Annotated in this window: 53 protein-coding genes (2 of these 53 running past the window's edge); 22 read left to right on the forward strand and 31 right to left on the reverse strand. The window is 62.2% G+C overall.

Annotation, left to right across the window (positions count from 1 at the left end):
- From purH to tyrS, 7 genes are all read right to left on the reverse strand, one after another.
- Positions 1-77 carry the 5' portion of a bifunctional phosphoribosylaminoimidazolecarboxamide formyltransferase/IMP cyclohydrolase gene (purH, locus tag OX462_RS24440; protein ID WP_070290015.1) on the reverse strand. It extends 1510 nt beyond the left edge of the window, so only the first 77 of its 1587 coding nucleotides appear in the window; the start codon lies at positions 75-77; the stop codon falls past the left edge of the window.
- Between the two features lie 107 nt (positions 78-184).
- Positions 185-418, reverse strand: a complete 234-nt coding sequence (locus OX462_RS24445) for a helix-turn-helix domain-containing protein (RefSeq protein ID WP_008445162.1) — start codon at positions 416-418, stop codon at positions 185-187.
- A gap of 168 nt (positions 419-586) precedes the next feature.
- Complete coding sequence (gene dusB / locus OX462_RS24450) at positions 587-1639, reverse strand: tRNA dihydrouridine synthase DusB (RefSeq protein WP_230506368.1); 1053 nt, start codon at positions 1637-1639, stop codon at positions 587-589.
- 121 nt (positions 1640-1760) lie between these two features.
- Positions 1761-2405, reverse strand: coding sequence for a histidine phosphatase family protein (locus OX462_RS24455; RefSeq protein ID WP_409027262.1), 645 nt, complete (start codon positions 2403-2405; stop codon positions 1761-1763).
- A gap of 3 nt (positions 2406-2408) precedes the next feature.
- Positions 2409-3041, reverse strand: coding sequence for a YbhB/YbcL family Raf kinase inhibitor-like protein (locus OX462_RS24460; RefSeq protein WP_409027263.1), 633 nt, complete (start codon positions 3039-3041; stop codon positions 2409-2411).
- Positions 3042-3074: 33 nt separating this feature from the next.
- Positions 3075-3521 carry a D-aminoacyl-tRNA deacylase gene (dtd, locus tag OX462_RS24465; RefSeq protein WP_121668446.1) on the reverse strand — a complete coding sequence of 149 codons (447 nt, stop codon included), beginning with the start codon at positions 3519-3521 and terminating at the stop codon, positions 3075-3077.
- A complete protein-coding gene (tyrS, locus tag OX462_RS24470) occupies positions 3518-4783 on the reverse strand; it encodes a tyrosine--tRNA ligase (protein ID WP_409027264.1) in 1266 nt (421 codons plus the stop codon). The genes dtd and tyrS overlap by 4 nt, the downstream gene beginning before the upstream one ends.
- Before the next feature lie 154 nt (positions 4784-4937).
- On the opposite strand from tyrS, the gene OX462_RS24475 reads away from it, so the two are divergent.
- Both OX462_RS24475 and OX462_RS24480 read left to right on the forward strand, forming a co-directional pair.
- Entirely contained in the window at positions 4938-6305 is a 1368-nt protein-coding gene (locus OX462_RS24475; RefSeq protein ID WP_409027265.1) for a M23 family metallopeptidase, read from the forward strand.
- Between the two features lie 146 nt (positions 6306-6451).
- Positions 6452-7546 carry an anhydro-N-acetylmuramic acid kinase gene (locus tag OX462_RS24480; RefSeq protein ID WP_409027266.1) on the forward strand — a complete coding sequence of 365 codons (1095 nt, stop codon included), beginning with the start codon at positions 6452-6454 and terminating at the stop codon, positions 7544-7546.
- A 169-nt stretch (positions 7547-7715) separates the two neighbouring features.
- Here the strand turns inward: OX462_RS24480 and erpA are convergent, their stop codons facing one another.
- The 5 genes from erpA to rplM all read right to left on the reverse strand — a co-directional run bounded on the left by erpA (position 7716) and on the right by rplM (position 10691).
- Complete coding sequence (gene erpA / locus OX462_RS24485) at positions 7716-8078, reverse strand: iron-sulfur cluster insertion protein ErpA (protein WP_029496047.1); 363 nt, start codon at positions 8076-8078, stop codon at positions 7716-7718.
- A gap of 94 nt (positions 8079-8172) precedes the next feature.
- Positions 8173-8562 carry a bactofilin family protein gene (locus tag OX462_RS24490; protein WP_070290243.1) on the reverse strand — a complete coding sequence of 130 codons (390 nt, stop codon included), beginning with the start codon at positions 8560-8562 and terminating at the stop codon, positions 8173-8175.
- Positions 8563-8652: 90 nt separating this feature from the next.
- Positions 8653-9690, reverse strand: a complete 1038-nt coding sequence (gene argC / locus OX462_RS24495; RefSeq protein WP_070312424.1) for an N-acetyl-gamma-glutamyl-phosphate reductase — start codon at positions 9688-9690, stop codon at positions 8653-8655.
- 170 nt (positions 9691-9860) lie between these two features.
- The gene (rpsI, locus tag OX462_RS24500) at positions 9861-10253 is read right to left on the reverse strand and encodes a 30S ribosomal protein S9 (RefSeq protein WP_010393285.1); all 393 of its coding nucleotides are present in this window, start codon (positions 10251-10253) and stop codon (positions 9861-9863) included.
- Between the two features lie 9 nt (positions 10254-10262).
- A complete protein-coding gene (gene rplM, locus OX462_RS24505; protein WP_010393282.1) occupies positions 10263-10691 on the reverse strand; it encodes a 50S ribosomal protein L13 in 429 nt (142 codons plus the stop codon).
- Between the two features lie 225 nt (positions 10692-10916).
- On the opposite strand from rplM, the gene OX462_RS24510 reads away from it, so the two are divergent.
- Together OX462_RS24510 and OX462_RS24515 are read left to right on the forward strand one after the other, a co-directional pair.
- The gene (locus tag OX462_RS24510) at positions 10917-11339 is read left to right on the forward strand and encodes an OsmC family protein (RefSeq protein ID WP_070289996.1); all 423 of its coding nucleotides are present in this window, start codon (positions 10917-10919) and stop codon (positions 11337-11339) included.
- 462 nt (positions 11340-11801) lie between these two features.
- Positions 11802-12761 (forward strand): IS110 family RNA-guided transposase, encoded by a 960-nt coding sequence (locus tag OX462_RS24515; RefSeq protein WP_083289991.1) that lies wholly within the window; start codon positions 11802-11804, stop codon positions 12759-12761.
- Positions 12762-12776: 15 nt separating this feature from the next.
- On the opposite strand, the gene coq7 is transcribed toward OX462_RS24515, so the two are convergent.
- Entirely contained in the window at positions 12777-13421 is a 645-nt protein-coding gene (gene coq7 / locus OX462_RS24520) for a 2-polyprenyl-3-methyl-6-methoxy-1,4-benzoquinone monooxygenase (protein WP_070222718.1), read from the reverse strand.
- Between the two features lie 86 nt (positions 13422-13507).
- On the reverse strand, positions 13508-13939 hold the full coding sequence (locus tag OX462_RS24525) for a hypothetical protein (protein WP_121668442.1): 432 nt from the start codon (positions 13937-13939) through the stop codon (positions 13508-13510).
- A 147-nt stretch (positions 13940-14086) separates the two neighbouring features.
- Between OX462_RS24525 and OX462_RS24530 the strand changes: the two genes are divergently transcribed.
- The 4 genes from OX462_RS24530 to OX462_RS24545 all read left to right on the forward strand — a co-directional run bounded on the left by OX462_RS24530 (position 14087) and on the right by OX462_RS24545 (position 20731).
- The gene (locus OX462_RS24530) at positions 14087-14866 is read left to right on the forward strand and encodes an ABC transporter ATP-binding protein (protein ID WP_121670933.1); all 780 of its coding nucleotides are present in this window, start codon (positions 14087-14089) and stop codon (positions 14864-14866) included.
- Positions 14867-14869: 3 nt separating this feature from the next.
- A complete protein-coding gene (locus tag OX462_RS24535) occupies positions 14870-16066 on the forward strand; it encodes an ABC transporter permease (protein WP_070222724.1) in 1197 nt (398 codons plus the stop codon).
- 182 nt (positions 16067-16248) lie between these two features.
- A complete protein-coding gene (locus tag OX462_RS24540) occupies positions 16249-17142 on the forward strand; it encodes an ABC transporter ATP-binding protein (RefSeq protein ID WP_070222726.1) in 894 nt (297 codons plus the stop codon).
- Positions 17143-17152: 10 nt separating this feature from the next.
- The gene (locus tag OX462_RS24545; protein ID WP_409027267.1) at positions 17153-20731 is read left to right on the forward strand and encodes an ABC transporter permease/M1 family aminopeptidase; all 3579 of its coding nucleotides are present in this window, start codon (positions 17153-17155) and stop codon (positions 20729-20731) included.
- A 54-nt stretch (positions 20732-20785) separates the two neighbouring features.
- Here the strand turns inward: OX462_RS24545 and OX462_RS24550 are convergent, their stop codons facing one another.
- The 4 genes from OX462_RS24550 to OX462_RS24565 form a co-directional block, all read right to left on the reverse strand.
- Entirely contained in the window at positions 20786-21169 is a 384-nt protein-coding gene (locus OX462_RS24550) for a hypothetical protein (protein WP_070222728.1), read from the reverse strand.
- A gap of 178 nt (positions 21170-21347) precedes the next feature.
- Positions 21348-22811, reverse strand: a complete 1464-nt coding sequence (locus OX462_RS24555; RefSeq protein WP_409027268.1) for a catalase — start codon at positions 22809-22811, stop codon at positions 21348-21350.
- A 94-nt stretch (positions 22812-22905) separates the two neighbouring features.
- A complete protein-coding gene (locus OX462_RS24560) occupies positions 22906-23562 on the reverse strand; it encodes a DsbA family protein (protein ID WP_070289988.1) in 657 nt (218 codons plus the stop codon).
- A 14-nt stretch (positions 23563-23576) separates the two neighbouring features.
- Complete coding sequence (locus OX462_RS24565; protein ID WP_409027269.1) at positions 23577-24446, reverse strand: MBL fold metallo-hydrolase; 870 nt, start codon at positions 24444-24446, stop codon at positions 23577-23579.
- Positions 24447-24715: 269 nt separating this feature from the next.
- Between OX462_RS24565 and OX462_RS24570 the strand changes: the two genes are divergently transcribed.
- The 3 genes from OX462_RS24570 to OX462_RS24580 all read left to right on the forward strand — a co-directional run bounded on the left by OX462_RS24570 (position 24716) and on the right by OX462_RS24580 (position 28415).
- Complete coding sequence (locus OX462_RS24570) at positions 24716-26167, forward strand: alkaline phosphatase (RefSeq protein WP_099409856.1); 1452 nt, start codon at positions 24716-24718, stop codon at positions 26165-26167.
- A 29-nt stretch (positions 26168-26196) separates the two neighbouring features.
- Positions 26197-27606 (forward strand): alkaline phosphatase, encoded by a 1410-nt coding sequence (locus tag OX462_RS24575; protein ID WP_409027270.1) that lies wholly within the window; start codon positions 26197-26199, stop codon positions 27604-27606.
- Positions 27607-27680: 74 nt separating this feature from the next.
- Positions 27681-28415: a hypothetical protein gene (locus OX462_RS24580; protein WP_409027271.1), complete on the forward strand. Its 735-nt coding sequence runs from the start codon at positions 27681-27683 to the stop codon at positions 28413-28415.
- Between the two features lie 62 nt (positions 28416-28477).
- On the opposite strand, the gene OX462_RS24585 is transcribed toward OX462_RS24580, so the two are convergent.
- The 3 genes from OX462_RS24585 to dprA all read right to left on the reverse strand — a co-directional run bounded on the left by OX462_RS24585 (position 28478) and on the right by dprA (position 33105).
- Complete coding sequence (locus OX462_RS24585) at positions 28478-31144, reverse strand: DNA topoisomerase III (RefSeq protein WP_409027272.1); 2667 nt, start codon at positions 31142-31144, stop codon at positions 28478-28480.
- Between the two features lie 298 nt (positions 31145-31442).
- A complete protein-coding gene (locus OX462_RS24590; RefSeq protein WP_070222738.1) occupies positions 31443-31907 on the reverse strand; it encodes a Smg family protein in 465 nt (154 codons plus the stop codon).
- 94 nt (positions 31908-32001) lie between these two features.
- Positions 32002-33105: a DNA-processing protein DprA gene (gene dprA / locus OX462_RS24595; RefSeq protein ID WP_409027273.1), complete on the reverse strand. Its 1104-nt coding sequence runs from the start codon at positions 33103-33105 to the stop codon at positions 32002-32004.
- A 306-nt stretch (positions 33106-33411) separates the two neighbouring features.
- On the opposite strand from dprA, the gene def reads away from it, so the two are divergent.
- The 3 genes from def (at position 33412) to OX462_RS24610 (ending at position 35937) form a co-directional block, all read left to right on the forward strand.
- Positions 33412-33954 carry a peptide deformylase gene (def, locus tag OX462_RS24600; protein WP_034749294.1) on the forward strand — a complete coding sequence of 181 codons (543 nt, stop codon included), beginning with the start codon at positions 33412-33414 and terminating at the stop codon, positions 33952-33954.
- Between the two features lie 93 nt (positions 33955-34047).
- On the forward strand, positions 34048-35004 hold the full coding sequence (fmt, locus tag OX462_RS24605) for a methionyl-tRNA formyltransferase (protein ID WP_409027274.1): 957 nt from the start codon (positions 34048-34050) through the stop codon (positions 35002-35004).
- A gap of 30 nt (positions 35005-35034) precedes the next feature.
- Positions 35035-35937, forward strand: a complete 903-nt coding sequence (locus tag OX462_RS24610; RefSeq protein ID WP_409027275.1) for a LysR family transcriptional regulator — start codon at positions 35035-35037, stop codon at positions 35935-35937.
- Here the strand turns inward: OX462_RS24610 and OX462_RS24615 are convergent, their stop codons facing one another.
- Both OX462_RS24615 and OX462_RS24620 read right to left on the reverse strand, forming a co-directional pair.
- A complete protein-coding gene (locus OX462_RS24615; protein WP_099409760.1) occupies positions 35938-36345 on the reverse strand; it encodes a tautomerase family protein in 408 nt (135 codons plus the stop codon).
- A 144-nt stretch (positions 36346-36489) separates the two neighbouring features.
- On the reverse strand, positions 36490-38961 hold the full coding sequence (locus OX462_RS24620; RefSeq protein WP_409027276.1) for an IPT/TIG domain-containing protein: 2472 nt from the start codon (positions 38959-38961) through the stop codon (positions 36490-36492).
- A gap of 636 nt (positions 38962-39597) precedes the next feature.
- Between OX462_RS24620 and metH the strand changes: the two genes are divergently transcribed.
- Both metH and OX462_RS24630 read left to right on the forward strand, forming a co-directional pair.
- Positions 39598-43392, forward strand: a complete 3795-nt coding sequence (gene metH / locus OX462_RS24625; protein WP_409027277.1) for a methionine synthase — start codon at positions 39598-39600, stop codon at positions 43390-43392.
- A gap of 122 nt (positions 43393-43514) precedes the next feature.
- The gene (locus tag OX462_RS24630; RefSeq protein ID WP_083287233.1) at positions 43515-43886 is read left to right on the forward strand and encodes an SPW repeat protein; all 372 of its coding nucleotides are present in this window, start codon (positions 43515-43517) and stop codon (positions 43884-43886) included.
- 188 nt (positions 43887-44074) lie between these two features.
- Here the strand turns inward: OX462_RS24630 and OX462_RS24635 are convergent, their stop codons facing one another.
- The 8 genes from OX462_RS24635 to rsmB all read right to left on the reverse strand — a co-directional run bounded on the left by OX462_RS24635 (position 44075) and on the right by rsmB (position 52310).
- A complete protein-coding gene (locus OX462_RS24635; RefSeq protein WP_035824533.1) occupies positions 44075-45355 on the reverse strand; it encodes an EAL and HDOD domain-containing protein in 1281 nt (426 codons plus the stop codon).
- Between the two features lie 136 nt (positions 45356-45491).
- Positions 45492-46271 (reverse strand): class II glutamine amidotransferase, encoded by a 780-nt coding sequence (locus OX462_RS24640; protein ID WP_409027278.1) that lies wholly within the window; start codon positions 46269-46271, stop codon positions 45492-45494.
- 86 nt (positions 46272-46357) lie between these two features.
- The gene (locus OX462_RS24645; RefSeq protein ID WP_070222752.1) at positions 46358-46615 is read right to left on the reverse strand and encodes a BTH_I0359 family protein; all 258 of its coding nucleotides are present in this window, start codon (positions 46613-46615) and stop codon (positions 46358-46360) included.
- Positions 46616-46771: 156 nt separating this feature from the next.
- Positions 46772-47173, reverse strand: a complete 402-nt coding sequence (locus tag OX462_RS24650) for a CobW family GTP-binding protein (protein ID WP_070222754.1) — start codon at positions 47171-47173, stop codon at positions 46772-46774.
- A complete protein-coding gene (locus OX462_RS24655) occupies positions 47170-47889 on the reverse strand; it encodes a response regulator (RefSeq protein ID WP_070222756.1) in 720 nt (239 codons plus the stop codon). The genes OX462_RS24650 and OX462_RS24655 overlap by 4 nt, the downstream gene beginning before the upstream one ends.
- 98 nt (positions 47890-47987) lie before the next feature.
- Positions 47988-50285, reverse strand: a complete 2298-nt coding sequence (locus OX462_RS24660; protein ID WP_070222758.1) for a sensor histidine kinase — start codon at positions 50283-50285, stop codon at positions 47988-47990.
- Entirely contained in the window at positions 50285-50791 is a 507-nt protein-coding gene (locus OX462_RS24665; protein ID WP_226939765.1) for a DUF4390 domain-containing protein, read from the reverse strand. The genes OX462_RS24660 and OX462_RS24665 overlap by 1 nt, the downstream gene beginning before the upstream one ends.
- 97 nt (positions 50792-50888) lie before the next feature.
- Positions 50889-52310, reverse strand: a complete 1422-nt coding sequence (gene rsmB / locus OX462_RS24670; protein WP_409027279.1) for a 16S rRNA (cytosine(967)-C(5))-methyltransferase RsmB — start codon at positions 52308-52310, stop codon at positions 50889-50891.
- A gap of 376 nt (positions 52311-52686) precedes the next feature.
- On the opposite strand from rsmB, the gene argS reads away from it, so the two are divergent.
- The 6 genes in view from argS to OX462_RS24700 are tightly spaced (at most 37 nt apart) and all read left to right on the forward strand, a layout consistent with a single transcriptional unit that may run on beyond the window.
- On the forward strand, positions 52687-54396 hold the full coding sequence (gene argS, locus OX462_RS24675; RefSeq protein WP_409027280.1) for an arginine--tRNA ligase: 1710 nt from the start codon (positions 52687-52689) through the stop codon (positions 54394-54396).
- 20 nt (positions 54397-54416) lie between these two features.
- Positions 54417-55133: an SPOR domain-containing protein gene (locus OX462_RS24680; protein ID WP_121668434.1), complete on the forward strand. Its 717-nt coding sequence runs from the start codon at positions 54417-54419 to the stop codon at positions 55131-55133.
- Between the two features lie 9 nt (positions 55134-55142).
- Complete coding sequence (locus OX462_RS24685) at positions 55143-55814, forward strand: thiol:disulfide interchange protein DsbA/DsbL (RefSeq protein WP_070222768.1); 672 nt, start codon at positions 55143-55145, stop codon at positions 55812-55814.
- Between the two features lie 37 nt (positions 55815-55851).
- Positions 55852-56613 (forward strand): SDR family oxidoreductase, encoded by a 762-nt coding sequence (locus OX462_RS24690; protein ID WP_409027281.1) that lies wholly within the window; start codon positions 55852-55854, stop codon positions 56611-56613.
- A 10-nt stretch (positions 56614-56623) separates the two neighbouring features.
- Complete coding sequence (locus tag OX462_RS24695) at positions 56624-57427, forward strand: biotin--[acetyl-CoA-carboxylase] ligase (protein WP_409027282.1); 804 nt, start codon at positions 56624-56626, stop codon at positions 57425-57427.
- Between the two features lie 4 nt (positions 57428-57431).
- On the forward strand, positions 57432-57671 hold the 5' portion of the coding sequence (locus tag OX462_RS24700) for a type III pantothenate kinase (protein ID WP_409027283.1). The gene runs 519 nt beyond the window's last position; only the first 240 of its 759 coding nucleotides appear in the window; the start codon lies at positions 57432-57434; its stop codon lies off the right edge, out of view.

A 57671-nucleotide genomic window follows, 5' to 3' on the forward strand; every position in this document is an offset into this window, starting at 1 on the left:
CCGAGGGCGGACAGGGCGCGGGCGAAGTCGAGAACGCCGGTCTTGTCGGAAACGGAGAGGAGAGCTTGTTTGATCATGGCTGTGGCTAGGTGGTTAAGTGTTCTTGGCGAATGGCGCAACAGTCAGCTATCAGGCCGGGCCCGCTGCGGCGGATTCAAATCTTGGCGTCACTTGCATGCCGGCATTACAGCAAACCGTGCTCCTGCAATTTCTTGCGCAGGGTATTGCGGTTGATGCCCAGCATCTGCGCGGCGTGCGACTGGTTGCCATCGGCGCGTGTCATCACGACTTCCAGGATGGGCTTTTCCACGGTCAGCACGACCATGTCGTAGATATTCGATGCTTGCTGTTCGCCCAGGTCATTGAAGTAATCTTCTAGACTTTTCTGTACGACTTCCTGAATGCTTTCTTTGCTCATTTTTATGCTTCAACCGGCTGAACACCTGGCCATCCGGCGCCGCGTCGCTCATGCGGTCCGCGTGCTGCCCTCTTGCCTCGGTGTTGTAATTAATATTGCATGACGCTCTGTATAGGCGTTCGCCCTTGTACTGCTGCTAACTGATTTACCCTGCTTGTTGCTATCTGCTCATGCTGCCGTGGCCGCAGGTTTGATCGCATCGATCAGGCCACTTTCACTGGATTCGGCGAGGCGATATTGTAACCGTTCGCCAAATTTCCATTGCGACTCAAAAAATTGATCGACGGCCAGCAACTGCGCATCCGTCGACTCCAGCAAGTTCATTTCCTGGCGGAACGCTTCGCCGCCTTCCAGATCCTTGACATACCAGCCGATGTGCTTGCGCGCCGTGCGCACGCCGAGAAACTCGCCATAAAACGCATAATGGGCGCGCAAATGCTCGTCCATCAAGGTCCGCACTTCATCCACATACGGCGCCGGCAACAAGGTGCCGGTGCGCAGGAAATGGTCGATCTCGCGGCAAATCCACGGCCGGCCCTGCGCCGCGCGGCCGATCATGACGGCATCGGCGCCCGTTTGATCCAGCACAAAACGGGCCTTTTCCGGACTGGTAATGTCGCCGTTGGCCACCACGGGAATGCCCACCGAGGCTTTCACGGCGGCAATCGTTTCATATTCGGCATCGCCCTTGTAGCCATCGGCACGCGTACGGCCGTGCAGGGTCAGCATCTGGATGCCCGCTTGCTCGGCGATGCGGGCGATGGTCAGGGCATTCTTGTTGGAACGGTTCCAGCCCGTGCGAAACTTCAGGGTGACCGGCACGTCGACGGCGTTGACGACGGCGTGCAGGATCTTTTCGACCAGGCTTTCATCTTGCAGCAGGGCCGAACCGCACCAGCTGTTGCACACCTTTTTGACGGGGCACCCCATGTTGATGTCGATGATCTGCGCGCCCCTGTCCACGTTGAACCTGGCGCAGTCGGCCAGGTCTTGCGGATCGGCGCCGGCGATCTGCACGGCTTTCGGCTCCATTTCGCCGTCGTGATCCGTGCGGCGCGCGCTTTTTTCCGTTGCCCACAGGCGCGGATTCGACGCCGCCATCTCCGACACGGCATAGCCGGCACCCAGCTGCTTGCACAACTGGCGGAAAGGCCGATCCGTCACGCCCGCCATGGGAGCGACGAAAACATTGTTGCGCAGAATGTGAGGGCCGATTTGCACTGAAGAACCTGGAATGGACGGAGGAACCTGCTATTTTAACCGATTCCCTGCCTATTTAATAAGCACTATTTTTTTGGATCAGTGCGTCAGAGTGAGGATGGCGCCGTCGCTTAGGGCACTCTTACCCCAGCTCGTCCATCGCGGGCGCGCTCAGGTGCTCGATATTTCCCCAGTGCACTAAATGCAGCTTGCCGTCCGCATACGAGAAGCGGTTGACGCTGGCATTTTTGACCTGGAAGTCGCGCGGACTGTCGAGCGTCATGCCGACCGCCTCGCGGTAAGCGCACTCGAGCACGCCGCCGTGCGCCACGATGGCGATCGTCTGGCCGTCATAGCGTTCGGCCCAGCGGGCGATGGCGCCATTCGCGCGCGCATAGAACTGGCGGAAGCTCTCGGCCTGGCGCTCGCCCGACGGCATCACGGCGTCGATCTGGCGCGATTGCCATTGCGCATACTCGTGCGGATAGCGCGCGGCGATGTCTGCATACAGCAAGCCTTCGAAAGCGCCATAGCAGCGCTCGCGCAGCAAGGGGTCGGTCTGCACGGGTAAATCTTTCAACTGAGCAACGGCTTGCGCCGTCTGCTGCGCGCGCTGCAGATCGCTGGCGATGATGGCGGCCAGTGCTTCGTCGGCCAGCGCCTGCCCCAGCGCGGCCGCTTGCGCCAGGCCCGCCTCGTTCAGGGCGATGTCGATATGGCCCTGCAGGCGGCGGCCCGCATTCCAGGCCGTTTCACCATGGCGTATCAATAAAATCGTGGTGCTCATGCGTTATTTCTTCAGGGTAAGTGCCAACTCGGGGTTGAGCGAGTAGGCGACGACGAGCTGGACTTCGTCGAGGATGTGGCCGTAGAGCGCGGCATGGGCTTGCTGCCCCGTAAAACGCTCGGGCAGCTCCAGGCGCGGCACGTCGAGCGCATACAGGCGGAAAATATAGTGGTGGATGCGCTCGTCATTCCACGGCGGGCACGGGCCATCATAGCCGTAATAATCGCCGGCCATGGCGGCGTCGCCGGCAAACCAGCCCGTGTAGTCGTTGATGCCCTGGCGCAGTCCAGTACCTGCAGCCTTGCCGCGCGGCGTGACGCCGCTGGAAAATTCGCCGGCGGCAATAGAACGCATGGCGGGCGACAAGTCGAGCAAACTCCAGTGATAAAAGTCGCCGCGCAGCGCCGTCAGCGGCAGGGACTGGTCGTCGCGGTTGGCCAGGCGGGCGTCTTGCGGCGCATCGGAATCGATGCAGAACAGGGCCAGCGACTCGGTGCCGTTGGGCACCTCGTCCCAGGCCAGATGGGGATTGCGGTTGCCGGCGAGGCGCACGCGGCTGGCCGGATCGATCTCGGCAAAAGCATAGTCGGCCGGCATCAGGCCGCCATCACGAAACGTCTCGCTCCACAATTTCATCGCTTGCTCCTCTTTATAGTTATTGTTTGACGCTTATTTAGCGTTCACCTGCAGCCAGAATGTGACAGGGCCGTCATTGGTGAGCGACACCTGCATGTCGGCGCCGAACTGCCCCGTTTGCACGGTCGCATGGCGGCTGCGCGCCTGGTCCACGAAATGCGTGAACAGGCGCAAGCCATCCTGCGGCGCGGCGGCCGGCGTAAACGACGGGCGCGTGCCGGACTTGGTGTCGGCCGCCAGGGTGAACTGCGGCACCAGCAGCAAGCCGCCGGCCACGTCCGTCACGCTGCGGTTCATCTTGCCCGCTTCGTCGGCAAACACGCGATAGCCGAGCAGTTTGGTCAGCAGGGCGTCCGCTTCCTTTTCCGTATCGCCCCGCTCCGCGCACACGAGCACCATCAGGCCGGCGTCGATGGCGCCGACGGTGGCGCCGCCGACGTCGACTTTCGCCTGCGTGACTCTCTGCAGCAGCGCGATCATGCCGTCAAGGTGACGCGCGCGAAACTGCGCTTGCCAACTTGCAACACGAATTCGCCGGCCGCCAATTGCAGGCCCTTGTCGCTGATGACGGTGCCGTCGATGCGCACGCCGCCCTGGTCGATCTTGCGCATGGCTTCCGACGTCGACGGGCACAGGCCCGCCTGTTTCAGCAATTGCGGGATGCCCAGCGGGGCGCCGGCCAGGGTCACTGCCGGAATATCGTCGGGAATGCCGCCCTTCGAGCGGTTGACGAAGTCGGCCAGCGCATCTTCGGCCGCCTGCTGCGAGTGGAAACGGGCGACGATTTCTTGCGCGAGCGCAACCTTGGCGTCGCGCGGATTGCGCCCTTCCTCGACTTCGCGCTTCAGCTGGGCCAGTTCGGCGATCGAGCGCCACGACAGCAGCTCGTAGTAGCGCCACATCATGACGTCGGAAATACTCATCAGCTTGGCGAACATGGTGTTGCCCGGTTCCGTGATGCCGATGTAGTTATTCTTCGACTTGGACATTTTTTCCACGCCATCCAAACCTTCCAGCAGCGGCATGGTCAAAATACACTGCTGCTCCTGTCCGTACTGCTTTTGCAGTTCGCGGCCCACCAGCAGGTTGAACTTCTGGTCCGTGCCGCCCAGTTCCAGGTCCGATTTCAGGGCCACCGAGTCGTAGCCTTGCATCAGCGGGTACAGGAATTCATGCACGGAAATCGGAATGCCGCCCTGGAAGCGCTTGGTGAAGTCGTCGCGCTCGATCATGCGCGCCACCGTGTAGTGGGAAGCGAGCTGGATGATGCCGCGCGCGCCCAGCGGATCGCACCACTCGGAGTTATAACGGATTTCCGTCTTGCTGGCATCCAACACTAAAGATGCTTGCGCGAAATACGTCATCGCGTTAATCTCGATCTGTTCCTTGGTCAGCGGCGGGCGCGTGACGTTGCGGCCCGAAGGGTCGCCGATCATGGAAGTAAAATCGCCGATGAGGAAAATGACTTGATGGCCGAGGTTTTGCAGCTGGCGCATCTTGTTCAGCACGACAGTGTGGCCCAGATGCAAGTCGGGTGCAGTCGGGTCCAGGCCCAGTTTGATGCGCAGTGGAACACCAGTTTTCTCGGAGCGCGCTAATTTTTGCGCAAATTCGCTTTCGATCAAGAGTTCGTCGACGCCACGCTTGGTAATCGCGAGGGCTTCTTGTACTCTGTCCGACAGTGGAAGCGCGGTCTGAGCGGCGTTAGCCTTTGTAGGCGATGCGGTGGTGTTGATTTCCATAAAATTTGACTATAAATCTCAAAATGGTGGTAGGTTTGCGGAGTTTGCTATAATGCTCGATCCCATCAATCTTGCCGTATGAAAACGAACCAAAATAACAATAACAAAGAGCACTAGTTCAGGTATCGTTCAAGGGCAAATTTTAACTGATTGCATGAACCCTATACATAAAATCACAGGCTCACGCTTGTACACACAGCTGACGACGACACGCAAGGCGCGCATTATTGGCGCATCCGCGGTGCTGCTCGCCGTGGCCGCCTTCGGCGCGGTCGCTGTGTCGCCCATGGCGCCCGACGCATCGGACTTGCCGGTCACGTCCATCGCCCAGAACCTGGAAATGCCTGATCTCTCCTCGCAAATTTCCGCGATGGAACAGGTAGACCAGAATTTCACCCACGAAGAAAAAGTCCGCGCTGGCGATACCCTCGCCACCCTGCTGACCCGTCTCGGCGTGGATGATCCGGCGGCCGCCAATTTCATCAAAACCGACAAGATCGCGCGCGGCGTGATGTTGCTGAAATCGGGCAAGCGCGTGCAAGCGCAAACGACCGAAAACGGCGACCTCAACTGGATGCGCGCCACCCTCGTCGACGGCACCGACAAATCGGTCAAGAACATCCTGATCACCCGCAAGGGCGACAAGTTCGTGGCCACGGAAGTGGCAGCCCAGCTGGAGCGCCGCGTTGAAATGCACGCGCGCAAGATTACTTCCACCCTGTTCGCCGCCACCGACTCCAGCCTGGACGGTACCCGCCTGCCAGACTCGATTTCCGCGCAAATCGTGGAAATGTTCTCGACCAATATCGACTTCCGCTCCGACCTGAAACGCGGCGACTCGTTTAATGTTGTCTACGAAACATTCTGGCAAGATGGCGAATTTGTCCGAGCGGGCCGCATCCTGGCCGGTGAATTCACCAACCGCGGCACGACTTACCAGTCCGTTTGGTTCGAAGACCCAGCCAGCAAGCAAGGCGGCGGTTACTACAGTTTCGACGGCAAGTCCCTCAAAAAAGCCTTCCTGAAATCCCCCCTCGAATTTTCCCGCATCTCGTCCGGCTTCTCCATGCGCGTGCACCCGATTTCCGGCAACTGGAAAGCGCACAAGGGCATCGATTTCGCCGCAGCAACGGGCACGCCTATCCGCGCTTCCGGTGACGGCGTGGTCGATTCCGTCGGCAGCCAGAACGGCTACGGTAATGTTGTTGTTCTGAAACACTGGGCCAACTACAGCACCGCCTACGCCCACATGAGCCGCTTCGCTTCGGGCCTGAAAAAAGGTCAAAAAGTCAGCCAGGGCGATGTGATCGGCTACGTCGGCACCACCGGCTGGTCCACGGGCGCCCATTTGCACTATGAATTCCGCGTCGGCGGCGTGGCACAAGATCCAAGCAAGCTGAACGTACAAGCCCAGGCGCCATTGACGGCCGCCGAGCTGAGCCGCTTCCGCATGGTCTCCGCCGACATGATGCACCGCTTCACCCTGCTGCGTCCGAACGACACGGCACTGGCGTCGCGTTAAACGACATTGCAACACTGCCTTCGGGCAACCCATAAAGGCACCGCCCATGCAGATGGCCGGTGCCTTTGTTTTTTCCCGCGTGCTGTTACGCACGGCACAAATGCGGCACAATGCACCCCATCACTTATGCATTCAAGGACAACCCCATGCTGTATATCGGTCTGATGTCTGGCACCAGCCTCGATGGCGTCGACGGCGCGCTGGTCGACTTTTCCGACGATGGCGGCACGCGCAGCCTGGGCGACGCCTACATTCCCTTTCCGGCCAGCCTGCGCGCCGACCTGATGGCCTTGCAAAGTGCCGGCCAGAATGAAATCGAACGCGAAGCGCTGGCGGCCACTCAGCTCGTGCGCCATTACGCCGACTGCGTCGCCCTGCTGTTGAGCGACGCGGGCATCGGCCCGGACGCCATCGCCGCCATCGGCGCGCATGGCCAGACCATCCGCCACCGCCCCGAGCTGGGCTTTACGCGCCAGTTGAACAACCCGGCCCTGCTGGCGGAACTGACGGGCATCGACGTCATCGCCGACTTGCGCAGCCGCGACGTGGCGGCCGGCGGCCAGGGCGCGCCGCTGGTGCCCGCTTTTCACCAGGCCATTTTCAATTTGCCAGGCCACACGCGCGTGCTGGCCAATATCGGCGGCATCAGCAATATCAGCGTGCTGCACGCGGACGGCACGGTAACGGGCTACGACACGGGCCCCGGCAACGCGCTGATGGATGGCTGGGTCTTGCAGCACCTGGGCCAGCCCTACGACGCCAATGGCGCCTGGGCCGCCACGGGCAAAGTCTTGCCTGCCCTACTGGCGGATTTGCTCGACGATCCCTATTTTGACTTGCCGGCACCGAAAAGCACGGGCCGCGACCTGTTCCACGCCGACTGGCTGCAAGGCAAGCTGGCGAATCACCGTGGCGCCCAAGCCGCCGACGTGCAGGCGACCTTGACGCAGCTGACGGCCGCCAGCCTGGCGCAGGCCATCGCACGCGACGGGGCGCAGGCGGAAACCGTGTATGTGTGCGGCGGCGGCGCGCAGAACGCGAGCCTGATGGCGGCGCTGGCCCGGGAATTGCCGGGCATGGCGGTGGAATCGACGGAAGCGCTGGGCGTTGCACCCAGCCAGGTCGAAGCGCTGGCGTTTGCCTGGCTGGCCTGGCGCTTTACACAGCGCAAGCCGGGCAACTTGCCGGCCGTGACGGGTGCGCAGGGCTTGCGGGTGCTGGGCGCGCTCTACCCGCGCTAAGCGGGCGCAGAAACACAAATAGCGGATCGATGATCCGCTATTTTTATATTGCGCCTGTAAACCGGCGCGCCTGAAAAACGTTCAGGGCAAGGTGCATTGCCAAAGACAGTACGAAGAGTACGGCGAGGCAATGCAACGCCGCCATGGACGTTTTCTCAGGTGTGCCAGCTTATACCGAGAACGACGAACCGCAACCGCAGGTGGAGGTAGCCGTCGGATTCTTGATCACGAACTGCGCGCCTTCCAGGTCATCCTTGTAGTCGATTTCCGCGCCGACCAGGTACTGGTAGCTCATGGAGTCGATCAACAGCTGGACGCCGTTCTTGACCATGGTGGTGTCATCTTCGTTGACGATTTCGTCAAAGGTGAAGCCATACTGGAAGCCGGAACAGCCGCCGCCCTGCACGAAGACGCGCAATTTCAGGTCGGGATTGCCTTCTTCTTCGATCAGCTGCGCGACTTTTTCAGCGGCGCTATCGGTAAAGATGATAGGCGAAGGGATCACATCTTGCATTTCAGCGACTGCATTCATTTCAGACTCCTCAGAAAACATAGCCTCATTATAGACTGTTGGCACAACTCGCGCTGCGGCGGCCGCAGAGGCGGTTGGCCGGTGTTGTTCCTGCTCACATTTCCGATACGGCCAGGTGCAGCACGGGGTCGGCGCTGTCGTGGCGGCTGAGCTTGCCCTGCACCAATGCGCCGCTGTGCATTTCCAGCACCTTGTAATAGACCTCTCCTACAATGCGGGCTTTGGGCTGGATTTCAAGCATTTCGGACACATACACAGGGCCATTGATCTCGCCGCTGACAACCAGGCTGGAGCAGCGCACCTCGCCATCGATGCGCCCTGCCTCGCCCAGCACTATATGCGTGGGCTCGCCCGCCTCGCCCGTGACGTTGCCGCGCACATGGCCATCGATGCGCAAGCCGCCGCAAAACAGCAAGTCGCCTTCGATCCGCGTGGAAGCGCCAATCAGGGTGTCGATGGGGTTTTTCGCGTTGCGCTCGAACATGAACGTCATCCTGTTGGTATACGTGGCAGTCCAATTTAGCACAGGTCCGGCAAAAAGGCGCCGGACCCGCGCAAGCACGGCTGCCTATTTTTACGGCAGCAAGGCGATATGTTGCAAACCTGCCGTTTCTTTCAAGCCAAACATCAAGTTCATGCACTGCACGGCCTGGCCCGAAGCGCCCTTGACCAGGTTATCCTGCACCACCAGCACGATGACGGTATTGCCGCCTTCAGGGCGGTGCAAGGCCAGGCGCAGCATGTTCGAGCCGCGCGTGGAACGGGTTTCCGGGTGCGAGCCGAATGGCATCACGTCGACGAAAGGCTCGTCCTTGTATTGCGTTTCGAACAAGGCTTGCAATTCTTCATTGCTGACATCCTTGTTCAGCTGCGCGTACAGGGTCGAATGCATGCCGCGGATCATCGGCACCAGATGCGGCGTGAAGGTCAGCGCCACTTTCTCATCCGTGAAACGCTGCAGTTGCGCCGTCGTTTCCGGCAGGTGGCGGTGGCCGGCCACGCCATAGGCCTTGAAGCTGTCGCTGCTTTCCGAGAACAGGATGCCGATTTCCGCCTTGCGGCCGGCGCCGGACACGCCCGACTTGCAGTCGGCGATCAAGCCGCCCGCATTGACGAGACCCGCCTTGAGCAGCGGGTAAAAGCCCAGCTGCATGGTGGTCGGGTAGCAACCGGGGTTGGCGATCAGCTTTGCCTGCTTGATGTCTTCGCGGTTCAGTTCCGGCAAGCCGTACACGGCCTCGGCTATCAGCTCGGGGGCCGTGTGGGGAATCTTGTACCACTGCTCGAACTTGGCCTGGTCTTTCAGGCGGAAGTCAGCGGCCAGGTCGATGACTTTCACGCCGGCGGCCAGCAGGGCTGGTGCTTGCGCCATCGCAACACCATGCGGGGTCGCGAAGAAGACCACGTCGCACTGCTCCAGGTTCGCCTTGTCCGGCGAGGAAAACGCCAGCTTGACGTGGCCACGCAGGGAAGGATACATGTCGGCAACGGGCAAGCCATCTTCCTTGCGCGAGGTAATCGCCGTCAACTCGACATCTGGATGGGTAGCGAGCAAGCGCAGCAACTCCACGCCCGTGTATCCAGTGCCGCCGACGATGCCAACTTTGATCATGTTCTTTCCTTGTGTATAGATTGCATAAAGATGAAGGGAAACGCTCCCCCTGCGGGTTTTCCGCGTATTTTACAGCGCAACGCAGAGTCACGCTGAAATGCAAAAAAGCCGCGGGACCGAAGTCCAGCGGCTTTTCGACCAGCACCCCGCAAGGTGCTGTAGCGTAGAAATTAACGCTTCGAGAATTGCTTTGCGCGACGTGCTTTGCGCAGACCAACTTTTTTACGCTCGACTTCACGTGCATCGCGGGTCACGAAGCCGGCTTTCGCCAGTTCCGGTTTCAGCGCTGCATCGTAGTCGATCAGAGCGCGGGTGATGCCGTGACGAACTGCACCAGCCTGGCCCGACTCACCGCCGCCATGGACGTTGACTTTGATGTCGAAACGCTCGACATTGCCGGTCAGTTCCAGAGGTTGACGGATGACCATCAGACCCGTTTCGCGCGAAAAGTATTCGTTTGCTGGTTTGCCGTTAACAACGATCAAGCCTGTGCCAACTTTGATAAAAACCCGAGCCACTGCACTTTTGCGACGGCCGGTTCCATAATTGTAATTACCGATCATGTCAGTTCCTTAGAGAACAAGTGCTTTAGGTTGCTGAGCAGCGTGCGGATGGGAACCTTCCGCGTACACTTTCAGCTTCTTGATCATTGCGTAGCCGAGTGGGCCTTTAGGCAGCATGCCTTTGACCGCTTTCTCAAGCGCGCGACCTGGAAAACGCTGTTGCATTTTCTGGAAGTTGGTTTCGTAGATGCCGCCTGGATAGCCAGAGTGACGGTAGTAAATTTTCTCAGTAGCTTTGGTACCGGTCACACGCAGTTTGCCTGCGTTGATGACGACGATGAAGTCGCCGGTATCGACGTGAGGAGTAAATTCTGGTTTGTGTTTGCCGCGCAGTCGGAGTGCCACTTCGCTGGCAACACGTCCGAGGACTTTGTCCGTCGCGTCAACCACGAACCAATCGCGCTGGACTTCATGTCCTTTAGCGGAAAATGTTTTCATGTTGACTTCCTAATAGATTACACGCTCAAATGGTGGTTCCGCCGATGTTGCTGTGCGGACTCTGCCTTATTTACTTTTCCTGAGCGAACGGAAAGCCGACAAGTATAAGCGGCTTTGCCCTGCCGCGTCAAGCCACGATGCAGACCGGCTGCGGGCTGGCGGCCGGCACATGGATGAGCATTCCTCTATTACAATACAAAACGCTTACAATTTTCGGAGAGTACGATGGAATGCAAAGTCAGCTGGAATGGCCCGTCGGGCATGAGTTTTCGGGCAGAAACCGGTTCCGGCCACCTGGTGACCATGGATGGCGCGCCCGATGGCGGCGGCCACAACCTGGCGCCACGCCCCATGGAAATGGTCTTGCTGGGCACGGGCGGCTGCACCGCCTATGACGTGGTGCTGATCCTGAAACGGGGCCGCGAAGCCGTCAACGGCTGCGAAGTGACCCTGAAGGCCGAGCGCGCCGACACCGATCCGAAAGTCTTTACCAAGATCCACTTCCACTTCACGGTACGGGGCAAGGCCCTGAAACCGACGGCCGTGGAACGGGCCGTTTCATTGTCGCATGACAAATATTGCTCGGCGTCGATCATGCTGGCGAAAACCGCAGAGATCACCCACTCGTTCGAAATCATCGAGGAGTAGGTCGGATTAGCGCGTGAGCGCGTAATCCGACGACACCGCCGGCGCCAACAATGTTGTCGGATTACGGCCTGCGGCCTAATCCGACCTACGCCGACTGCGGAAATTACGCATTCCTTCGAAATCATCGAGGAGTAGGTCGGATTAGCGCGTGAGCGCGTAATCCGACGACACCCGTAACGCCAACAATGTGTCGGATTACGCGCGGCATTGCCGCGCTAATCCGACCTTGTATTATTCCCCTCATGCCGTTCGTGGTATTGCGAACGGTATCGACCGCTGTCAAAATCTTGGTAGGCATATCAAGACCGGGTAACTGGATGCCGTATCCGCCCTTAGGCCCCGAGCCAGCTCCGTAGATCTCGCACCAGTTACCCATCCTCCATGTCAAGATCGGACAGTATCTTTGGCACCGGCATGCCGGTTAGCCCGCATTTGCAAGGTAGATCGCAAGAGGACCACAGCATGTTTAATTTAGGAATCGACGTTGCCAAGGCCAAGCTCGACTGCGCGCTGCGCCTGCCCAACGGCAAGCATCGTAACAAGGTTGTCGAGAACAACCGTCAAGGATTCACCGCGCTCCACGCATGGCTGCTGAAGCATGCTGCCGGCAGCCCCAGGGTGTGCATGGAAGCGACGGGCACGTATTGGGAAGGGGTTGCCGAATATCTCGCTGGACTTGGCATGGTGGTCAGTGTCATCAATCCGGCCCAGATCAAGGCCTTCAGCGCTTCACGCCTGGTGCGCACCAAGACCGACAAGGTCGACGCACAGCTGATCGCCGACTTCGCCCATGAACGCCAGCCAGAGCCCTGGCAGGCGCCATCGCCGGCCGAGCAATCGCTGCGCGCGCTGGTGCTGCGCCTCGATGCCTTGCAAGCGATGCGCCAGCAGGAAAGCAACCGGCTTGAAGTGGCGCGCGCGGCGGTACGCCAGGGTATCGAGGATCATATTGCCTGGCTCGACGCCGAGATCAAGGCGCTGATCCTGGCGATCCGCCGTCATATCGATGACGACCCGGATTTACGCGGCAAGCGCGAATTGCTCGATAGCATCCCTGGCCTGGGCGAGCGCACGATTCCCGTGCTGCTGTCCTACTACGCCAATCCTGAGCGCTTCGACAGCGCCAAGCAGGCGGTGGCGTTTGCGGGCCTCGATCCGCGCCAGCACGAGTCAGGTTCCAGCGTGCGTGGCAAGCCACGCATGTCGAAGGTCGGCCACAGTTTCCTGCGCAAGGCACTGTACATGCCGGCCATGGTGGCAGTGCATAAGACGCCTTGGGGCAAGCGCTTCGGTCAGCGTCTGCGTGACGCCGGCAAAGCGCCCAAGCTGATCATCGGCGCCATGATGCGCAAGCTGGTGCACGTGGCATTCGGCGTGCTCAGGTCGGGAAAAATATTTGATCCGGCCTTGCACGCCGCTTGACGGGGATAACAGTATCTACAAGTAATACGCCGTCTTGGTCATGACCTTCCCCATCAGGCCCATCAACGCCTTCACGGGCGCTGGCGTATCGATGGCGCCCAGTCGCTGGGCGGCGGCGCCGTGTTCCACCTCGTCGATGGCCATCTGCTTGACGATGGCGCGCGACTTGGCGTCTTGCGGCGGCAATTCCTGCAGGTGGCTGGCCAGGTGCGCTTCCACCTGGCGTTCCGTTTCCACCACAAAACCCAGGCTGCGGCCGTCGCCCATGCGTGCGGCGATGGTGCCCAGCGCAAACGAACCCGCATACCACAGGGGATTGAGCAGGCTCAGACGCGAGCCCAGCTCCGTCAGGCGCTGCGCCGTCCAGGCCAGGTGGTCTTCCTCTTCGCGTCCCGCCTCGTCGAACTGGGCGCGGATGGCCGGGCTGTGCGCATAGCGCGCCTGCGAGTTGTACAAGGCTTGCGCGCACACTTCGCCCACATGGTTGACGCGCATCAAGCCGGCGCTGTGGCGCTGCTCGGCCGGGCTCAGCTCCGCATCGGGCGCATGCGCGGCCGGCGTGGGGCGCGAGGCCGAAGCCACGCCCGCGATGACGCGCAAGGCCTTGTCGGCGCCAACAATCAAACGATCCAGGGGGTCAAAATGGCGGTTCGCGGTCATCGTGGGCTATTCATGTAAGGGAAAACATGAATTATAGGACGATCAGGGCCAGCCGTCCCCACGCCGCGCGCGGGCCGAACGGGGCTTTATTGACCTGTGCGCGCTTTTTCCTGCTCGATCCAGTCCACCACGGGGCCGACGGCATCGAGCCCGGACAGGCTTTTCGCCACGCCCAGGTTCAGTGAAATCAGAAAAGAAATGCTGTCGACGGGAATGTCCGGGCAGTATTCGGCAAACGCGGCGCGAAAACGCTCCGATTGCAGCACGCGCAAGACTTTCTCGCCGCTCATGAATTGCAGCACGCTGGCGATGCTGTGCCCGCCACCTAGCGAGTGGTAAATAAAACGGTTGTACTTCGCGTCGATCTGCTTGAAATCGAGGGTTTCTTCCGTCATCAGTCCGGCCAGATAGTACAGTCCCAGGCTGACGCGGAAGAAACCGATGGCTTCGGCACTGGTCATGCCGGCGCGGGCCACGGCCAATACCTTGTCCTGCATCGCCTGATCGATCGTTTGCATTACGCTCTCCCGCGCCGTCCGCCGGCGCCACCGGGCCAGCTTGCATGAAGATGCTGTTTTTTTCAATAGACCAAACGATATTTCCACCTTGCAAGTTACATTTTTTGCATGCTACTCTCGTTGTTCACCGTTGAATGGATGAAGCACATGATAGAGGTCAAGCACCTGGCAAAACGTTTCCGCATGCCGCCCCACAAGGGCAAGGACGTGCACGTGAGCGATCCGCGCGAACATGAGGGCTGGTTCCACGCCGTGCGCGACGTCAGTTTCAGCTGCGCCCCCGGCGAAGTGCTGGGCTTGCTGGGTCCGAATGGCGCCGGCAAGACGACCACCCTGCGCCTGCTGTCGACGGCCTTGCAGGCGGACGCGGGCAGCGCCCTCGTCAATGGCGTCGACGTGCTGCGCCAGCCGCTGGTGGCGCGCCAGAGCATCGGTTTCCTGTCCGGTTCGACGGGCTTGTACGGCCGCCTGACGGCGCGCGAAAACGTGGAATACTTTGGCCGCCTGCATGGCATGCCTGCCGACAAGCTGAAACGCCGCTGCGACGAACTGTTTTCCTTGCTGCAGATGGAAGAATACGGCGGCAAGCGGGCCGATCAATTGTCGACGGGCATGAAACAGAAGTGCGCGATCGCCCGCACCGTCGTGCACGAGCCGCAAGTGGTCATCCTCGACGAGCCGACCACGGGCCTGGACGTGATGTCGGCCAAGATCCTGCTCGACTTCATCGCCAGCTACAAGGCGCTGCGCGTGCCGCTGATCTTTTCCACGCACCACCTGCACGAGGTGGAAAAGCTGTGCGACCGCGTCTGCATCATCAACCGCGGCACCACCGCCTTCCATGGCACGGTCGACGAACTGCGCCACCTGGGCGGCAGTACCGATCTGTACGACGCCTTTGTCAGCGTCATCAACCAGGGAGCCTGAGCCATGTGGACCATTTATCTGAAAGAGTTGCTGGAACTCACGCGCGACCGCAAGACGCTGATTTTCACCATCCTCATCCCCATCTTTGCCATGCCGCTGATCTTTGGCGGCTTCGCTTATGTTTCAAGTAATATGTTCAAGAACGCCAAGACGGCGGAACTGCGCTACGCGCTGTTCGGCAAGGACCATTCGCCGGGCCTGAGCGCGCGGTTTGCGCAGCAGCACAACCTGCGCGAAGTACCGCTGGCCAGCGAGGCGGACATCCGCCGCGCCATCGGCGACGATACCATCAAGTTTGCCGTCGTCATCCCGCCGCATTTTGAACAAGCGCTGAAGCAGCAGGCGCAAGCCAAGGTGACCCTGCACTACAACAGCGCCAGCTCGGTGGACGTGACGCACCAGCGCGTGCGCGAAATCGTCGACGCCTACAACGCCAGCCTGCGCGAAGGAGCCTTGTCCGCCCTGAACCTGAGCCCTGCCCAGCTGGCCTATGCGCTCAATCCCATCGTGCTCGACAAGCAATCGACGGCCAACGAGCGCGAACAGATGGGCGCCATCATCGGCGGCATGGTGCCGTATCTGCTGCTGATGGTGTGCCTGACGGCAGCCATGTATCCGGCCATCGACCTGGGCGCCGGCGAAAAGGAACGGGGCACGCTGGAAACCCTGCTGCTGGCGCCCGTGCCGCGCAGCGCCATCGTGCTGGCCAAGTTCCTCGTGCTGTTTACGGTGGGCATGACCTCCGCCGTGCTGATGGTGGGCAGCATGGGCGTCCTGCTGGCCATCTTCGGCAGCTCGCTGGAAGGCCACATGGCCATCCTCGTGCACAGCATCGGCTTGCCCGACCTGGCCATGGTGACCCTGATGCTGGTGCCGACGGCCGCCATCTTCGCCTCGCTGCTGCTGTCGATCTCGATCTACGCGAAGAGCTACAAGGAGGCGGCCGGCATGATCACGCCGCTGATGCTGTTTGTCATCCTGCCCACGGTGACGGCCATGCTGCCCGGCGTCGAGCTGAACTGGATGTGGGCCATGGTGCCGCTGACGAACGTGTCGCTGGCCATGAAGGAACTGGTGAAAGGCACCATGGATTACCGCATGTTCGGCGTGATCCTGGCCTCGACGACGGTGATCGCCGGCGCGCTGCTGATGCTGTGCCGCTGGTGGTTTAACCGGGAATCGGTTTTATTCCGTAACTGACACTCTCGTGGCGCGGCCGACAAGACCAGGACCGGCCCGCCATCCGCCCTCGCCAACTGCACTCTGGGCACGCGAAAATGCCGTGTATCGCATGCAACTGCCCAGTGCGTCCTAAATTCAATACAATGCCAGCATAGAGTAGCCCTGTCGCATCGGGCAGCAACGCATGAGTTAGGAGTTGTATGGAATTGCAGATCCGCAAATTGTCGAAGACCTACGCGAATGGCGTGGTGGCGCTGGACAACGTTTCGCTGACGATACCGCCCGGGATGTTTGGCTTGCTGGGCCCGAATGGCGCCGGCAAGTCGACCCTGATGCGCACCCTGGCCACCTTGCAGGAATGCGATTCCGGCTCCATCTTCTTCGGCGACTACGACGTACTCGACGACAAGGACGAGATCCGTCGCATGCTCGGCTACCTGCCGCAAGACTTCGGCCTGTACCCGAAAGTGACGGCCTACGAGCTGCTCGACCACTTCGCCATGTTAAAAGGCTTGTCGCAGCGGGCGCGCCGGCGCGAAGTCGTCGATGGGCTATTGCAGCAAACCAATCTGTTCGACGTGCGCCACCAGCGCCTGGGCGGCTTTTCCGGCGGCATGCGCCAGCGCTTCGGCATCGCGCAAGCCCTGCTGGGCGACCCGAAACTGATCATCGTCGACGAGCCGACGGCCGGCCTCGACCCGCAGGAGAGAGTCCGCTTCCACAATCTGCTGTCCGACATCGGCGAAGACAAGACGGTGATCCTGTCGACGCATATCGTGTCCGACGTGGCCGACCTGTGCGCCAACATGGCCATCATCAACAAGGGGCATTTGCTGCTGTGCGGCAAGACCCAGGAACTGATCGATGAAGTCAGCTGCAAGATCTGGGCGCGCTTCGTCGAAAAGAAAGAACTGGCCAGCTTCCAGCAGCGCCACGCCGTCATTTCCACGCGCTTGCTGTCGGGCCGCACCCTGATCCACGTCTACAGCGACGACGACCCGGGCGACGGCTTCGAGGAAGCCATCGGCGACCTGGAAGACCTGTATTTCGCCACCATTGCCGGGCGCCACCGCGTCGCCCCGCAATGCGACTGAGGGGGCGGCCATGTTTGCCATCGCCCGCTTTGAAGCACGACAGCGGCTCAAGCTGCTGTCGACCTGGGTGTATTTCGCCATGTTCCTGGCGCTGGCCATGCTGTGGATGGCGGCCGCAGGCGGCGTCTTCAAGGAAGCGAGCATCAGTTTCGGCGGCAAGTTCCTGATCAACGCCCCCCGTTCGCTGGCGTTCACGTGCAGCGTGCTGGGCTGCTTCGGCGCCGTGGTCGTGGCCGCCATGATGGGCCGCTCGGTGCAGCAGGATTTCGAATACGGCATGCAGCATTTCTTTTTCAGCGCGCCGATCAAAAAATACCAGTACGTCTTCGGCCGCTTCCTCGGCGCCTACCTGGTGCTGGCCGTGGTGTTTTCCAGCATCGTGATCGGCGCCTGGCTGGGCGCCTGGCTGCCCGGCATCGATCCCGAACGGCTGGGGCCGCAGCGGGCGCTGGCCTATCTGATGCCCTACGTCTTTACGCTGCTGCCCAACCTGTTCATCTTCGGCGCCATCTTCTTCGTCATCGCCGCCCTGACGCGGCGCATGCTGCCCGTGTATATCAGCTCGGTGGTCATGCTGATCGGCTACCTGGTGGCGCCGTCGCTGGCGCGCGACCTCGACTACAAGACCCTGGCCGCCCTGATCGATCCCTTCGGCACCACGGCGCTGATACGCCTGACGGAATACTGGCCGAACGCGGAACGCAACACGCGCCTGGTAACGCTGGAAGGCGTGTACCTGCTGAACCGCGCCATCTGGTCCGGCTTCGCCCTCGTGGCCTTGCTGCTCGGCTACTGGCGCTTCCAGTTCCACGCGACGACGGACGCGGGCGCCGCCCGGCGCCGCAGCGAGGGCGAGGCGCCGCAGCGCCTGTCGAACGCTTCGCTGTCCACGCAGGAAACGCCGGACTTCGCGCAGCGCAACCTGGCCGTCCTGCTCCTCAAGATGAGCTGGCTGAACCTGCGCGAGACCATCAAGAACATCTATTTCGTCGTCATCGTGCTGGCCGGCGTGCTGACCATGTATGCGGGCGCGCTGGACATGGGCTCCATCTACGGCACGAATACCTATCCCGTGACGGAAAAGGTGCTGGACATGGTCAGCGCCTCGTTCGCCCTGTTCATGCTGATCATTACCACCTTCTACGCGGGCGAGCTGGTGTGGCGCGAACGGGAAGCGGGCACGCATCTGATGCTCGACGCCCTGCCCGTGCCGAACTGGCTGCCCCTGCTGTCGAAACTGTGTGCGCTGGTCGGCCTGCAAGCCTTGCTAAGCCTGGTCATCATGCTGTGCGGCATGTCGATCCAGGTCTTCAAGGGCTATTACCGCCTCGACCCCGGCCTGTACGTGGAATCGCTGTTCCTGTCGCACCTGCCCTACTATGCGCTGGTCGCCGTGCTGGCCATCTTCGTGCAAGTGCTGATCAATCAGAAATACCTGGCGTATTTCGCCATGATTCTGTACCACATCGCCAGCATCAGCTTTTCCTCGCTGGGCCTCGGCGACCCGCTGCTGCTGTACGGCAGCACGCCGGAGGTCGTGTATTCGGCCATGAACGGCGCCGGCCACTTTGTGTTGCGCGAGCGCTGGTACTTGCTGTACTGGAGCGGCGCGGCCGTCATGCTGACGGTGCTGTCGCTGCTGTTCTGGCCCCGCGGCGCGCAGGACAGCTGGCGCATCCGCCTGCGCCTGGCGCGCCACGGCCTCACGCATGGCGTGCTGGCCAGCTTTGCCGGCGGCGCCCTGATCTTCGTCGGCGCCGGCGGCGTGCTGTTTTACGTGTTCCACGTGGCCAACGATTACCAGTCCGAATTTTCCCGCGATGCGGACCGCGCCAGCATCGAGCGCCAGTACCGCAAGTTTGCCGCCACGCCGCAGCCGAGAATCACCGACGTGAAACTCGACGTGGCCATCTACCCGGCGCAGCGCACCTTGGCCGTCACGGGCCGCTATCTGCTGCAAAACAAGACCAGCCTGCCGATCAGCCACATTTTTGTGCAACAAGACCCGACGGCCACCATGCGCCTGCGTTTCGATACGCGCGTGCATCCCGGCCTCGATGACGGCAAGCTGGGCTTTTACAGCTACCGCCTGGCTGCGCCGCTGGCGCCGGGCGCCACCCTGGGCCTCGATTTCGACATCCGCTACGCGCCGCGCGGCATCTTCGGCCTGGGCCAGGACACGCCCGTGGTGGCCAACGGCACTTTCTTCACGAATGCCGTGCTGCCGCACATCGGTTACCAGCCGCAGCTGGAATTGACGGACCCGCGCGACCGCAAGAAACACGGCTTGCCCGCGCGCGAACGGGCCTTGCCGCGCGACGATGCGAAGGGATTGGCCGACAATTACGTCAGCAACGACGCCGACCGCATCAACTTTGACGCCACCGTCAGCACCGTCGACGGCCAGACGGCCATCGCGCCGGGCATGCTGGACAACGACTGGATCGCCAAGGGCCGCCATTACTTCCATTACACGATGGACCAGCCTATCCTGAACTTCTACGCGTTCCAGTCGGCCCGCTACGCCGTCAAGCACGAGCGCTGGCAAGACGTGGCCATCGACGTGTATTACCATCCTGGCCATGAATACAACCTCGAGCGTTTCGTGCGCGGCAGCAAGGAAGCGCTCGAGTACTACACGAAGAACTTCGGCCCCTACCAGCACAAGATCCTGCGCATCGTCGAATTCCCCCGCTACGCCACGTTTGCGCAATCGTTCCCGAACACGATACCGTACTCGGAAGGCCTGGGTTTTATCGCCAAGGTGGACGACAAGAACCCGAAGGATATCGACTATCCGTTCTACATCACGGCGCATGAAGTGGCGCACCAGTGGTGGGCGCATCAGTTGGTGGGCGGCAATACGCGGGGCGCCACCGTGCTCAGCGAAACCCTGGCCGAATATTCGGCCCTGATGGTGATGAAGAAGACCGCGGGACCGGCCAAGATGCGCCGTTTCCTGCGCTATGACCTGAATCAATACCTGATGGGGCGCAGCGAGGAACGCAAGAAGGAATTGCCGCTGGCCGAGAATGAAAACCAGGCCTACATCCACTATCACAAGGGCAGCCTGGCCATGTACTTGCTGCAAGACATCATCGGCGAGGACAAGGTCAACGGCGTGCTGCGCGAGCTGCTCAAGACCTACGGCCAGAAAGGCCCGCCGTATGCGAGCGTGACGGCACTGGTCCAGGGCTTGCGCCAGGTCACGCCGCCCGAGCAGGTTTACCTGATCGACGACCTGTTCGAGAAAATCGTGCTGTTCGACAACCGCGCCCTGTCGGCCACGGCCACGAAACGCAGCGATGGCAAGTACGCCGTCACCATGAAGGTGCAGGCAAGCAAATTGACGGCCGGCGAACAGGGCGAGGAACACGACGCGCCGCTGCACGACTGGATCGAGATCGGCGTCGACGACGCGACTGGCCATCCGCTGCTGCGCGAACGCCTGCGCATGACGGCCCGTGAAGCGAGCTACACCGTCATCGTCGGCAGCCGGCCCGGCAAGGCGGGCATCGATCCCGACAACAAGCTGATCGACCGCAAGCCCGATGACAATATGGTCACCGTCGAACTCGACGAACCATGACGAAAAATGGCCGCCCGTTGATGGGCGGACATTTTTTTGCGTGTCACACGGGAATCAGGCTGCGGCGCAGCGCGTCACCAGGCTCAGGCTGATGCCCATTTCCGTCAGGTGCTGCATGTCGGCCAGGCTCAAGTCGAGCGGCGCGTCGACCGTGTCGTCGCCATTCAGCTCCAGTTGCAGCTCGGCCACGATGCGCGGCATGGTGAACGTCACGCCGCGCGAACGGCATTCGGCCAGGTAGCTGCGTATGCGCGAGGGCAACACTTGCGATTTGGGCGCCTGTGCGATCAGCACGTCGAAGCCGGAATCGAGATGCACGCGATTCGCGCCCTTCGCCTCGCCCTTGCGCCATTGCCGCTCCGGATCGGTAGGCAAGACTTCGAGGATGGATTTGAGCGTGGGGTCATCCCCATGCACGCACAGCTTCGCCATATTCATATTGCAAGACTTTCTAGTCAGGACGCCGCCAGGAAGGCGGCGCGATCATCAGACCGACAAGTCTACGCATGGAAGGCAAATATGTCCATACGGCAATATTTAGCATCCAACTCTAATAAGCTCTCATTTGTGCTGCATCAAACAGGCGGAACCAGCTTATTCCGCCTGCCACACACAATTACAGTGCCACGCCGCGTGCCTGCAAGGCGGCCCGCACGCCGGCGCCATAGGCGGGATCGGCCTGGTCGAAGTGAGCGAGCTGACGCTGCAAGGTTTCCGGCCGCACCTGACTCAGGGGGCCGGCCAGGTTGTCGAACAGGTTTTGCCTGGCCTGGGCCGACATCAAGCGGAACAGATTGCCGGCTTGCGTGTAATCGTCTTCCACGCCGCGTCCATCGTAGCGGGCCGCGCCGCCAGCCAGCGCCAGCGCCCCTTCGCCATGGCCCAGCCCCTGCGGCTGCGTGCCTGCCGCCGCCACGTTCGCGTAATTCTGCGCAGAACTGCCATTGTGGATCGCCATGCCGCCGTCGCGCTGCTGGTTATGGAAGGGGCAGCGGGCCGCATTCACGGGCAAATGCTGGTGGTTCGTGCCGACGCGGTACAGCTGGGCGTCGTGGTAGGCGAACAAGCGGCCTTGCAGCATCTTGTCCGGCGAGTATCCCATGCCGGGCACGGCGTTGGCCGGCGAAAAGGCGGCTTGCTCGACTTCCGCGTGGTAATTGTCCGGGTTGCGGTTCAGCTCGAAAATACCGACGGGCAACAGCGGGAAGTCCGCGTGCGGCCACACCTTCGTCAGGTCGAACGGGTTCCAGCCCGTGCGCTGCTCCCAGGCATCGAGCTGCTCCTGCGTCGCCACCTGCAGCTTGACTTCCCACTGGGGGAAATCGCCGCGTTCGATGGCGCCGAACAGGTCGCGCTGGGCGTAGTCGGGATCGGCACCGGCCAGGCGGCCCGCTTCCGCCGCAGGCAAATTCTTGATGCCCTGGCGCGTCTTGAAGTGCCATTTCACGAACACGCGCTGGCCGTCCGCATTGATCAGGCTATACGTGTGGCTGCCGAAGCCGTCCATGTGGCGGTAGCCGTCCGGCGTGCCGCGGTCCGAGAACAGCATGGTGACCTGGTGCAGGCTTTCCGGCGCATGGCTCCAGAAGTCGAACATCATCTCGGCCGATTTCAGATTGCTTTGCGGATCGCGCTTTTGCGTGTGGACGAAATCGGGGAACTTGATCGGGTCCTTGATGAAGAACATCGGCGTGTTGTTGCCGACCAGGTCCCAGTTACCCTCTTCCGTATAAAAACGCACGGCGAAGCCGCGCGGGTCGCGTTCCGTATCCGCACTGCCGCGTTCGCCGCCGACGGTGGAGAAACGGGCGAAGGTGGCCGTCTGCTTGCCCACTTCACTGAACAGCTTGGCCTTGGTATAGCGCGAAATGTCGTGCGTGACGGTAAAGGTGCCGTAAGCGCCCGAGCCTTTGGCGTGCACGACGCGCTCGGGGATGCGCTCGCGGTTGAAATGCTGGAGTTTTTCGATCAGATGGAAGTCTTGCAGCAGCAGCGGGCCACGGGGACCGGCGCTGATGGAATTCTGGTTGTCGGCGACGGGGATGCCCGAGGCGGTACTGAATGGCGGCTGTTGGCTCATGACTGCTTTTCCTTCGTTGTTGACTGATGAAACCTAGTGTAACGAGGTCAACAACAAAGGAAAAGCTAATTGATTTTATCGAACTGATAGCTATTTACAATGCACAGCCGTGAGCATCGCACACGCCACCGAGTTCCGCCTGCAACTTCGCAGGCTGGCCCAGGAAGCCGCCGATATCGATCACGGACAGCTTGCCGCTGCCATCGTCGAGCACGAACGTGGGAAAGCCCTGCCCGCCCACCTGCGCCAGCAAGGCCCGGCTGGCGTCGATGTGCTGTTGCGTGGCAGCGCCCGCCTGCCGGGCATATTCCGCCCCGAATGCGGCCCCGTCCATGCCCAGCTCTTGCGCCAAGGACACCAGCACGGGCACGTCGGCGATGCGCAAGCCGTCCATGTAATGGGCGCGCTGCACGCGCTGCAGCATGTCCAGGCCCTTGCCGGCCAGCGATTCAGCCGCCAGGATGGCCGTGATCGGCGGTTCGGAATCCATCATGGCCGTCGTGTCGTTCAGCAAGCCGTTGATATAGGCGTCGCCGAAAGGCTGGCCCGACAATTGCTCGATGCGCCGGTCGTGCGGCAGCACATAGCCGCGCCAGGCGGGCGTGATCTGGCGGCGATTGCTGCCCGTCATCATGCCGCCGCCGTGGAAGGCCACCGTCAGGCCGGGCACGGCGCGCGCCGCCTCGACCAGCGGCGCCGCTCCGTAGCACCAGCCGCACAGGGGGTCGAAAATGTAGTGCAATGTGGGCATGCCGGCCTTGCCGCTTACCATTGCATTTCACCCTTGGCCACCTTGGCGCTCGTTTCCAGCGCGCCATCGAGGCCGAGTTGCGGGTAGTGCTGTTTCATGGCGGCGATCAGGGCGGCCGAATTGGCGGCCTTGGCCGTTTCCGCTTCGAACGTCACCAGGTAGTCGCGCGTAAAACCGATGCTGTCGGGCGTCAGGGGCGAACCGACCTTGAAGTGGCCAGGCACGACGGTGACGGGCTGCAGCGCCGCGATGCCGTCCAGCGTCTTGAGCCAGTCCTGGCGCGATTGCAGGCTTTGCGTATCGGCCGTCCACACGTGCAAGTTACCAAACAGCACCACGCCGCCGACGACGGCCTTGATCGATGGAATCCACACATAGGTGCGCGCTGGCGTCGGGCCGGCGATATCGAGCGACTGGCCTTCCAGGCTGATGCGCTTGCCTTTCAAGGCTTCGGGAATGACGATGGCGTGCGGCGCATTGTCTTTCAGGATAGGCCCCCAGTAGGCGACCTTGGCGTCAGCCTTGCGGCGGATCTCGGCCACGGTTTCCGGCGTGGCGACGATCTTTGCCTTCGGGAAAGCTGCCTTGATCACATCGAGGCCAAAGTAAAAATCGGGGTCGCTGTGGCTGATGTACACGGTCGTCAGTTTCTTGCCGCTGGCGCGGATCTTCTCCACCAGCTTTTGCGCTTCGGCGCGCGAAAACTGCGCATCGATCAGCACGGCGTCATGCTTGCCCGCCACCAGCACGGAAGCGACGGGGAAAATCGCCGCTTCGCCCGGGTTGAATACTTCCAGGGTCAAGGGGGCGCTGGCGGCGGCCGAGGCGGCGCCGGCGGCAAACAGGGTGGAAACAAGAACGCTGCTGATGGATTTGGAGAACATGATCTGCCTTCACAAAATGATTGGGATGACGGCATCTTACGTTGCTTGATTCGGTAGAAAAACTAGTTAAAACGCAATAGTTTGTTGCTCATTTCGATGCAATCTACCGATGGCGGGCACGGTACGGCGTATTTTTCCGGCGTAGACGTGCGCGAAAGCCACGCCGCTGCGGCGGTGTGGCGCCGTCACAAAACATGTCACAGCGTCATGAGGGTGTCACATTGGATTGCTATCTTGCTAGCTCTTTCAAACCTAGCCGGATGAACCACATGACACGCAGAAAAATTTCCGTCGCTGGCTGCAGCGTCGCCATCACCCTGATGCTGGCCGCCTGCGGCAGCGATGCAAAAAAAGAAGAGGTAGTGGCTGAAGCGCCGCCGAAAAACGTCATCTTCTTCCTCGGCGATGGCATGGGCCTGACCACCATGACGGCCGCGCGCATCTATTCGGTGGGCGAAGACGGTTCGCTGACCATGGACACCCTGCCGGAAACGGCCTTCGTCAAGACGTTCTCGAACGACGCGCAAGTGACCGACAGCGCGCCGTCGATGGCCGCCTACATGACCGGCGTCAAGATGAACAATGAAGTCATCTCGATGTCGGCCAACACGGTCGCCATCGATCCGGGCACGGATGCGAACGGCAACAAGCTGGTCAACAAATGCGGCACCGGCAACGGCACGCCCGCCACCACCTTGCTGGAACTGGCCAAGGCCAAGGGCTTTGCCGCCGGCGTCGTCAGCACGGCGCGCGTGACGCACGCCACGCCGGCCGCGACCTACGCGCACATCTGCCACCGCGACCTGGAAAACGATATCGCCGCAGCCCTGGTGCCGGGCGGCACGGGCTACAACAGCGCCCTGGGCACCACCGGCCTGGAAGTGGTCCTCGGTGGCGGCGCGCAATTCTTTACGCCATTCAAGAGCGGCGGCAAGCGTTCCGACGACCGCGACCTGGTGGCCGAACTGAAAGCGAAGAGCTATACGGTCGCCAACAACGCCACCGACTTCAAGGCCGTCGATCCGGCCAAGACGGACCGTTTGTTCGGCGTGTTCACTTCCAGCCACATGAGCTACGACCTGGACCGCGATGCGGCCAAGGAACCTAGCCTGGCGGAAATGACCACCAAGGCCATGGACGTGCTGGCGAAGAACAAGAAGGGTTACTTCCTGATGGTCGAAGGCGGCCGCATCGACCATGCGCTGCACGAAACGACGGCCAAGAAGGCGCTGCAAGACACGGTCGCTTTCGACAACGCCATCAAGGCCGCCATCGAAAAAGCCAAGCTCACCGATCCGACCCTGGCCAATACCCTGATCGTCGTCACGGCCGACCATGACCACACCCTGGTGCTGAACGGCTACGCCAAGCGCACGGGCAAGACGGCTGCCGGCAACCCTGGCGTGCTGGGCGTGGTGAAGAACTACGTCACCGGCGCGGTCGAGAAAGACCTGGACGGCGCACCGTATTCGATCATCGGCTTCGGCAATGGCGAAAACCGCACGCAGTCGAGCCGCGCCGCCATGGCCAGCCTCGATGAAACCGTCACCAGCGCCAATACCTACCACCAGGAAGCGGTGATCCGCACCACGGCGGGCAACGAGACCCACGGCGGCACCGACGTCTTCCTGGGCGCCATCGGCAAGGGTTCGGAAACCTTCCTGGGCACCATCGACAACACCAAAGTATTCGGCCTGGTCAAGACCGCCGGCGGTCTGTAATCCCCAAGAGACAAGAATTGGACAAGCACATGAAACTCGCATTGAAACCCGCCCTGAAACTCTCCTTGCTGACCACGCTCGTGGCCGCCAGCGTCGCCAGCGCCTACGCCGCCGACGCGAAGAACGTCATCTTCTTCCTCGGCGACGGCATGGGCCCGTCCGTCGTGACGGCGTCGCGCATCTACAAATACGGCGAAGACGGCAGCCTGACCATGGATACGCTGGAACGCACGGCGCGCATCAAGACGTTCTCGAACGATGCGCAAACGACGGACAGCGCGCCATCGATGGCCGCCTACATGACCGGCGTCAAGATGAACAATGAAGTCATCTCGATGGCGCAGGACACGATCGCCAAGGAACCCGGCCGCGACGCCAACGGCAACCTGGGCGTGGACAATTGCCCGGCCGGCGGCAAGACCGTGCCGACCATCCTGGAACTGGCGAAAGCCAAGGGCAAGGCCGTGGGTGCCATCACTACCACGGAACTGACGCACGCCACGCCGGCGACGACGTTCTCGCACATCTGCAACCGCAATGCGCAATACGCGATCGCCGCGCAAACGGCGCCAGGCGGCGCCGGCTACAACGCAGCCCTCGGCGATGGCGTCGACGTGCTGATGGGTGGCGGCCGCAACCACTTCACGCCTTGGTCGACGAGCAACAAGTACGGCCGCGCCGATGGCCGCAACCTGCTGACGGAGTTTGCCGCCAAGGGCTACACCGTGGCCGCGACGAAAGCGGAAATGGCGGCAGCGCCGAGCGGCAAGAAATTCATCGGCCTGTACAGCACCCGCAGCCACCTCGAATATGAACTGGACCGCACGGCCACGCCGCCGCTGGGCGAAGGCGCGACCCAGCCTAGCCTGTCGGAAATGACGCTGAAAGCCATCGACTTGCTGTCGAAAAACACGAACGGCTACTTCCTGATGGTCGAAGGCGGCCGCATCGACCACGCCTTGCACGGCATCAATGCCAAGCGCGCGCTGACGGACACCATCGCCTTCGACGACGCCATCAAGGCGGCCATCGCCAAGATCAAGGAAACCGACCCGACCCTGGCCAATACCCTGATCGTCGTCACGGCCGACCATGACCACACGCTGGCCTTCAACGGCTACGGCAAGCGCGGCAACAATATCCTCGACATCAACCGCGGCTACAAGGATAACCAGCCAAGCAAGGATGCCGATGGCAACACCTACACCACTTTGGTATTCGGCAATGGCCCGAACCGCCCTGACTTGCGCAGCAACGTCGACAGCGCCACGGCGCTGAAAGACAACTACCTGCAAGAAACAGGCGTGCGCCTGGCCAGCGAAACCCATGGCGGCGGCGACGTCAAGCTGCTGGCCACGGGCGCCGGCGCGAAGACCTTCAAGGGCACCCTGGACAACACCAAGGTATTTGATTTGCTGAAGGCGGCCTTCGGCTTCTGATCCACATCAACACGGCAACCCCACCGGGGCGGATGGCGTATGCCCTCCGCCCCTCTGCACGTAAAGGCACCACCATGAAATCGTCCCTGATCGCCGTCCTCCTCGCCGCCGGCTTTGCCGCCAGCACCCAAGCCGCCCCCACCGCTGCTGCTCCTGCCGACCTGGACCTGGGCATCACCTATTACAGCCGCGTCCTGACGCCGGAAGGCGTGACGCGCGAAAGCCGCTACGAAGAAAAGATGCTGCGCCGCCCCGGCCACGTGTGGGTCGAGCGCGTGCTGGCGCCGTCGACGGACCCGCATGCGGGCCACAAGCATGGCGACAACACCAAGGTGGCCCTGAAAACGTCGACTGCGGCCACGCAGCATGAACACAAGCACTTCAATCCCGTGCTGATCCCGCGCCACGTGATGCTGGAAAAGAACACCGTGCGCGTGGAATACATCGATGCGCACGACAAGATCGTCGTCTCGATTCCCAAGGCCGAGTACGAAAACGTCAATTTCGACGGTTCCTGGGAAAACAGTTTTTATCTGCTGGACCCGAAACTGGTGGCCGCCATGCCGCTGTCGAAACAGGCATCGAACGTGACGGGGGCGCGCTGGCGCGAAGTGGAAAAGAACGGCGTGTTCCAGCGCATCCTGTGGGATGAACAAAAGCAGATTCCCCTGATCATCGAAAGCGGCGACCGCGCGAATACCTTCTATCGCCGGGTCGACGTCAAGCTGCAGCCGACCGTCAGCAAGGCGCAGCCGTGGGCCAACCTGCAGAATTACGCGCAGCGCGAGTACTCCGACTACCTGGACTAAGCCAGCCTCGGGACATAAAAAAAGCCAGGGAAATCCCTGGCTTTTGCCTGGCTGGCGTCCGATTACTCGGCCGTTGCCGCCTTCTTCGCCGGCGCCTTCTTGGCGGCCGGCTTTTTCACGGCCGTGGCCTTCTTGGCCGGTGCCTTTTTGACGGCTGCCGCTTTCTTGACGGCCGTTTTCTTCGCTGGTGCCGCGCCTTCTTCGCCTTCGACCTCGGCAGCGGCAGCCTTTGTCTTCGCACCCGGCTTGGCCTTGCGCTCTTCAAACTCGAAGCTCACTTTGCCATCCTTGCCCCGCACGAGGAAAGCCTTGAACGGACGGCGCGTGCGCTGCGATACGAAGCCCGGCAGCAAGTCCGTCTTGCCATCGTTGAGCAGTTTTGCCATTTGTTCCGGCAAGATTTCCTGCTGCAAGATGATGCGGCCGCTGCGGAAATCGCACGTCTTCGGCTTGGCTACGCTATGTTCGCACACATAGGCCAGGCCCATTTCGTACACGCCGGCATTGCACTTGGGGCAAGGTCCCACAGGCGTCTGACCCGTGAAATCGACACCTTCGCCATCTTCGCTCTCGTCGTTCTGGCCGAAATCGAATTCCAGCTTGAAATTCTTGATCTCTTCATCGCGCACGATGCGCAGGATGGCGGCGAACGGACGGCCCATCTTCGAGCGGAAGCCTTGCAGCGGGCCGATGGTGCGGTCCTTCAGCAATTGCTCCACTTCGGCGATTTCGAACTGGCGCGAACCCGGCGTCTTGCTCATCGAGAATTCGCACTTGGTGCAGGCGAAACGACGGTAGTTTTCCTTCACCACGCCGCCGCAATTCGGGCACGGCGTTTCCAGGGTCGCGTAGTCGCCGGGAATCGTGTCGTTGTCGTATTCCTTGGCGCGCTTGACGATGATTTGCGTCATCTGCGCGATTTCGCGCATGAATTCTTCGCGCGAGATCTTGCCTTTTTCCATCTGCGACAGCTTGTATTCCCACTCGCCCGTCAGCTCAGGCGCCGTCAATTCATTGACGCCCAGGCCTTTGAGCAAAGTCATCAGCTGCGATGCCTTGGCCGTCGGGATCAGTTCGCGGCCTTCGCGGATCAGGTAGCGTTCCGTCAGCAAGCCCTCGATGGTGGCCGCGCGCGTGGCCGGGGTTCCAAGCCCCTTGCCGGCCATCGCGTCGCGCAGCTCGTCGTCGTCGATCAGCTTGCCGGCGCCTTCCATGGCCGACAGCAAGGTCGCTTCCGTGAAACGCGCTGGCGGTTTCGTCACCAGCCCGTTGGCGGTGACGCTTTCCGTCTGCACTTTCTCGCCCTTGGCGACGGGCACCAGGTTGCCGTTGCCATTGCTTTCCTTGTCGGCGTCCGTCGACGCTTCCTTGCCGTAGATGGCCAGCCAGCCCGGATTGGTCATGACCTTGCCTTCAGTCTTGAACTGATGGCCGGACACTTCCGTATAGCGCGTGGTGACCTGGAATTCCGCAGGCGGGAAGAACACGGCCATAAAGCGGCGCGTGACCAGGTCGTACAACTTCTGTTCCGGCTCGGACAAATTCTTTGGCGCAATCGTCGTCGGGATGATCGCGAAGTGATCCGAGATTTTCGTGTTGTCGAAAATGCGCTTGTTCGGCTTGACCCAGCCCTTGTCGATGATCTGCTTGGCGAACTGGTGGTAGTTGCTGTTTTCCTTGACCGTTTCCAGCGCCTGCAGCACGGTCGGCATGTAGTCTTCCGGCAGGTGGCGCGAATCGGTACGCGGATACGTCAAGACCTTGTGCTTTTCATACAGCGCCTGTGCCAGGCCCAGCGTGTTCTTGGCGGAGAAGCCGAAACGCGAGTTCGCTTCGCGCTGCAGACTGGTCAGGTCGAACAGGCCCGGCGCCATCGAGGTGGTCGGTTTCGATTCTTCCGTGACGATGCCTTGGCGGCCGCGGCAGGCGGTGGCGATCGAGTCGGCAGCCGTCTTGCTCCACAGGCGCTCGGCGCGCTTCTCGGGGTCGTTCTCGTCCTTCTTGAACTTCGTGTCGAGCCAGCGGCCTTCATAGATGCCGGCCGCGCAGACGAATTCGGCGCGCACTTCCCAGAAGTCGCGCGGCACGAATTTCTTGATTTTGTCTTCGCGTTCAACGACGATGGACAGGGTCGGCGTTTGCACGCGGCCCACGGTGGTCAGGTAAAAACCGCCTTCTTTCGAATTAAACGCCGTCATGGCGCGCGTGCCATTGATGCCGATCAACCAATCGGCTTCCGAACGGCAGCGGGCCGCGTCGGCCAGCGGCAGCATTTCTTCGTCGCTGCGCAGGTGCGCAAAACCGTCGCGGATGGCGCCCGGCGTCATCGACTGCAGCCACAGGCGCTTGACCGGTTGCTTGGCCTTGGCGTTTTGCGCGATCAGGCGGAAAATCAGCTCGCCTTCGCGCCCCGCATCGCATGCGTTGATGAGGGTGGAAACGTCTTTACGTTTGATCAGCTTGTTTAATACTTTGAGGCGCGCTTCCGTCTTCGGGATGGGATTGAGCGCGAAATACGGTGGAATCATCGGCAAGTGCGCGAAACTCCATTTGCCGCGCTTCACGTCGAATTCTTCCGGTACGGCGATCTCCAGCAAGTGGCCGACCGCCGACGACAGGACGTATTCATCCGATTCAAAGTACTCATCGTGCTTGGTGAAGCCGCCAAGCGTCTTCGCGATATCGTTCGCGACAGAAGGCTTCTCGGCGATGATGAGGGTTTTTGTCATATTTTTTGGTCTCGAAAAATGCTCTAGGATAGTTTCAGCATGCGCATCATACAGTGCATTGCCAGGCGCCGACGCTTTTGTCTGCGCAAGGCCTTGTGACTTGTGGTCTTGTCAAGCGGCCAATGATAAGCGCCTATTGAAGAATTCGGCAAGTTATCTGCAAGCAAGAATGCGCAGGCGCAAACACAATGGACTGGCGTGCGCGCCGGTGCAGTGCATCTTAAAGGGGATGGCGCGGCAGCGGCGCCGGGGTGTCAGGCCAACGGCTGGAGGAGCAGCCAGCAAGCGCTGTATTATATTAGTGTAGCAGGCGGGGAGGCAGGTCTTCGTCGTCGACGAATAAATCGTCGAACATCAAGGCGTCCGGTTCCTTGCCCTGGCTCCACAACAGCATCAGCACGATGACTTTCAGCTTGCCCAGCGACACGGGCGCCTCGTCGAGCGCCAGCGCCCGTTCGATGACGATTTCGCGCTGCAGCGGCGACAGCACCTTGGCGCTTTCCAGGAACTGGATGAAGCCGATGGCGGCCGTGCCCAGCACGTCGCTTTCCTGCTGCACGTAGAAGCGCGTGCCCGTGGAACTGGCCGTCAGGGTTTGTTCGGCGCCGGCCATGGCGTTCAAGTCCGTCAGCCACACGAGCGCTTCGGAAATCTCCACGTCGTCGAAACCGACGGCCGACAGTTTGCGCGCCAGGACTGCCGGCTCGGGGCAGGCATCGGGGCGATAGTAAGTCTCGTAGAGGTACACCAGGATATCGAACATGGCTCTACTCTAGCAGCTAAGCTCGCTAAGACACAAGGGTGCGCGCAGACAAAGCGCGCCCGTGCGGCAAGGCCGCCACACAAGTGACAAGCTGTCATTTGCAGCGTTGAAACAGTCCTCCCGGCAAGCGTTCGACCCGGCCCGCCAGCTCCAGCGCCAGCAATTGCCCCATCAGTGCGCCCATGGCCAGGCCGCTGCGCGCGGCCAGGGTATCGGCGTCGTGCGGATCGTGGCCCAGCGCGGCCAGCAGCGGCGGCTCGTCCTCCACCGCGGCCGGCACGCTGGGGACGCCGCCCAGCCACTGCAGCTCTTGCAGCACGTCATCGGCCGATTCGACCAGCTTGGCACCCTGCTTGATGAGTGCATGACAACCCTTGGCCAAAGTCGCATGGATGGAGCCGGGCAAGGCATACACGTCGCGCCCCTGCTCGCCCGCCAGGCGCGCCGTGATCAGGGAACCCGACTGGGCCGCCGCCTCGATCACCAGCACGCCGCGCGCCAGGCCGCTGATCAGACGGTTGCGGCGCGGAAAATTCCCCGGCATGGCAGGCAGCCCCAGCGCGTACTCGCTGACGATGCAGCCCTGTTCGGCAATTCTTTGCGCCAGATCAAGGTTGCGGCGTGGATACACCAAATCGGCGCCCGTGCCGATCACGGCCACCGTGCCGCCCGCGCCGCGCAAGCCGCCCTCGTGCGCGTGCGTGTCGATGCCGAGCGCCAGCCCTGAAATGATGGTCAAGCCTGCCGCGCTCAGCGCTTGCGCAAAGGCGGCCGCGTTCTGCATGCCTTGCGCGCTGGCATTGCGGCTGCCGATGATGGCCACGCCCGGACGCGACAGCAGTTCCGCCCGTCCCCGCACATATAACAACAGCGGCGGATCGGCGATTTCCAGCAGCAGGGGCGGATACGCGGCATCGGCCAGGGTCAGCACGGTATTGCCGGGCCGCTGCAGCCATTGCAGGGTCAGCGCCAGCTGGCTGTTGGCCACCGGCTTGGGCGGCTGCACGATGGCGCGCGCCACGCTGGCCGGCACCACCTCGCGCAGGATGTCGAACGGCGTGGCAAAGATTTGCGGCGGCAAGCCGAAGCGGGCCAGCAAGGCGCGCGCCGCCACCGGCCCCACACCGGGCAGATGCTGGAGGCGCAGCCAGCCCGCCAGTTCCGTGGCCGTGTCCGCCATCGTTGCAAGTGCATGCATGACAACCTCGTTATGTACTGTGGCATCCCATGCTAGCGCCATGGCGCGCACGCGATACCGACGCGCGCAAGGATGCGTGCAATGACGCCGCAAAACGGCCCGCCGTCCACAGGGCCATGGGCGTCTGTGATAAAATTTCCCTTTGCAGCAAACGAATAGCGCACTGGCAAACGCATCTGCCGCGCCGTTGCGCCACACGCGCCCAACCGTAGCGTACTCAAAAATAAAATAGCCCTGCCATCGTTCGCATGGCCCAGGCATGAATAATCCGGCGCACCGGCGCCCACCTTAACCAGTCGAATCCGTATGTCCATATTAAATATCCTGCGTTACCCCGATCCTCGCCTGCACACGATCGCCAAGCCCGTCACCGAATTTGACGCACGCCTGCAAACCCTGATCGACGACATGGCCGAAACCATGTACGACGCCCCGGGCGTCGGCCTGGCCGCGTCGCAAGTGGACGAGCATATCCAGATGATGGTGATCGACACCACCGAAGAAAAAAACCAGCTGCAAGTATTCATCAACCCGGAAATCACCTGGGCCAGCGAAGAAAAGCAGGTCTACGACGAAGGCTGTCTGTCCGTGCCCGGCGTGTATGACGGCGTCGAGCGTCCGGCCCGCATCAAGGTGCGCGCCCTGGACCGCCACGGCAAGCAGTACGAGCTGGAAGCCGATGGCTTGCTGGCCGTCTGCATCCAGCATGAGATGGATCACTTGCTGGGCAAGGTATTCGTCGAATACCTGTCGCCGCTCAAGCGCAACCGCATCAAGACCAAGATGATCAAGGAAATCCGCGGTCTCGAGCGCGAAGCGAGCTTGCGCGCACAGAACCGTCGTTTCTAAGCCGCTGCTGATAGACTAAGCAACAATAGTCGTAACACCACGCCAGCCTGGCGCCTCCGGCCCGGGCCTGCGCACCTCACGTCAAGGAACGCTATGAAAGTGATCTTCGCAGGCACGCCTGAATTCGCCGCCACGGCCCTGAAAGACTTGCACGAAGCGGGATTCGAGATTCCGCTGGTGCTGACCCAGCCCGACCGTCCTGCCGGACGCGGCATGCAGCTGCACGCCTCGGCCGTCAAGCAGTACGCGCAGCAGCACGGCATCGAGGTGCTGCAGCCGCTGTCCTTGCGCATGGACAGCAAGGACCCGCAGCGCGCCGCCGAGGCAAAAGCGGCCCACGAGCGCCTGCTGGCCACCGATTACGATGTGATGGTGGTGGCGGCCTACGGCTTGATCTTGCCGCGCAGCACGCTCGACATCAAACCCTGCATCAATATCCACGGTTCATTGCTGCCGCGCTGGCGCGGCGCCGCGCCGATCCACCGCGCCATCGAGGCCGGCGACGATGAAACGGGCGTCACCATCATGCAGATGGAAGAAGGCCTCGATACGGGTCCCATGCTGGCCATCGAGCGCACGCCGATCGAGGCGGGCGACTCCACCGCCACCCTGCACGACAAATTGGCCAAACTGGGCGGCAAGATGATCGTCGAGACCCTGCGCAAGATGCAGCAGCAGCCGCTGGAAGCGGTGCCGCAGCCGGAAGCGGGCGTCACCTATGCGGCAAAGATCGCCAAGGAAGAAGCGGCGCTCGATTTCAGCTTGCCGGCGCTGGAACTGGGCCTGAAAATCCGCGCCTTCAATCCGTTTCCCGGCGCCTGCGGCCAGGTCGATGGCACCACCATCAAGATCTGGGCCGCCGAGGTACTCGACGCGGACAGCAAGGAAGCGCCGGGCCAGGTGCTGGCGGCCGACGCCCAGCATGGCATCGTCGTGGCCTGCGGCAATGGCTCGCTGCGCCTGACGGAACTGCAAAAACCGGGCGGCAAGCGCCTGCCCGCAGCCGAGTTCATCAAGGGATTCCCCCTCGAAGGCAAGCGTTTCGTTTAATTAAGCCATCGATACCGGCGGCAAGCGCCCATGGACCAGCTGACCGCCCTGCGCGCCTTGCGCCGCGTCGTGGAACTGGGCAGTTTCACGGCCGCCGGCGCCGCGCTCGGCATTTCCCACTCCATCGTGTCGCGCCAGATCCGCCAGCTGGAAAGCCAGCTGGGCGCCCAATTGCTCAACCGCACCACGCGCCGCTTCGCCCTGACGGCCGCCGGCCAGGAATACTATCTGGCCAGCCGCGACATCCTCGACGCCCTCGATGCGGCCGACCGCGCCGTCGCCATGCACCAGGCACAGCCGTCCGGCAGCCTGCGCATCAATGCGCCGATGGCCTTCGGCACCCTGGAACTGGCCGCCTGGCTGCCCGACTTTACGCGCCACTACCCGCACATCCACATCGATCTCGTCTGCAATGACCGCATCGTCGACCTGATCGACGATGGCTTCGACGTGGCGCTGCGCCTGGCGCGCGGCTTGCCCGACTCCACCCTGGTGGCGCGCCAGCTGGGCAGCAGCCGCACCTTGGCCGTCGCCTCGCCGGCCTACCTGGCCCGCCATGGCCATCCGGCCACGCCGCAAGACCTGGCACAGCACGATTGCCTGATGTACAGCTCCGGCGAGAAGCCGGCCGAGTGGTCGTTCACGGATGCGGGCGGGGCCGCGCACAAGGTAGCCGTGCGCGGCAGCCTGCAAGCCAATACCAGCGTGGCCCTGCGCGAGGCTGCCGTGGGCGGCATGGGCATTGCCGGCGCGCCCGGCTTCATCGTGCGCGACGCGCTGCGCAGCGGCCAGCTCGTGGAAGTCTTGCCCGGCTACACCTTGCGCCCACGCACCTTGTACGCGCTGTATCCGCACAGCCGCCAGCTGTCGCCAAAGGTCAGGGTCTTCGTCGATTTTGCCGTGCAACACTATCAAAATCACCGCTGGGATTGATCAGGCCGGCTGCAGCGCCTTGCGCACGGCGCGGAACTGCTGCGTCAAGCCGCCGTAGCCCCAGGCCGCCTGGCGCGCGTCGTGCACGTGGATGTAGCTGACGTCATGCAAGGCGCCGAGATGCTCATGCATGGCGGCGAACACGGCGGCGATATACGCGGCCTTTTCCGCCGCCGTATTCGTTTCATCGCTGATCAGGATATCGAGGAAAAAGCTGGCCTTGCCCTGCACCTGCAGGGATGGCCCGCCGACAAACCAGTGCGCCGCGTCAAGATGGCTGATCGCCACCGACGTCAGTTCGGGCGCCTTGTGCAGCAGTTGCGCCGTCAAGGCGCTCAAGGTGGCGGCGATGGCGGCCGACTGACGCGCATCGGGCGTGGTGGACAAACGCAGGTTCAGAATGGGCATGGGATGCTCCGCAAGTGGATGAAGTCCCATTCTAGGCAGACGGGAGGTAAAACGGCAGCCCTCGCCAGGTACAGGATCTGTGCATATTCCACACACAAAAAAGGGCTTGCCGCGGCAAGCCCTCGTTGCATCGAGCCCGCCGGCTTAGCGGCGCTGCACCCTCATCAGGCGTGCGCCCACGGACGACGACAGGCTGACCTCGAAACGGCCGCCGGCCGGCAAGGCGCTGACGTCGACGCTGGCTTTGCCACCCGTCAAGTCACTGGCGACCACCGTCTTGCGGCCATCGGCGGCCACGTGCAGCACGGCGGCGTAGGGTTCCGCATCGGCATTCCAGACCAGCGCCAGCTTGCCGCCGCTTTGTGTCGCATCGAACGTGGCATCGTTGGCGGCGGCCCTGCTGCGGCGCGCAGAGCGCTCCAGCTTGGCTAAAGCCTTGCCATTTTGCAGCACTTGCACGTCGCTGATGTCGCCCGGGTTGGCGAAGCTGACGCGGAAATGGCTCATGGCGTTGCCGCCATGATCAGCCACGGAAACGCCATCAAAAGGCAAGTCGATAGTCTGTCCCGACGCCGTCAGCACGCGCAGGGTATATGCATGGCCGCTGCCGCCGGCAGCGGGGCCGATGCGCGCAGACGAGGCAACGGCGGGACGCAGCCCCACACCAGCCGGCGTGATGCGGCCGGAAATGGTCAGATAGCCGTTCTCGGCCACGGACATGCTGGCGGCCAGCACATTGCTGCCCGTCACCTGCGTGCTGCGCCTTTCCAGGAATTGCTGTACCCGCACATAGCTGTAGTCGGAGAACCAGGCACCGCTGCAATAGCTCATCACGTCCTTCATCGGCGTGCTGCCATAGACTGCCTTGCTCAACTGGCCAATGCTGCCCGCATAGTCACTGTTGTACAGCGGTTGCGGGCCCAGTTCGCCATTCGGATACGGGTAGTCGGTGGCCGCACTGGCTGGACCGCCGCAGGCGACGTGCTGCAGCGAGTGGTTATGGCCCAGCTCATGCACAAGCGTGGTCAGCCATTCAGGCCAGCTATTGCCAAAGGGATCGACGGAGGCAATGCTGTTGAACCTGGCATCGAGGCCGATGGCCGCCGTGAAGGCATTGCTGCTGCCCGTCGGGTTGATGTAGGCCAGGCCGGCGGTGCGCGTGGAAGACATTCTCGGCACGAAACCATAATAATAGGCGCCGCGGTCTTCCAGCGCGCGCTGGTTTTCCAGCTTGCCCAGAGTATCGCTCCACCAGCTGTCGGCCGTGCTGCTGCCAGGCATGCTCAGCGCCGCGCGCGTGGTGATGCTGATATTTTCCGCCGCATACGGATACACGCGCGTCAGTGCAGCACGGATCACCTCGGCGTCCGGCAATTGCGCCACACCATCATCGGTGCTCAGCGGTACCAGCACCAGGTGAATTTTCGCTGCGCTGCCCACCACGGGCGCCGCTTCCTGGCTCACTTGCACGCCGTCATTGCCCACTGCCGTCACGCGCACGCGCACGCCGGGCAAGATCCAGCCAGCAGGCAGGACGGCGCTGAAATTGCCGTTGAAACTGTAATCGCTTTTCACCGTCGGCAAGACCGATGGGCCGCTCATGGTGATGCTGCCCAGGTTGCCGCCATTGGCGGCCGTCGCATTCAAGATCACGGCCGGGCTGGTCTGGCCTGTTTGCGTGGCCAGCACGGAGACGCGCACGGCGGCCGGCTTGCCGCGCGTCAAGCGCAAGGCGGCATCGCTGGAATTCAAGTTCAGTACCTGCGCGAAATCAATGCTGCCCAAGGTAAAGGCCGACACCGTGCCCGCATTCACGGCGATGCGCGAAGCGGCCGACAGCATCACGTTGCCCGTTGCCGACGCTGGCGCAGACAGCAGCAGCTGGCTGCTACTGGCGCTGACGATGACGGCTGGCGTACTGCCCACCGTTGCCGAGCTGACCTGGTCGAGATTGCTGCCCTGCAGCGTCACCGACAAGGTCGCGCCGTTGACAGCCGACGTGATCGACGTCACTGCCACGCTCGCCAGGACCGTGTACGTGTCGCTGCTGATCACATCGTTGTACGGACCGCGCACCGTCAGCGCGCCTGTCGCTGCGCCCGCAGGCACCACTACCGTCACGCTGCCGGCTGTCTGGCTTTGCGGCGTTGCCGCCGCGCCACTGCCGAACTGCACCGCCGTCACGGCGCCCATGCCGCCGCCCGCGATCGTCACGCTGGAACCGACGCCGCCCGTCGCCGGCGCGACGCTGCTCACGCTCAGCGGCAAGTACACATTGACGTTATAACTGGTGGTCGCCGTGCCGCTGGCGCTGACGAGGCTCAAGGCGCCCGTCACAGGGGTGCCCGGCATGGCCAGGGTCACGCTGGTGTCGCTGCTGGTACTGGCGGCAACGTTCACGCCGCCTACCTGGAAAGCCGTCACGCGGCTCAGATTCGTGCCCGTCACCACCAGCCTGCCGCCCACGGCGACATTCGCCGCCGAGACGGCCGTTACGGCAGGAACCACGGCAGGATTGCCCGACGTGGTCGCCACCGCCGTGTCACCACCGCCGCCACCGCCGCAAGCGGACAGGCCCAGCACAAGAAACAATGCAACAAGCAGATGGTTTTTCATGGATGGCAACCATGTTGGTGCAGCGCAATGCCGGGGAGGACACGAGAGAAATGTGACATATTGGTGACTTTTGGTGAGAATGTGATTTCGAAGAACCCATATTATCGGTTAATTCGATTCCCAAAGACAACTATTAATGCTTTTGATTCAATTGGTTTTGATAATAATAAAGTATTCGTCTGGAAATATTTATTTAAGAAGTATTCGCCCCCACCTACATGGCCTTGAATCGAAATTATTTTCCTTTGCAGCTATTGCCATACAATTCATAAAAAACAGGCTGCTATGGTGCCAATAATGTGGGAATTTTTCCACAGCCTGGAGGACATATCTTCCTGGCAATTTTGGCGGAAGAATTAACACTTTGAGTAAGATTTTCAGGAATGTCATTTCAGAATCAGGCGCGGCGCAAGCCGATCTGTTGCAAGCAAGCCTGCCGCGAGGCGAACGGCCGCTTTTGCTTAAAACCAAAGCAGCCTGATGCCGTATAATTTTAGACCCGGTGATTCAGGCGATTGCCACCTTCTGCCTGCCCTACCCGGCGGGCACACTCCGTCAGCTGATCCTGCTGGCCCGCAACCGCCTCGTACTGTCTTGTCGCCGCGCCGCCGCCCGTTTGCCTATTGAAAGCATGAAATGAACGATACCGTGATCCCCGCCATGTCCCCGACCGAAGCCACCTTGCGCGCCATCCTGGCGCAGCGGATCATGATCCTCGACGGCGCCATGGGCACGATCATCCAGCAGTACAAGCTCGACGAAGAAGCGTACCGTGGCGGTCCCGCCGGCCGCTTCATCGATTTCGCCGCACCGGCCGACAGCGGCGCACGCGAACTGTTCGTCAAGGGCAACAATGAGCTGCTGACTCTGACGCAGCCGCACATCATCCAGGAAATCCACGAGCGCTACCTGGCGGCGGGCGCCGACCTGATCGAAACGAATACCTTCGGCGCCACGACGATCGCGCAAGACGATTACCACATGGCCCACCTGGCCTATGAAATGAACGTCCAGGCGGCCAAGCTGGCACGCGCCGCCTGCGACAAGTATTCCACCCCGGACAAGCCGCGCTTTGTCGCGGGCGCCCTGGGACCCACGCCAAAGACGGCCTCGATCTCGCCCGACGTCAACGACCCGGCCGCGCGCAACGTCAGTTTCGACCAGCTGGTGGCCGCCTACCTGCAGCAGACGCAGGGCCTGGTGGAGGGCGGCGCCGACGTGCTGCTGGTGGAAACCATTTTCGATACCTTGAACTGCAAGGCGGCCCTGTTCGCCATCGACCTGTTCTACGAACAGAATCCGACCGTCGTGCGCCTGCCCTTGATGATTTCCGGCACCGTCACGGACGCCTCGGGCCGCATCCTGTCGGGCCAGACCGTGCCCGCCTTCTGGAATTCCGTGCGCCACGCGAAACCGCTGACCATCGGCCTGAACTGCGCGCTGGGCGCCGCCCTGATGCGCCCGTACGCGGAAGAACTGGCCAAGATCGCCGACACTTTTGTTTGCATCTACCCGAACGCGGGCTTGCCCAATCCCATGAGCGACACGGGCTTCGACGAGTTGCCAGCCGACACATCCGCCCTGCTGCGCGAATTTGCCGACGCGGGCTTTTTGAACATGGCGGGCGGCTGCTGCGGCACCACGCCAGAGCACATCGCCGCCATCGGCGAGTTGCTGTCGAAAAACACGCCGCGCACCGTGCCGGCCCCGTCGCACGACTTGCGCCTGGCGGGCCTGGAACCGTTCGTCGTCAATGACGAATCGCTGTTCGTCAACGTGGGCGAGCGCACCAACGTCACGGGCTCGAAAGCGTTCGCGCGCATGATTCTCAACGAGCAATACGACGAAGCCTTGTCCGTGGCGCGCCAGCAAGTGGAAAACGGCGCGCAAGTGATCGACATCAATATGGACGAGGCGATGCTCGATTCGCTGGCCGCCATGACGCGTTTCCTGAACCTGATCGCCTCGGAACCCGATATTTCGCGCGTGCCCATCATGGTCGACTCGTCGAAATGGTCGGTCATCGAAGCGGGCCTCAAATGCGTGCAGGGCAAGGCCATCGTCAACTCGATTTCCATGAAGGAAGGCGAAGAGGAATTCCTGCGCCAGGCGAAACTGTGCCGCCGCTACGGCGCCGCCGTCATCGTCATGGCCTTCGATGAAAAAGGGCAAGCCGACACCTTCGAGCGCAAGATCGAGATTTGCGCCCGCGCATACCATTTATTGATCGATGCGCTGGACTTCCCGCCGGAAGACATCATTTTCGACCCGAACATCTTTGCCGTCGCCACCGGCATCGAAGAACACAACAACTACGCCGTCGACTTCATCAACGCCACGCGCTGGATCAAGGAAAACCTGCCGTACGCGAAGATCTCGGGCGGCGTGTCGAACGTGTCCTTCAGTTTCCGCGGCAACGATCCCGCCCGCGAAGCCATCCATACCGTCTTCCTGTACCACGCCATCAAGGCCGGCATGACCATGGGCATCGTCAACGCCGGCATGGTGGGCGTGTACGACAACCTGGACCCGGAATTGCGCGAGCGCGTGGAAGACGTGGTGCTGAACCGCCGCGAAGACTCGACCGAGCGCATGATCGAATTTGCCGGTACCCTGAAGGCGGGCGGCAAGGCCGAAGCGCAAACCCTGGCCTGGCGCGAGGGAACAGTACAGGAACGCCTGTCGCACGCGCTCGTGCATGGCATCACGCAATTCATCGTGGAAGACACGGAAGAGGCGCGCCAGGAACTGCTGCACAATGGCGGGCGCCCCATCCACGTGATCGAGGGACCGCTGATGGCCGGCATGGACGTGGTCGGCGACCTGTTTGGCCAAGGTAAGATGTTCCTGCCGCAAGTGGTGAAATCGGCGCGCGTGATGAAGCAGGCCGTGGCCCATCTGATTCCATTTATCGAGGAAGAAAAGCTGCTCGAAGAGCAGCGCACGGGCATCGTCGCCAAGCCGAAGGGCAAGATCATCATGGCGACCGTGAAAGGCGACGTGCATGACATCGGCAAGAATATCGTCACGGTAGTCTTGCAATGCAACAACTTCGAAGTGGTCAACATGGGCGTGATGGTGCCGTGCTCGGAAATCCTCGCCCGCGCCAAGGTGGAAAACGCCGACATCATCGGTCTCTCGGGCCTGATCACGCCGTCGCTGGAAGAAATGGCGTATGTCGCCAAGGAAATGCAGCGCGACGAACACTTCCGCATGCTCAAGATTCCCCTGCTGATCGGCGGCGCCACCACCAGCCGCGCCCACACGGCCGTGAAAATCGCGCACAACTACGAAGGCCCCGTCATCTACGTGCCGGACGCTTCGCGTTCCGTGTCCGTGGCGCAATCGCTGCTGACGCCGGAACAGCGCGACAAGTACGTGGAAGACATCGAACTCGACTATGCGCGTATCCGCGAGCAGCACGCCAACAAGAAGGCCCTGCCCATATTACCGCTGGCGCAGGCGCGCGCGAACAAGATGGTCGTGCCGTTCGACGGCGCCTGCACGCCCGTAAAGCCGAAATTCATCGGCCGCCGCGTGTTCAAGAACGTGGATCTGGCCACGCTGGCCAACTACATCGACTGGGGCCCATTCTTCCAGACCTGGGACCTGGCCGGCCCCTTCCCCGCCATCTTGACGGATGAAGTGGTGGGCGACGCGGCCACCAAGGTGTACGCAGAAGGCCAGGCCTTGCTGAAAAAACTCATCGACGGACGCTGGCTGACGGCCAACGGCGTCGTGTCCTTGCTGCCAGCAAACAGCGTCAATGACGACGATATCGAGGTGTACACCGATGATACGCGCAGTACGGTGGCGTTCACGTATTACGGCATGCGCCAGCAAGGCGTCAAACCCGTGGTCGACGGCGTGCAGCGTCCGAACCAGTGCCTGGCCGACTTCATTGCGCCAAAGGCGTCTGGCGTGAAGGATTACATCGGCATGTTTGCCGTCACGTCCGGCCTGGGCATCGAAAAGTATGAAAAGCGCTTCGAGGATGCGCACGACGATTACTCGTCCATCATGCTCAAATCCCTGGCGGACCGCCTGGCCGAGGCGTTTGCCGAGTACCTGCACGAACGCGTGCGCAAGGATTTGTGGGGCTACGTGCCCGATGAACACTTGGGCAACGACGACATGATCGCCGAGAAATACGTGGGCATCCGCCCGGCGCCCGGCTACCCGGCCTGCCCCGAGCACACGGTCAAGAAAGAGATGTTCGAGGTCATGCAGGCCGAGGAAATCGGCATGCAGCTGACGGAATCGTATGCCATGTTCCCCGGCGCGGCCGTCTCCGGCTTCTATTTTGCCCACCCGGAGTCGAAATACTTCGTCGTCGGCAAGATCGGCATGGACCAGGTGGAAGACATCGCCAAGCGCCGTGGCGCCAGCATCGAAGACGTGGAACGCTGGCTGGCGCCCAACTTGTCGTAAGCACCATCGCTTTGCGCTGCGGCGCGCGGAACTTTTCGCGCGCCGCAGCGCACTAACGCAGTATGCCGGCCGGCATGCTGCATGCCCGCTCCGGCCCGTTCCCCAACTGGCAAGGAGGTAATATGGCAACCAACTTCAAACTGAAACGCTGGCAGGACCAAGTGATCCTGTTGCTGGGCCTGTGGCTGCTCGTCTCGCCCTGGGCCTTTTCCTATCCCGAAGGCTCGCCGCAGATGATCAACGCCTTTGTCTCGGGCCTGGTCATCGCCGTGCTGGCCGCCTTCGATCTGTACAAGACCTATTTCTGGGCCGTCGTCGTCAACCTGCTGGTGGGCGTCTGGGTCGCCGCCTCGCCGTGGGTGCTGCGGCTGGCCGATCAGCGCGTCGTCATGTGGAACGAGCTGATCGTCGGTATCGCCGTCGCCGTGCTGGCCCTGTGGGAGCTGCGCACCGACCCCGAGCTGCACAAGCACTGGCCCGGCGCTGCCGCGTAGCGCAGCTACCGGCGTAAAAAAACCCTGCCACGGCATGCCGTGCAGGGTTTTTTAAAAGTGGAAATCCGGGACGTTACAGCGGGTAGGTCGGATTAGGGCTTGCGCGTAATCCGACAACACCGGTCAGTGCCAACAATGTTGTGTCGGATTACGGCCCTTTGGGCCTCGGCGGCCCCACCTAATCCAACTTACAGCGCATAACGCACTACGTTATCGCTCCATTCGTAGGCCGCCATTTCCAGTTCCACCAGGTCGTCCGGCGACATGGCCAGGTCGCGCAAGGTCGGCACGATCTCGCCTTCCATGTCTTCGATGCGTTCGATGCATTCGGCCAGGCGCAGCAGGTCGCCGTAGAAGCCTTCGCGCGACAGCAGCGCTTCGGCCACTTCGTCGATCACTTCGATCTGGCTGAGGATTTCCGACATCGGCACGCCGAACAGGGTATCCATCAGCGACATGATGCCGACCGTAAAGGCGATATCGGCCGAATGGGCATGGTTCGGGCGCAGTTTATGCGCGAGCAATTCGAGCAAACGGCCGCGCGTGGTCGCCAGCATCAGCAGCGGCGTCATGCTATGGCCACGCTTGCTTGGCTCCGCGTACAGCATGATTTGCAGCCAGCGCTGCAGCTGGCGGCGGCCCAGCACGGTCACGGCCTGGCTCAGCGAATCGATGCGCTGGCGCGCACCCACGGCCGGCGTATTGACCAGGCGCAACAGGTTCAGGGCCAGCGACACGTCACGCTTGATGGCGCGCTCGATGTCCATGTTGTCGGCATCGGAGGTCACCAGCGTCATCAGTTCCATGACGGCCAGTTGCGACGGCGACAGCTTCTTGCCCGTCATGATGGCGGGCTTGGCAAAATAATAACCCTGGAAATAATCGAAGCCCAGGTCCAGGCCCGACTTGAATTCTTCGCGCGTCTCGACCTTCTCCGCCACCAGTTTCTTGTTTTCCTGCTTGAAACGGGGCGCCAGCGCTGCCAGCACTTTCGGGTCGACCGTGCTCATGTCCATCTTGACGTATTGCACCAACGGCAACAGTTCCTGCACTTGCGCCGTATCGGAGACGACGTTTTCCAGCGCGAAAGTAAAGCCGTGGCCCACCAGTTCGCTGATGCGCGCGCGCACTTCCGGCGTGACGGGCATCGATTCGACGATTTCCAGCACGACTTTTTCGCGCGGCAGGAAAACGAAGATGTCGCTCATGATCACGTCGGCGTCGACGTTGACGAAACCGAGCGCGTCGCCGATGACTTTTTCCATGCCCAGCTGGGAAGCGTGGGCGATCACGGAGGCCGTGGCGGACAGGTCGCTGGTAATGTTGGCGGGACCGACCGGAGCGTTGCGGAATAGCAACTCATAGCCGAACAGGGCCTGGTTGCGGTCGAGGATAGGTTGTCGCCCCAGATAGAACTCGCGCACGCGCAAGGGTTTCGGGGTGATGTCGTTGCTGGAAATATCGATCATTAACTCTTCATCAATCACGTCGAGTGACACCGGCCGCGCGGCGCCCGCATCAAGGTTCACTATTGACAATACTTTAGCTGAATTTCGCCCGCGCTGTGGGTATTTTGGCAGTAATCAAGGCTATTGTCGTCAAAAATCAGGCCACTGGCGTGTCTTGCACCATCCCATCGACAAATAATTTCAATTCGCCGGGCGCAAACGCCGTCCATTGTTCATTCGTCGTCAGCGGCTGGGTAACGATCACGGCCACTCTGTCCTGGGGCGTCGTCACCTGGGAAAAGTCCACGCTCAGGTCTTCATCGGAGAGTTTAGCAGTTGGAAACGGATGTTGTCGCACCAGATAGTGCAAGCTGGTCGAGCAATGGGCAAACAGCGCCTCGCCGCTCGACAGCATCATGTTGAACGTGCCGTGGGCAGCGATGCCGGGCAACAGCTCCGCCAGCGCGGCATGCAGTTGCGGCAAGGCCGGCGGGGCGTCGCCGAAGCGCGCGTGCAATTCCTGCAGCAGGTAGCAGAAAGCCAGTTCGCTGTCCGTGCAGCCGACGGGGCGGTAACTGCCCGTCAGCACGGGATTGAACTCCTTCAAATCGCCATTGTGGGCAAAGACCCAGTAGCGGCCCCACAGTTCGCGCACGAAGGGGTGGCAGTTTTCCAGCGCCACCTGGCCTTGCGTGGCCTTGCGGATGTGCGCGATGACATTGCGCGACTTGATGGGGTAGCGCTTGATCAGTTCGGCCACGGGCGAGGCGATGGCCGCTTGGTGATTGACGAAATGGCGCACGCCGGCGCCCTCGAAAAAGGCGATGCCCCAGCCGTCATGGTGGGTATCGGTATGGCCGCCGCGCATGGCGAAGCCGGTAAAACTAAAGACAATATCCGTGGGGACATTGCAATTCATTCCGAGAAGTTGGCACATGGTCTGTTTGCAGCGGGATAACATGCCCACCATACCACGCCGCCTTGCGGATTGGTATGGTGGCGATGGCCATCAGACAGCCAGAATCAGTGCAACAGGACCGGCTGGCTCATGAGGGAATCATAGCTGCCCAAAAATTCATCGATCTCTTCCATGCTCGGTTCGCTGGCGATCAATTCCGTGACGTCGCGGCGGAAGTTTTGCGCGAGGACTCCCGCGATGAAAGTCTCGCGTTTGCCGCCCTTGTCGACGATTTCATAGCCGCCGAAGCGCAGGGCTTCCAGGTCGCCATCGACGCCGAATTCCACGACGCTGTATTGTTCGCTGTTATAGATCAGGTTCATTTTGCATCCTTCGCTCAAGCAAGAGAAACTCTTGCGGTTTCAGGACAGAGGTGGGGTCCCCACGCCGCCATTTCAAGCGGCCGGGCCACCCTGCGGGCTACAGAGTTGTAACGAGATGCAAACTGCGACTGCGGTAATACCGTCAGAAAGCCGCGTTCAGGAAACAAGCAGGTCCGGTTCCAGCGCCAGCAGGACATCGTAGGGACTGGCCGTCAGCCAGGTGCGCAGCTGTTCGATATGCGAGGCGTCGGCCAGGCTGATGAACAGGCGCGCGGGTGGATGGCGCAGCAGACGATTTAATGTTACACGCAATACGAGATTGCCGCTGCAGCACAGGCAGCCGGGCGCAATACGCAACAGTTGCAGTGGAAACGATGGAGAAGGAGAAATTTGTTCGGCCAGGTCGGCCAGGATGGCGTTGCCGTCAGCGAGACCCTCGAGGATCACGGCGGCCGGCTGGCCAGGCTGCAAGGCTTGCGCGATGGCCGCCTCGCGCCCGGCCGCGCAAGCACCGCTGACCAGGGTCAGCGGCGTCGGACGCCGTACGGCTGACGTCACAGGCCTTTCTTGGCCAGCTTGCCCGGTTCGACGCCCAGCTGTTTCAGTTTGCGGTACAAATGGGTGCGTTCGAGGCCCGTTTTTTCCGCCACGCGGGTCATGCTGCCGCCTTCGCGGCCCAGGTGGTGTTCGAAATACATGCGCTCGAACGCATCGCGCGCCTCGCGCAGCGGCAAGTCGAACGACAGGTTGTAGCCGTGGCCTTCGGCCACCGCCGGTACGGCGATGCCTGGGCGCACCATCAGCTGTTGCGGCGCGCTGCCGCCAAAGCTGGGCACGGGATGGCTGCTTTCCTCGGTCACCACGGGTGCCGCAGGACGCGGCGCCACGCTCGGCGCGCGCACGGTTTCCTGTGCCCGCGTCAAGCCTTGCTGGACCGCTTTCAGCAGTTTTTGCAAGGCAATCGGTTTTTCCAGGAAATTCATGGCGCCGATGCGCGTCGCCTCGACCGCCGTATCGATGGTGGCGTGGCCCGACATCATGATCACCGGCATGGTCAGCAAGCCATCGCGCTGCCACTCCTTGAGCAAGGTGACGCCATCGGTGTCGGGCATCCAGATATCCAGCAATACCAGATCCGGCGCACCGGCGGCACGCGCTTCGCGCGCCTGCTGCGCATTTTCGGCCAGCTGGATAGCATGTCCTTCGTCGCCCAGAATTTCCGAGAGCAACTCACGGATACCCATTTCATCATCCACTACGAGTATGTTTGCCATTCGTGTCTTGCCTTCCTCATTTCGCCGGCCGTCGCGCACAAGATGTACACGGCGGACAACTATGATTTTATTAGTGTTTTAAATACTAAACCAGACCCTCACGCCAGGAATTCCTGGGCAGGAGTGTCGGGAGCTAACTTTAACAGCAAAATGACCACCGAAGCGCCATTGCCGTCGACCCGGTTCTCGATATCGATGCGTCCGCCGTGTTCATCGATAATTTTCTTGACCATCGCCAGGCCCAATCCCGTGCCGCGGGCCTTCGAGGTCACATACGGCTCGAAGGCCCGCGCCAGGATTTTTGGCGCAAAACCGGGACCGTTGTCGGTGATGGCCAGCCGCACGGCGATATTCACGCCGCCGTCCGCACTGCGATAATGAATTGCTTCCGTCCTTACGTCAATCCGCGGATGCGGCGAATCCGGCGGCAGGTCGGCCATGGCGTCCTGCGCGTTCTGCAGCAGGTTATGGATCACCTGGCGCAACTGGGTCGGATCGCCCATCACCATCGGCAGATTCGGCGCCAGCAGCGGGTGGATGATGTCGCCATCGTCGCCGCGCAGATACAGGTTCAGGATCTCTTCGATCAGCTCGTTCAGGCGCAGGGGCACGAGCACGGCCGGCGGCGTGCGCGCATAGTCGCGGAAGTCGTCGACCATGCGCTTCATCGCATCGACCTGCTTGACGATGGTGGTGGTGGCGCGGCTGAGCAGATCGGCATCAGGCTGCTCCAGCTTGCCTTCGAGCTTCATCTGCAGGCGCTCGGCCGACAGCTGGATGGGCGTGAGCGGATTCTTGATTTCATGCGCCAGGCGGCGCGCCACCTCGCCCCAGGCGATCGAGCGCTGCGCGGAAATGACGTCGGAAATATCATCGAACACGACGATGTAGCCGCTGCCGGACTCCAGCGGCAAGCGCGAGCCGCGCGCCAGCAAGGTGATGTCATGCTCGTCGGCACTGCTGCCCAGACGGCGCGGAATCTCGATCTGGCGCTGCCAATGCAGGCGCTGCTGGTTGCGGCCCGACGCCGATTGCGCGCTTTGCGCCGTGAAGGCGCTGATGATGGCGCCGCCAAATTCTTCCATTCCAGCAATCTGCGCCAGCGGCTGGCCCACCATGCTCATCCCGGAATGCTGGAGGATGCGCTCGACCGATTCATTGCAGGTCACCAGTTTAAAGTCGCCATCGAGCACCATCACGCCGGCCGACATATTCGCCAGTACCGATTCCAGGTGGGCCTTGGCGTTTTGCAGCGCGGCGCGGTTGCTTTCCACGGCCGTGCGCGCATCGAGCAGCTGGCGCGTCATGATGTTGAACGATTGCGTCAAGGTACCCAGTTCATCCTTGGTGGCGACGATGGGGCGCGGCGACAGGTCGCCCTCGGCCACGGCGCGCGTGCCCTCGGCCAGCAGCAGCAGGGGCTGGGCCAGGTTGCCCGCGATCAGGAAAGCACTGCCGATGGCGCCAAAGATAGCCAGCAGCAAGGTCAAGGTGAGGATTTCCATGTACATCTTGCGCAGTCCCACGCGCGCGACGAAACGTTCCTTGTACTCGCTGTAGGCGGCGCGCAGCACCTCGCCATTCGTCGCCAGCTTGGGCGGCACCGATTGCAGCAGTTGCAGGTAGCGGGGCGAGACGGACGGTCCCGGCACGGCCACCAGCACGCGCAGGCGCAGGCTGGCCGCCGTTTCCAGCGACGCCGGCAAGCCCGAGCGGAAACCGCCGCCGCCCGACTCCGTGCCGTCGTCGTGCAATTCCAGTCCCCCTTCGGCGGAGGCATAGCCGGCCGGCAAGGCTGCCTGCACCAGCATGGCCGGCGTCGGCAAGTCGGCCGCGCTGTGCGGCCCGGCGCTGGCCAGCAGCACGCCGTCGCCGCTGACGAGCATGGCATTTTGCATGCCCTCTTCGCGCAGCAGGCTGGTCAGCACGGCCGGCCCGGCCACCGGGTCGGCGCCCATTTCTTCGACGGCCTTGTGGCCCCGGTGATCGAGCTCGACCAGGGCCGCATCGAGGCCGGCACGGCCCAGCTCAATCCCCGATTCCAGCGCCGCTTCGATCTTGACGTTGAACCAGGATTCGATCGAGTGGGAGACAAATTGCACAGAGACAAGGAAAATCACCAGGCCCGGCAGGATGCCGACGGCGGCGAACAGCATCACCAGGCGCGTCATCAGCTTGGAGCCGAACTTGCCGCTCTTGTAGCGCGCGTACAGGCGCCCCAGGGAAATGCCCACCAGCGCCAGCAGGGACACGGCCACGGCCGCGTTCAGGCCCAGCAGCCAGGTGTAGTAACGGTCGAAAAAGCCGGAATTATCGGAAGCCGATGCCAGCAGGAACAGCAGGATACTGACTATGCCGCCGCCCACCACCAGCAGATAGCGCAATGCTTGACTCACTACTCCGCCGTATACAAGAAGGTTTTTTTATTCGAAGCCAGGCGCCAGTCGCTGTTATTGAAGGCATTGACCTGTATCGGCTTGGGCAGGTAATCGCGGTCCATGCCCATGCGCAAGGTGACGTTATACGTCTGCCCCACTTTCAGCTCGCCGCGCCGCGCCACCAGCCAGCGGCTGGGACGGCGGATCAGGAACAGCGCATCGTCGAGCGTGGGAAAGCTTTGCTGCAAGCCGCCGCCCGACACATGGTACTGGCGCGTGAGCACGTTGTACGACAGCTTGCTGGTCTGGCGCGCCACGATGGCTTTTTCATCGAACCAATACCAGCGGGGCCGGGTCAGTTCGATTTCCGTCGTGAAATACAGCGGCACGCCATGCTGCACGGCATCGTCGAGGTCATGATTGAGCTCGAAGGAATACGTGGCGGCCAGCTTGTAGCCCTCTTCGCTGGCCTCAATGTAGGCACGGGTGATCTCGACCATATCGGCGGCATGCGCGCGTGGCATGGTACATGCCAGCATCAGCAGCAGGGCCAGGAGTCGGAAGAGTCGTGTTGTCACAAGTGTGCCGGTAGTGTCCGTGAGAAAAGGTTCGACGAATCGCTCAAGCCGCATTTTTTTGGAATAGCGCATAGAACAAACCGTCGTGGTCCTGCTCCGCGCTGCCAGTCGGCAACAGCTGGCCAGGCGCTGTCAATCGGGTCGCATTATTGCGCACCGCAAATGCCGCCGCCTGTGCCTCGGACTCTTGCGGCCACAACGAACATGTCACGAACAGCAATTTACCATCGGGGCGCAGCATCTGCCACAGGTTGTCCAGAATTTTGGATGAAAGTGTTGCAAGTTGGAACGCGTCGCCCTTGCGGCGCAACCAGCGGATATCGGGATGGCGGCGCACGATGCCCGAGGCCGTGCACGGCACGTCGGCCAGGATGCGGTCGTACTGCTGGCCGTCCCACCATGCGCTCGATTGCGCGTCCTGCGCCTTCAAGATCGCGTCCAGGCCCAGGCGCTCGAGGTTTTCCGCGATGCGCGGCAGGCGCTTGGCGTCCGCATCGATGGCCGTCACGTGCACGTCGGCCAGTTCCAGGATATGGCACGTCTTGCCGCCCGGCGCCGCACAGGCATCGAGCACGCGCATGCCGTCCTGCAAATCCAGCAGCGGCGCGGCCAGTTGCGCGCCCGCATCCTGCACGGAGACGACACCCTGCTCGAAGCCGGGAATCAGCGCCACGCCGATCGGCTTGTCCAGTCGCACGGCGAACGGTCCCACCTGGCGCGCGGCGATACCCGCTTCCTGCAACACGGCCAGGTAGGCTTCGACCGTGCTCTTGCGGCGATTCACGCGCAAGGTCAATGGCGGTACGGCATTGCCGGCCGTCAAAATGGCTTGCCAGTCGCGCGGGTAAGCCAGGCGCAGCGAATCGATCCACCACTGCGGATAATTCCATTGCGCCAAAGGTTGCTGCAAGGCCGCTTCCAGCAAGGACTTGCGCTCGCGCAAGAAGCGGCGCAAGACGGCGTTGACCATGCCCTTGGCATGCGCCAGGTCAGGGTGCGAGGTGGCCACCGTGACCGCCTGGTCGACCACCGTGAATTCTTCGTACGGCTGCTCGCCCGGCTCGGCCGACATCAAGGACAGCGCGCAGCACAGCAGGGCTGCGAGCATCGGCGGCTCCGGCGCCTTCGACGTCATCAGGCCGACCAGGGTTTCGCTGCGGCCCAGCTGACGCATGGTGCGGTAGGAAATATCCTGGATGGCGCCGCGCGCCTGCGGGCTGGCGTTCGATTGCGCAAACACCTTGGCCAGCGCCTGCGGCAGGGCCGTGCCCGTGCGCACTTGCGCCACGGCATTGGCCGCGCCCAGCAGGCAAAACGCCAGCGAGTCGGCGCGCAAATCGGGTTGGAAGCCTGGCTGCAAGACCGGTTTCAGGTCGGGATGGTAGCTGGGACGCAATTTCGGTGCGGCAGGCGCCTGGCCTGGCGCCGGCTTGGTTTTCAATTTCAGCGTGGGGCGCTTGTTCATAGTTATCCGGTGTGGCTGCGCGCGGCGGGCTGCATGGAGGCAAAGTCGCGGCCGCGCGTCATCAATAAAGGGTCGATTGTAGCGTTTGTGGCGTCCTCTGACCCAAGCGATTGCAGCGATACATGTAAATTGCGGCAAAAAACTGCATATATACAAGCAGAATGCGCCATGCTGATGTTTTCGCGCACCAACATGGGCATGCTGTCCTGATAATATCGTGAAACGCGCCAGCACGGGGACACTGCCGGCTGGCGTATTGTTCCCGGCAGCAAACCAGTATAATTAACGCAGTCTGGGCGGCTTGTGTACTTGCCGTCCGTTTTGCTTTTTGATTCATTCTATTCATTCTTAACGCGGTTCCACCGCCATCCTGCTCATGCTCGCCCAACAGAAACAAGAAATCATCGCCCTGTTCCAGGCCGCCCTCGCTCCCGTCCTGGCCGGCACTACGCTTGAGCCTACCGTGGTGCTCGAGCGACCACGCGATGCATCGCATGGCGACGTCGCCTGCAATATCGCCATGCAACTGGCCAAGCAGCTGAAACAGAACCCGCGCGAACTGGCGCAAACCATCGTGACGGCCGTGCTGGCCAACCCGGCCGGCAAGGGCCTGGTCGAGGCAGTGGAAATCGCCGGTCCCGGCTTCATCAACGTGCGCGTCTCCGCCGCCGCCAAGCAGGCCGTCATCAAGACCATCCTGGGCGAAAGCGATCGCTATGGCCGCAGCACGGCAGGCGCCGGCAAGCAAGTCATCCTCGAATTCGTCTCGGCCAACCCGACCGGCCCGCTGCACGTGGGCCATGGCCGCCAGGCGGCCCTGGGCGACGCCCTGTCCTCGCTGTTCGACGCGCAAGGCTACCAGGTGACGCGCGAGTTCTACTACAACGACGCGGGCGTGCAGATCCAGACTCTGGCCAACTCCGTACAGGCGCGCGCGCGCGGCTTCAAGCCCGGCGACGCCGAATGGCCCGAGTCCGCCTACAACGGCGACTACATCGCCGACATCGCCAGCGACTTCAAGGCCGGCAAGACGGTTGCGGCCAGCGACGGCTTGCCAGCGACGGCCAACGGCAATGTGGAAGACATCGATTCGATCCGCCCGTTCGCCGTCACCTACCTGCGCAACGAGCAGGACATCGACTTGCAGGCGTTTGGCGTGAAGTTCGACAATTACTACCTGGAATCGTCGCTGTACGCGGACGGCAAGGTCAACAGCGCCGTGGAAACCCTGATCAAGGCGGGCCACACCTACGAGCAGGATGGCGCGCTGTGGCTGCGCACCACCGACTTCGGCGATGACAAGGACAGGGTCATGCGCAAGACGGACGGCACCTACACGTATTTCGTCCCGGACGTCGCGTATCACCTGGTGAAATGGCAGCGCGGTTTCGTGCAGGCCATCAATATCCAGGGCAGCGACCACCACGGCACCATCGCGCGCGTGCGCGCCGGCCTGCAGGCCGTCGACATGGGCATCCCGCAAGGCTACCCCGACTACGTGCTGCACAAGATGGTCACCGTCATGAAGGACGGCGAAGAGGTCAAGATCTCGAAGCGCGCCGGCTCCTACGTGACCGTGCGCGACCTGATCGAATGGTCGGGCGGCGGCGACATCGCCAAGGGCCGCGACGCCGTGCGCTTCTTCCTGATCTCGCGCAAGGCCGACACGGAATTCGTCTTCGACGTCGACGTGGCGCTGAAAACCACCGATGAAAACCCCGTCTATTACGTGCAGTACGCGCATGCGCGCATCTGCCGCATCCTGGAAAACTGGGGCGGCGATGAAAGCACGGTTGCCGGCGTGGACTTGTCCCCGCTGACGGCGCCGACCGAAGCGACCCTGCTGGCGACCCTGGCCGCCTACCCGGAAATGCTGGCGCGCGCACAAGCCGAACTGGGACCGCACCAGGTCGCCTTCTACCTGCGCGAGCTGGCCGCCAACCTGCACAGCTTCTACTTCGCCGAAAAAGTGCTGGTCGAGGACGACGCCGTCAAGATGGCCCGCCTGGCCCTCGTCGTCGCCGCGCGCCAGGTGCTGCGCAACGGCCTGGCACTGATCGGCGTGTCCGCGCCAAACAAAATGTAATCGCGAAGGTCAAACCGTCAATGAATCATGCTTCCCGCTTCTCTTCGACCCGGCGCCAGCAGGGCAATACCCTGGTCGGCATCATCATCGGCCTGGTCATCGGCCTGGGCATCGCCGTGGTGGTCGCCCTGGTGATCACCAAGGGCGCCTCGCCCTTCACCGACAAATCGGGCAAGGCCGGCAAGTCGGCCGAACCGACGGCCGGCCAGATCGCCGACCCGAACAAGCCGATGTACGGCAACAAGGAAGCGGCCAAGGAAGCGGCGCGCGACTTCTCCAAGGAGCCGCGCGAGATCGTCACGCCGACGCAGCCTGCCGCGCCGGCGCCGGCGCCCACCACCGCGCAGCAGCCGAAGGCACCGCCGCCGGACGCGCTGCAGGAATTGATCGGTACACTGAAGGACAAGCCGGCGCCGAAAACGCCGGCGGCCGCACCAGCGGCGCCAGCACCGCAAGCCAAGGCCGACGCGAAAGAAGCCAAGGCCGATGCAGCCAGCGACAAATGGATTTATTATCTGCAGGCCGGCGCCTTCCATGACATGTCGGACGCCGAAAGCACGCGCGGCAAACTGGCGCTGCTCGGTTTCGAAGCGGCCATCAGCGACCGCAGCACCGACGCCGGCGTGCTGCACCGCGTGCGCATCGGGCCGTTCAACCAGCTCGAAGCGATGAACCGCGCGCGCACCAAACTGTCTGAAAACGGCATCGATGTCGCCGTCGTCCGTAACCAAAAATAAGGAACCAGCATGCGTTTTCTGAAGAAAATCCTGTTCGCCGCCGCCCTCTGCACCATCGCCCTGGGCGCGTCCGCCTCGCCTGCCGAGCCGAAGAACGGCGTCGAATACGAAACCCTGCCCGCGCAGCAGGCGACGGAATCGGGCAAGAAAATCGAAGTGACGGAATTCTTCGCCTATTACTGCCCGCATTGCAACGTGCTCGAGCCGCAACTGGCGGCGTGGGTCAAGAAACAGGGCGACAACATCGTCTTCAAGCGCGTGCACGTGTCGCGCGACGAGAGCGTGGCGCCGCAGCAGCGCCTGTTCTTCACCCTGCAAGCCATGGGCCTGGTCGACAAGCTGCACACCGGCGTCTTCCACGCCATGCACGTGGAACGCAACCGCCTTAACACCGACGACGCCGTCTTCGACTTCGTCGCCAAGCAGGGCGTGGACCGCCAGAAATTCATCGACACCTACCGTTCGATGGGCGTCTCGGCCCGCGTGCGCCGCGCGGATGCCATGATGCAGGGCTATAACGTGACGTTCTGGCCCATGATCGCCATCGACGGCCGCTACATCACCTCGCCTTCGCAAGCCGATCAGGGCAGCAAGTCGGCCAAGAACGAAGAGCAGCTGAACGCCCAGGCGCTCACCGTGATGGACGTGCTGGTCGCGAAAGCCAAAGCGGAAAAGAAATAAGCATGGCCACTTCACTGGCGCGCCCGGGCATCGCCTGATGCATCGCGTTTTCATCACGGGCGCGTCGAGCGGACTGGGTGCCGCCCTGGCGCTGCAGTACGCGCGCCAGGGTGCCCAACTGGGCTTGCTGGCCCGCCGCGGCGACACGCTGCAGCAACTGATCGCTTCCCTGCCCCACCCTGAACGCCACCGCGCCTACGCCGTCGACGTGTGCGACCACGCCGCCCTGAAAGGCGCAGCACAGGACTTCATCGCCCACGCCGGCGGCATCGACGTCGTCATCGCCAGCGCCGGCGTGTCCTACGGCACCCTGAGCGAACACGCGGAAGACCTCGACGCCTTCGCGCGCCTCATCGCCATCAACGTCACGGCCACCGTCGCCACCTTCGCGCCCTTCATCGCCGCCATGAAAAGCCAGGGCAGCGGACGCCTGGTGGGCATCGGCAGCGTGGCCGGCATCCGCGGCCTGCCCGGCGCCGAAGCCTACAGCGCCTCGAAGGCGGCCGTCATCAGCTACTGCGAATCGCTGCGCCTGGAATTGAAACCGGCGGGCATCAAGGTCGTCACCATCACGCCCGGCTACATCGACACGCCGATGACGCGCCACAATGCCTACCGCATGCCCTTCCTGATGCCGGCCGAAAAATTCGCCGTGCGCGCCGCGCGCGCCATCGCCGACGGCGACAGCTACCGCGTGATCCCGTGGCAGATGGGCGTCGTCGCCAAGCTGCTGCGCGCGCTGCCCAATGCCGTCTACGACCGGGCCTTCGCGAATGCGCCGCACAAGGCGCGCAACTGAACTGACCAACATGACGAAGCACTCAGACTTGAACAGCGCGGCCATCGCCGCCCATTGCGCCACCGGCGCCTCGCACGTTGCCATCGAAGTGGTCGATGAAACGGGATCGACCAACGCCGACCTGCTGGCGCGCTGCGCCAGCCTGGCCGGCCCCACCCTGCGCATCGCCGGCCAGCAGACGGCCGGACGGGGGCGCGCCGGACGGCCGTGGGTGTCGCAGGCGGACGCCAGCCTGATGTTCTCGCTGGCCTGGCGCTTCAAGGGGCCGCTGCACCAGCTGGTCGGCCTGCCGCTGGCCGTCGGCGTGGCGCTGGCCGAAAGCATGACGGCGCTGGGCGTGCCGGTGCAACTGAAATGGCCGAACGACCTGCTCAAGGATGGCCACAAGCTGGCCGGCATCCTCGTCGAGACGCAGCAGGCACAGGGCGACGATAGCGGCGGCATGTGGGCCGTCATCGGCTGCGGCATCAATCTCTTGATGCCCGATGCGCTGGAACGGCAGATCGGGCGCAGCGTCTCGGCCGTGCCCTGGCTGGCGCAGATGGAGCGCAACACCCTGGTGGCGGCGCTGCTGAGCCGCCTGGCCGGCGTGCTGGCCGAATTCGACGACACCGGCTTTGCGCCGTTTGCGGAACGCTGGAACCTGCTGCACGCGTGGCAGGGCCAGCACGTGAAAATCCTCGACAACGGCCAGCTGCTGCAGCAAGGCGTGGCGGCCGGCGTCGATCAGCTGGGCCGTTTGCTGCTGCGCACCGACGGCGGCCTGCAGGAAGTCATGTCGGGCGACGTGTCCTTGCGCCTGGCCGGGGAGTGAGCGCATGCTGCTGCTGATCGACGCCGGCAATACGCGCATCAAATGGGCGCTCGTGGCCGCCGACAGCGCCCCCGGCGGCTGGCTGGCCAGCGGCGCCGTCGCGCATGCGCAGATCGACACCCTGGCCGCGCACTGGGCGCCACTGGCCATCAGCGAAGCGCTGCTGTCGAACGTGGCCGGCGCCGTCATCGGCACGCGCCTGCGCGCCATGCTGCCGGTCGTGCCGCGTGACTTTGTCTCGCTG

Origin of the sequence: Janthinobacterium aestuarii, from assembly GCF_046113285.1 — a bacterium.
GTDB lineage: Bacteria > Pseudomonadota > Gammaproteobacteria > Burkholderiales > Burkholderiaceae_D > Janthinobacterium.

Bases quoted from the DNA above. Each gene is read 5' to 3' on its own strand.
- OX462_RS24445 (WP_008445162.1), bottom strand. From the start codon at position 418: ATGAGCAAAGAAAGCATTCAGGAAGTCGTACAGAAAAGTCTAGAAGAT.
- OX462_RS24455 (WP_409027262.1), bottom strand. From the start codon at position 2,405: ATGAGCACCACGATTTTATTGATACGCCATGGTGAAACGGCCTGGAAT.
- OX462_RS24460 (WP_409027263.1), bottom strand. From the start codon at position 3,041: ATGAAATTGTGGAGCGAGACGTTTCGTGATGGCGGCCTGATGCCGGCC.
- dtd (WP_121668446.1), bottom strand. From the start codon at position 3,521: ATGATCGCGCTGCTGCAGAGAGTCACGCAGGCGAAAGTCGACGTCGGC.
- tyrS (WP_409027264.1), bottom strand. From the start codon at position 4,783: ATGGAAATCAACACCACCGCATCGCCTACAAAGGCTAACGCCGCTCAG.
- OX462_RS24475 (WP_409027265.1), top strand. From the start codon at position 4,938: ATGAACCCTATACATAAAATCACAGGCTCACGCTTGTACACACAGCTG.
- OX462_RS24480 (WP_409027266.1), top strand. From the start codon at position 6,452: ATGCTGTATATCGGTCTGATGTCTGGCACCAGCCTCGATGGCGTCGAC.
- erpA (WP_029496047.1), bottom strand. From the start codon at position 8,078: ATGAATGCAGTCGCTGAAATGCAAGATGTGATCCCTTCGCCTATCATC.
- OX462_RS24490 (WP_070290243.1), bottom strand. From the start codon at position 8,562: ATGTTCGAGCGCAACGCGAAAAACCCCATCGACACCCTGATTGGCGCT.
- argC (WP_070312424.1), bottom strand. From the start codon at position 9,690: ATGATCAAAGTTGGCATCGTCGGCGGCACTGGATACACGGGCGTGGAG.
- rpsI (WP_010393285.1), bottom strand. From the start codon at position 10,253: ATGATCGGTAATTACAATTATGGAACCGGCCGTCGCAAAAGTGCAGTG.
- rplM (WP_010393282.1), bottom strand. From the start codon at position 10,691: ATGAAAACATTTTCCGCTAAAGGACATGAAGTCCAGCGCGATTGGTTC.
- OX462_RS24510 (WP_070289996.1), top strand. From the start codon at position 10,917: ATGGAATGCAAAGTCAGCTGGAATGGCCCGTCGGGCATGAGTTTTCGG.
- OX462_RS24515 (WP_083289991.1), top strand. From the start codon at position 11,802: ATGTTTAATTTAGGAATCGACGTTGCCAAGGCCAAGCTCGACTGCGCG.
- coq7 (WP_070222718.1), bottom strand. From the start codon at position 13,421: ATGACCGCGAACCGCCATTTTGACCCCCTGGATCGTTTGATTGTTGGC.
- OX462_RS24525 (WP_121668442.1), bottom strand. From the start codon at position 13,939: ATGCAAACGATCGATCAGGCGATGCAGGACAAGGTATTGGCCGTGGCC.
- OX462_RS24530 (WP_121670933.1), top strand. From the start codon at position 14,087: ATGATAGAGGTCAAGCACCTGGCAAAACGTTTCCGCATGCCGCCCCAC.
- OX462_RS24535 (WP_070222724.1), top strand. From the start codon at position 14,870: ATGTGGACCATTTATCTGAAAGAGTTGCTGGAACTCACGCGCGACCGC.
- OX462_RS24540 (WP_070222726.1), top strand. From the start codon at position 16,249: ATGGAATTGCAGATCCGCAAATTGTCGAAGACCTACGCGAATGGCGTG.
- OX462_RS24545 (WP_409027267.1), top strand. From the start codon at position 17,153: ATGTTTGCCATCGCCCGCTTTGAAGCACGACAGCGGCTCAAGCTGCTG.
- OX462_RS24550 (WP_070222728.1), bottom strand. From the start codon at position 21,169: ATGAATATGGCGAAGCTGTGCGTGCATGGGGATGACCCCACGCTCAAA.
- OX462_RS24555 (WP_409027268.1), bottom strand. From the start codon at position 22,811: ATGAGCCAACAGCCGCCATTCAGTACCGCCTCGGGCATCCCCGTCGCC.
- OX462_RS24560 (WP_070289988.1), bottom strand. From the start codon at position 23,562: ATGCCCACATTGCACTACATTTTCGACCCCCTGTGCGGCTGGTGCTAC.
- OX462_RS24565 (WP_409027269.1), bottom strand. From the start codon at position 24,446: ATGTTCTCCAAATCCATCAGCAGCGTTCTTGTTTCCACCCTGTTTGCC.
- OX462_RS24570 (WP_099409856.1), top strand. From the start codon at position 24,716: ATGACACGCAGAAAAATTTCCGTCGCTGGCTGCAGCGTCGCCATCACC.
- OX462_RS24575 (WP_409027270.1), top strand. From the start codon at position 26,197: ATGAAACTCGCATTGAAACCCGCCCTGAAACTCTCCTTGCTGACCACG.
- OX462_RS24580 (WP_409027271.1), top strand. From the start codon at position 27,681: ATGAAATCGTCCCTGATCGCCGTCCTCCTCGCCGCCGGCTTTGCCGCC.
- OX462_RS24585 (WP_409027272.1), bottom strand. From the start codon at position 31,144: ATGACAAAAACCCTCATCATCGCCGAGAAGCCTTCTGTCGCGAACGAT.
- OX462_RS24590 (WP_070222738.1), bottom strand. From the start codon at position 31,907: ATGTTCGATATCCTGGTGTACCTCTACGAGACTTACTATCGCCCCGAT.
- dprA (WP_409027273.1), bottom strand. From the start codon at position 33,105: ATGCATGCACTTGCAACGATGGCGGACACGGCCACGGAACTGGCGGGC.
- def (WP_034749294.1), top strand. From the start codon at position 33,412: ATGTCCATATTAAATATCCTGCGTTACCCCGATCCTCGCCTGCACACG.
- fmt (WP_409027274.1), top strand. From the start codon at position 34,048: ATGAAAGTGATCTTCGCAGGCACGCCTGAATTCGCCGCCACGGCCCTG.
- OX462_RS24610 (WP_409027275.1), top strand. From the start codon at position 35,035: ATGGACCAGCTGACCGCCCTGCGCGCCTTGCGCCGCGTCGTGGAACTG.
- OX462_RS24615 (WP_099409760.1), bottom strand. From the start codon at position 36,345: ATGCCCATTCTGAACCTGCGTTTGTCCACCACGCCCGATGCGCGTCAG.
- OX462_RS24620 (WP_409027276.1), bottom strand. From the start codon at position 38,961: ATGAAAAACCATCTGCTTGTTGCATTGTTTCTTGTGCTGGGCCTGTCC.
- metH (WP_409027277.1), top strand. From the start codon at position 39,598: ATGAACGATACCGTGATCCCCGCCATGTCCCCGACCGAAGCCACCTTG.
- OX462_RS24630 (WP_083287233.1), top strand. From the start codon at position 43,515: ATGGCAACCAACTTCAAACTGAAACGCTGGCAGGACCAAGTGATCCTG.
- OX462_RS24635 (WP_035824533.1), bottom strand. From the start codon at position 45,355: ATGATCGATATTTCCAGCAACGACATCACCCCGAAACCCTTGCGCGTG.
- OX462_RS24640 (WP_409027278.1), bottom strand. From the start codon at position 46,271: ATGTGCCAACTTCTCGGAATGAATTGCAATGTCCCCACGGATATTGTC.
- OX462_RS24645 (WP_070222752.1), bottom strand. From the start codon at position 46,615: ATGAACCTGATCTATAACAGCGAACAATACAGCGTCGTGGAATTCGGC.
- OX462_RS24655 (WP_070222756.1), bottom strand. From the start codon at position 47,889: ATGGCAAACATACTCGTAGTGGATGATGAAATGGGTATCCGTGAGTTG.
- OX462_RS24665 (WP_226939765.1), bottom strand. From the start codon at position 50,791: ATGCCACGCGCGCATGCCGCCGATATGGTCGAGATCACCCGTGCCTAC.
- rsmB (WP_409027279.1), bottom strand. From the start codon at position 52,310: ATGAACAAGCGCCCCACGCTGAAATTGAAAACCAAGCCGGCGCCAGGC.
- argS (WP_409027280.1), top strand. From the start codon at position 52,687: ATGCTCGCCCAACAGAAACAAGAAATCATCGCCCTGTTCCAGGCCGCC.
- OX462_RS24680 (WP_121668434.1), top strand. From the start codon at position 54,417: ATGAATCATGCTTCCCGCTTCTCTTCGACCCGGCGCCAGCAGGGCAAT.
- OX462_RS24685 (WP_070222768.1), top strand. From the start codon at position 55,143: ATGCGTTTTCTGAAGAAAATCCTGTTCGCCGCCGCCCTCTGCACCATC.
- OX462_RS24690 (WP_409027281.1), top strand. From the start codon at position 55,852: ATGCATCGCGTTTTCATCACGGGCGCGTCGAGCGGACTGGGTGCCGCC.
- OX462_RS24695 (WP_409027282.1), top strand. From the start codon at position 56,624: ATGACGAAGCACTCAGACTTGAACAGCGCGGCCATCGCCGCCCATTGC.